Source organism: Streptomyces sp. SID14515, from assembly GCF_010548505.1.
GTDB lineage: Bacteria > Actinomycetota > Actinomycetes > Streptomycetales > Streptomycetaceae > Streptomyces > Streptomyces caviscabies.
Window position 1 is genome coordinate 111139 of sequence record NZ_JAAGMH010000081.1, and the last position, 44062, is coordinate 155200.

Consider the following 44062-nt stretch of genomic DNA (forward strand, 5'->3'; position numbering starts at 1 on the left):
CGGCGACGACCTCGCGGGCCAGGGCGAGGAGGTCCTCGGTGGTGGCCGCGCCCCGGTTGGTGAGGGCCAGGGTGTGCTTGGTGGAGATCCGGGCGGGGCCGCTGCCGTAGCCCTTGGTGAATCCGGCCCGGTCGATCAGCCAGGCCGCCGAGGTCTTGGTGCGGCCGTCCTCGGCGGGGAAGGCGGGGGGTGTCACGTCCGGGCCGAGGCGCTCGCCGACCCGGGTGAGGAAGTCCTGGAACGCGGCCGGTTCGAGGATCGGGTTGGTGAAGAAGGACCCCGCCGACCAGGTGTCGTGGTCCTCCGGGTCCAGCACCATGCCCTTGCCGGCCCGCAGCCGCAGCACGGTCTCGCGGGCGGCCTCCAGCGGTACGCGGTCGCCCTGCTCGACGCCCATGGCCCTGGCCGTTTCGGGGTACTTGAGGGGCGCGGAGAGCCCGGCGGCCTCTTCCAGCTCGAATCGGACACGCAGCACCACGAAGCGGTCGGGTTCGGCCTTGAAGCGACTGTGGCGGTACGAGAACGCGCACTCCGCGTTCGGAATCGTCACCGTCTCCTCGGTGCGCCGGTCGTAGGCGACGACCTCCGTGATGGTGGTGGACACCTCCTGTCCGTACGCGCCGACGTTCTGGATGGGCGTCGCGCCGGCGGAGCCGGGGATGCCGGCCAGGCACTCGATGCCCGCGAGACCCGCCTCGACGGTCCGGGCGACGGCGTCGGTCCACACCTCACCGGCCGCCAGCTCCAGGGACGTACCCGAGAGCGCGAAGCCCTTGGTGGCGATGCGCAGGGCGGTGCCGTCGAAGCCCTTGTCGCCGATGACCAGGTTGGAGCCGCCGCCGATCACCAGCAGCGGGGTGCCGCTCGCGTCGGCCTCGCGTACGGCGGCGACCACCTCGGCGTCGGTCGTGGCGGTCAGCAGCCGGGCGGCGGGGCCGCCGAGCCGGAAGGTGGTCAGGGGGGCGAGGGGGGCGTCGTGGAGTTCCTGCACGGGGACAAGAGTACGGTCCGTGGCCCGGCCGCTGGTGCGGGGCCACGGACCGTACGCCGGGGTCGGGGGCTCGGGCGGCCACCGGCTCCGGCCGACGCGCCGGTACGTCTCAGGCGAGCCGGACCACGGCCCGGGACATGCCCAGCACCTTCTTGCCGTCGCACACGGCGACCAGGTCCACCCGGACCAGGTTGTCGTCCAGCTTCGCCGCGACCTTGCCGCTGACCTCGATCAGCGCGCCCTTGTCGTCGTTGGGCACGACGACCGGCTTGGTGAAACGCACCCCGTAGTCGACGACCGCGCCCGGGTCGCCGGCCCAGTCCGTGACCACCCGGATCGCCTCGGCCATCGTGAACATGCCGTGCGCGATCACATCCGGCAGCCCGACCTCGCGCGCGAACTTCTCGTTCCAGTGGATGGGGTTGAAGTCACCCGAGGCGCCCGCGTACCGCACGAGCGTGGCCCGCGTCACCGGGAACGTCTGCGCCGGCAGTTCGGTGCCGACCTCGACCGACCCGTAAGAGACCTTCGCCGTCATCACGCCTCCTCGGCGGCGCGCGCCACCAGCTTCGTCAACGCCGTGACCACCAGCTCGCCGGCCTCGTCGTGCACATCCCCGCGGATGTCCAGGATGTCGTTGCCCGCGAGGGACTTGATCGCCTCGATCGTCGAGGTGACCGTCAGCCGGTCCCCCGCCCGCACCGGACGCACGTAGGAGAACTTCTGGTCCCCGTGCACCACCCGGCTGTAGTCCAGGCCCAGCTGCGGGTCCTGCACCACCTCTCCGGCGGCCCGGAAGGTGATCGAGAAGACGAAGGTGGGCGGCGCGATCACATCGGCGTGACCGAGTGCACGGGCGGCCTCCGCGTCGACGTACGCCGGGTGGGTGTCGCCCACCGCCTCGGCGAACTCGCGGATCTTCTCCCGGCCGACCTCGTACGCCGGAGTGGGCGGATAGGTCCGCCCCACGAAGGACTGGTCGAGCGCCATGAGCTCGCTACCTCCTGAGAAACCTGGTGAAAGACGAACACAACGACACGAGGCCGCCCCCAGAGGGGACGGCCTCGTGTACGAGCCTGATTCAGCGCGTTTCGCGGTGCGCGGTGTGCGAGTTGCAGCGCGGGCAGTGCTTCTTCATCTCAAGACGGTCCGGGTTGTTACGCCGGTTCTTCTTGGTGATGTAGTTCCGCTCCTTGCACTCCACGCAGGCCAGCGTGATCTTCGGGCGGACGTCGGTGGCAGCCACGTGAGTGCTCCTTGGACGGACGATGGACGGATGAACGCATGAAAGGGTAGCCGATCGAAGGACCGACCCAACCATCGGCTACCGTTAGTAGCGGTGACCGGACTTGAACCGGTGACACAGCGATTATGAGCCGCTTGCTCTACCGACTGAGCTACACCGCTTTGATGAATGAGTCCCCCCGCCGAAGCGGGGTTTCCCGATCACCAGAGCCCCAATGCGGAATCGAACCGCAGACCTTCTCCTTACCATGGAGACGCTCTACCGACTGAGCTATTGGGGCGAGCGATGAAGACATTACACGGTCCCCCGCCGGTTGCCCAAATCCGTTTGTTCCGCACGCTCCGACCCTCTGCCCGGGGCCGCCCACACCCCCTGATCAGGCCTTGATCCAGGCCGAGTCCGACTCGGGGCCGGGCCCGGCCGGCCGACAGCGCAGGCGCACCGGTACGACTATTCCGCTCCTCCCGGAAGCCGCCCCCGCACGCCCCTAGGGTGTGGTCACTCCGTGTGATCTTGCACCCCTCCCAGGAGCGCGATGCCTGACAGCCAGCCACGGCGGCCCGACGACAACGCGCCCGACAGCGCCGACGCAGCCACCACCGCCGACACCCCCGCCCTCGTCCTCAGCGGCGCCCGCCTCGCCGACGGCCGAGCCGTCGACGTACGCCTGAGCGGCAGCCGGATCGAGGCCGTCGGCACCGCGGGCAGCCTCACCGCCCGCGGCCCCCGCATCGACCTCCGCGGCTATCTCCTGCTCCCCGCCCCGGCCGAACCCCACGCCCACAGCGACACCGCTCTCACGGCGGACAGCGCGGGCCCCGACAGCCCGGGCCCGGCCTCCCACCGCGCCGAGGACATCCAGCGCCGCGCCACCGAGGCCGCGCTCCTCCAGCTCGGCCACGGGGCCACCGCCCTGCGCACCCACGTCCGCGTCGGCGACGTCCAGGGGCTCGTCCCGCTCGAAGCCGTCCTGCAGACCCGGCGCGCCCTGCGCGGCCTCGCCGATGTCATGCCCGTCGCGGTCCCCCGGCTCCTCACCGGCGTCGCCGGGGCGGACAGCCTCGCGATGCTCAGGGACGCGGTGAAGATGGGCGCGGCCGCCGTCGGCGGCTGCCCCGACCTCGATCCGGACCCCACGGGCTACACCGAGGCCGTCCTGGAGATCGCCGCCGAGCACGGCTGCCCCGTGGACCTGCACACCGACGGCGACGATCCCGCCCGGCTGGCCCGGCTCGCCGCGATGGCCGCCGGCCTGCGCCCCGGTGTCACCCTCGGCCCGTGTGCCGGTCTGGCGCATCTGCCCCTGGACGCCGCGACCCGCGCCGCCGACCGGCTGGCCGCCGCCGGGATCACCGTGGTCTGCCTGCCCCAGGGCGGCTGCGCCGGTGCGGAGCGCCGTACGACCGCCCCCGTACGCCTGCTGCGCTCCGCCGGCGTGCGCGTCGCGGCGGGCAGCGGCGCGTTGCGGGACACGGCCAATCCGGTCGGCCGCGGCGATCCGCTCGAAGCCGCCTACCTCCTCGCCTCGCAGGCCGGGCTACGCGCCGAACAGGCGTACGCCCTGGTCTCTACGACCGCGCGCGCGGCCCTCGGCCTTCCCGACGTACGCGTCGAGGCGGGCTTCCCCGCCGAACTCCTCGCCGTACGGGGCGAACGGCTCTCGGCGGTGCTCTCCCTCGCCTACAGCCGCATCGTCATCCACCGCGGCCGGATCGTCGCCCGCACCAGCGCCGTGCGTGAGTACTGCGACTCCGACGCCGACGCCACCGCGGGCCTCGGCGGCCTTCCGCGCCAGGGACGACCCGACTCCGGTTCCGGGCCCAGGAACTGAGCGGGAGCCCGCCCCCGGGCGTACGGTCGGAGGTATGCGCATTGTCATCGCAGGTGGACACGGACAGATCGCACTGCGGCTGGAGCGGCTGCTCGCCGCACGCGGGGATGAAGCCGTAGGGATCATCCGCAACCCCCAACAGAGTCAGGACCTGATCGAAGCCGGCGCCCAACCCGCCGTGCTGGACCTCGAATCGGCCACCGTGGAGCAGACCGCGGAGGTGTTGCGCGGCGCGGACGCGGCCGTCTTCGCGGCGGGCGCGGGGCCGAACAGCGGTACCGCCCGCAAGGACACCGTCGACCGCGACGCGGCCGTGCTGTTCGCCGACGCGGCCGAGGCGGCGGGCGTCCGCCGCTATCTCGTCGTCTCCTCGATGGGCGCCGACCCCGACCACCCCGGCGACGAGGTCTTCGACGTGTACCTCCGGGCCAAGGGCGCCGCCGACGCCGACGTACGCTCCCGTACCGCGCTGGACTGGACGATCCTGCGCCCCGGCATGCTGACCAACGACGCGGGCACCGGGCAGGTCCTGCTGGCCGCCTCGACGGGTCGTGGTCCGATCCCCCGCGACGATGTGGCGGCCACGCTGCTGGAGCTGCTGGACACCCCGGCGACGGCGGGCCTCACCCTGGAGGCGATCTCCGGGAACGTGCCGGTGACGGTGGCCGTGAAGGACGTCGCGGGCAACTGATCCGCACCGGGACTCCGTGCCGAGAACGCCGCCCGGACAACGAGGAAGCCCCCGACCAGAAGACTGGTCGGGGGCTTCGTTCGCGTGGCGGCGCCAGGGTTCGAACCTGGGTAGGCTGAGCCGGCAGATTTACAGTCTGCTCCCTTTGGCCACTCGGGCACACCGCCTCGAACGACGCGTTGGATCTCGTGGTGAGCTCCTTGGCGACGACGTAAACAATACCTGATGGCCAGGGGTGCTCCGCCACCTCATTGATCAGCGACCGGAGGGTGTGGCGGTGGCTAGGCTTTGGGCTGTATCCCCAGCAGCTGTATCCCAGCATTCGACGCAAGGAGCCACACGTCATGGCCGACTCCAGTTTCGACATCGTCTCGAAGGTCGAGCGGCAGGAGGTCGACAACGCCCTCAACCAGGCCGCCAAGGAGATCTCCCAGCGTTACGACTTCAAGGGCACGGGCGCCTCGATCTCGTGGTCGGGCGAGAAGATTCTGATGGAGGCGAACGGCGAGGAGCGCGTCAAGGCCATCCTCGACATCTTCCAGTCCAAGCTGATCAAGCGCGGTATCTCGCTGAAGTCGCTGGACGCCGGTGAACCGCAGCTCTCCGGCAAGGAGTACAAGATCTTCGCCACGATCGAGGAAGGCATCTCCCAGGAGAACGCCAAGAAGGTGGCGAAGATCATCCGCGACGAGGGCCCGAAGGGCGTCAAGGCGCAGGTCCAGGGCGACGAGTTGCGGGTCAGCTCGAAGAGCCGGGACGATCTGCAGGCCGTCCAGGCGCTGTTGAAGGGTCAGGACTTCGACTTCGCGGTGCAGTTCGTGAACTACCGGTAGACATCGGGTTGGTCGCCGGCAATAGCCGCAGTCAACCGGCCTGACCCGCAACGGCGTTGTCAGGCAGGCCGCCCGGGGCACAACGGGGGCGCATCGTCGAGGCCGACCTCGACGGCGGCTCTCGTTGTGTCATCGCCCGCCGGGGCGTGAACGGGCGTACGCGTACGGGTCGGCAGCGCCCGTGCGCTCGCGCCGATCCGGCCGAGCAGAGCGATGGCGAGCCCGGTGGGGATCAGCGCCCATCCCGCGAGGTCGGCGGAGTCCGCTCCGCCCGCCAGGAGGCTGCTTCCCGTGGCGGCCCCGGCGGCGGACCCGAGGTACATGGCGGCCATCTGGAAGGCGATGACCGCCATCGCCCGGTCCGGGCGGTCCCGGGTGAGCGCCTGCTGCAAGGTCGGCACGCTGGCCCAGGCGGCGGCCCCCCACACAGCCGCGGCGATCAGCCACACAGCAGGGACGGAGAAGGCCCAGACTGCTGCGAAGCTCGTGGCGAGCAGCGTCGGCAGGGCCCACAGCAGTGCCCTGGGGCCGTATCGGTCCAGGGGCCTGCCGATCAGCGCGGCCCCCGTGACGCCTCCGACGCCCCACGCCCACACCAGGGCGAAGCCCCAGTCCCGAAGGCCTCGGGCGTCCGCCATCGGCAGCAGGTAGGTGTACAGGCCGAGGCTGGCCACGCCGAGCAGGAACGCCGCGACGATCCCGGCGGAGACCGTGCCCGAGCGCAGCACTCCGAAGACCGGCGCACGGCCCGTCGCGGGCAGGGTCGGCAGGGTGTGCGCGCGGGCGGCGAGGGCGATCATGCTGAGCACGCCGACAGCGACGACCAGGGCCATGGTCCAGCGCCAGCCCCAGCTCCGCCCGATCAGCATGCCCACGGGCACTCCCGCGACCGTCCCGGTGGACAGCCCGAAGGTGACCATCGCCATCGCCCGGCCGCGTTCGCGGTCGGCGACCATCGCGGCGGCGGTCGCGGTCGCGACCGCCGTGAGGATGCCCGCGCCCGCACCCGCGACGACGCGGGACGCGAGGAAGAACGCGACGCCCGGCGCCACGACGGTGATCAGGTTTCCGAGGTTGAACACACCGAGCGCGATCAGCAGCGCCCGTGCGGTACTGCCACGGGTGAGCCGTCCGGAGAGCAGCGGCCCGGCCACGGCGTAGGCGGCGGTGAAGGCGGTCACCCCTAGGCCGATCACCGCGACGGTGGTCGTCAGTGAGTCGGCGATCGACGGCAGCACGCCGGCGAGGACGTAGGCGTCGATACCGAGCGCGACGGCGGCGGCGACCAGGGGCCACACCTTGCGGATCACGCGTCCTCCTCGTCGTCCGCGCCTGCCGGGTAGCCGGTCAGGACGGTCCGGATCAGGCCGGGGAACCGGGCTTCCAGGTCGTCCTCGCGGAGCCGGATCATGCACTTGCGCCCCTCGGCGCGGACGAACACGATCCCGGACTCGCGCAGCAGGCTCGTGTGGTGCGTCAGCGTCGAGCGCGGCAGGTCCGGGCCGAGGTCGATGCTGTCGACCTCGCCGTGCTCGACGAGCATGCGGACCATGCCCAGCCGCAGCGGCTCGCTGAGTGCGAACAGCACCCTGGGCATCGCGATCTCGGACGTCTCCGGGTGCTGGTACACCCTTGCGGCAGCCATGAAGCCTCCCCCATCGTTCGAAATATCTCGCACGAATATAGTTCGATAATTCCCGCACGATCAAGTCGGGCATGCGGCCGGCGTGCGGGCGCGATGTCCGAATACCGCCGGTGGCACTACGGCGAGCAGCGCAGACTGGCAGTACGGACCGGGGAAGTGAGAGGCCATGACGACGACGGTGTATGCGCGGGTGGAGAGCCCGTTGGGCGAGTTGCTGCTGGTCGGCGACGCGGCTGTGGAGGGGCCGGATTCGGCCGGAGGAGCCGGTGTCCGGTTGCGGTCGCTGTCGATGCCCGGGCAGAAGGGCGGCGCGGTCGTCCAGGACGGCTGGCGGCCCGCTCCCGACGCGTTCGCGGAGGTCACCAGGCAGCTGGAGGCCTATTTCGCGGGGCGCTCGACGCGGTTCGACGTGCCGGTGGCCGAGGGCGTGGGTACGGAGTTCCAGCGGCGGGTCTGGGCGGTGCTGGAGTCGATCCCGTACGGGAGCACGGTGTCGTACGGGCAGGTCGCGGCACAGGTCGGGGCCTCGGGCGCGGGGGTGCGGGCGGTGGGCACGGCGATCGGGCGCAATCCGCTGCTGGTCGTGCGGCCGTGCCACCGGGTGATCGGGGCGGACGGGGCGCTGCGGGGGTACGCGGGCGGCCTGGAGCGCAAGAAGCTGCTGCTGGGGCTCGAAGGCGTCGAAGCACTGGTGGGCTGAGCCGTGGCGCAGGAGCATCCGTCGTCCTCGGACCTTCCTCCTTCCTCGGACCTTCCGCCGTCCCATTGCCTTCCGCCGTCTTCGGACGGTCTGTTCCGGCGGCCGCGCCAGGTGGTCGCGCCGGGGGCCGTCCATGTGCCGGAGTGGCTGCCGGTGGAGCGCCGGGCGGAGTTGGTGGCGGCGTGCCGTCGGTGGGCGCGGGGGCCGGTCCCGTTGCGGCACACCGTGCTGCCGGGCGGCGGGGTGATGTCGGTGCGGACGGTGTGCCTGGGGTGGCACTGGCAGCCGTACCGGTACGCGCGTACCGCGGACGATGTGAACGGCGCCCGGGTGGCCGCGTTCCCGGAGTGGCTGGGCGACCTGGGGCGGGCGGCGGTGGCCGAGGCGTACGGCGACGAGAGTGCGGCGGCGGCGTTCGCCCCGGATACCGCGCTGATCAACTTCTACGACGAAACGGCGCGGATGGGCATGCATCAGGACAAGGAGGAGCGGTCGGGTGCTCCTGTGGTGTCGTTGAGCATCGGGGCGAGGTGCGCGTTCCGCTTCGGGAACACGGAGGGACGCGGGCAGCCGTACACGGATGTGGAGTTGGCGTCCGGGGATCTGTTCGTCTTCGGCGGGCCGTCGCGTTTCGCGTTCCACGGGGTGCCGAAGGTGTACGCGGGAACGGCCGACCCGGCAGCGGGGCTGCGGGCCGGCCGGTTGAACCTGACGTTGCGGGAGACCGGGATGGCTTCACCGGACGCGTAGGAGAGGGGCCCGGGCGCCGACGGTCAGCGGCGGTTGCGGGAGTGGCCGAACAGCAGCCGGTAGGCGATCAGCAGGACCAGGGAGCCGGCGATGGCGGCGATCCAGGTCGCGGTGTCGTAGAAGTCGTTGCTGATGGGCCGGTCGAGGAACTGGCTGGAGAGCCAGCCGCCGACGAAGGCCCCGGCGACGCCGATGAGAGTGGTGCCGATGATGCCGCCCGGGTCACGTCCCGGGAGGAGGATCTTGGCTATGAGGCCGGCGAGCAGGCCGAGAATGATCCAACTGATGATGCCCATGTCGCTGCACCTACCCCTTGTTTCGTCTTGGAATCCAAGACGCGGTGGGCAGGTGTTCGGTTGCTCTCGCGTTCGCCGGACTCGGCGGGCTAGCGGGTGGCGAAGGGCTGGTCCGTGGGGACGATCTCCTTGCCGAAGGGCAGGAGGGAGACCGGGATCAGCTTGAAGTTGGCGATGCCCAGGGGGATGCCGATGATCGTGATGCACAGCGCGATGCCGGTGGTGATGTGGCCGAGGGCGAGCCACCATCCGGCGAGGACCAGCCAGAGGACGTTGCCCACGCAGGAGGGCGAACCGGCGTCCCGGCGGTCGACGACGGTGTAGCCGAACGGCCAGAGGGCGTAGACGCCGATTCTGAAGGCGGCCACGCCGAACGGGATGCCGATGATGGTGATGCAGAGCAGGACGCCCGCGAGCAAGTAGCCGAGGAACATCCAGAATCCGCAGAGGATCAGCCAGATGACGTTCAGGATGGTTTTCACGGGCGATGACCTGCCATCTGTTCTAGTCGGGCGATGCGCTCCGCCATCGGCGGGTGGGTGGAGAACATTTTCGCCATCCCCTGGCCGGGACGGAAGGGATTCGCGATCATCATGTGGCTCGCGGTCTCGATCCTCGGCTCGGGCGGCAGCGGGAGCTGTTTCGTACCGGCGTCGAGCTTGCGCAGCGCACTGGCGAGAGCCAGTGGGTCGCCGGTGAGCTGGGCCCCGGAGGCGTCGGCCTCGTACTCGCGGGAGCGGCTGACGGCGAGCTGGATGACGGACGCGGCGAGCGGCCCAAGGATCATGATCAGGAGCATGCCGAGGAGACCGGGGCCCTCGTCGTCGTTGGAGCGGCCCACCGGGATGAGCCAGGCGAAGTTGACCAGGAACATCACGACGGAGGCCAGCGCTCCGGCGACGGACGAGATGAGGATGTCCCGGTTGTAGACATGGCTGAGCTCGTGGCCGAGGACGCCGCGCAGCTCGCGTTCGTCGAGGATCTGGAGGATGCCCTCGGTGCAGCAGACGGCGGCGTTGCGCGGATTGCGGCCGGTGGCGAACGCGTTGGGCGCCTGCGTCGGGGAGATGTAGAGGCGCGGCATGGGCTGACGGGCCGCCGTGGAGAGCTCGCGGACGGTGCGGTAGAGCCGCGGCGCCTCGAATTCGCTGACGGGGCGGGCGCGCATGGCCCGCAGGGCGAGCTTGTCGCTGTTCCAGTACGCGTAGGCATTGGTGCCGACGGCTACGAGGAGCGCGACGACGAGGCCCGTACGTCCGAAGAAACTGCCGATGACGATGATGAGTGCGGACAGTCCCCCGAGGAGTACGGCGGTCTTCAGCCCGTTGTGCCGGCGGTGCACGGTACGCCCTCCAAGTGGTGCAGCAGGGGAACCCTTTGCATGGTGGTGCTCCACTCCCCAGTGGAGCCTCCTGTACTGGTCAACGCCAGGCGAGAGGAGCTAGTTCCCTTGTGCTTGCGGCCGGAGGGCGGGGGTCGTGCCGCGTGTTCGCACCGGTCGGCCCCCCGGGCCCGTACGGAGTGGCGCTGGGCCGTACGGGTGGCGGCGGACCGTCCTGATGGTGCGGGGTGATGCGGAGGTGCGGTACCGCTGCTCGGTCAGTGCTGCTGTGCGGGGAGCTTAGCGAGGGAGAGTGCCTCGGAGTCGGGCTCGACCTCGCTGGTGCAGTGGCCGCAGCGGGAGGCGACGGCGGGAATCTGGCTGAAGCAGCGCGGGCAGTCGCGGAGGGCGGCCTTGATGTCGACGGCCTCTTCCTTGGCGAAGCGGTCCTGCACCTTGGCCATGGGGACCACGACGCAGAAGTAGAGGACCGCGGCGGTGATCAGGAAGGCGATGGCGGCGCTGATGAAGAGGCCGAAGGGGAACGTGACGCCGTCGACCTTGAAGGAGGCCTTGCTGAAGTCGCCGGTGCCCCGGGTGGCGAGGCCGATCAGCGGGGTGATGAAGGCGTTGCTGAAGCCCGTGACGACGGCGGTGAACGCGGCTCCGACCGCGAGACCGATCGCCATGGAGATGACGTTCCCGCGCAGGATGAAGTCCTTGAACCCGTTCAGCACTGCTCTCTCTCCTCTTGTCTCTGACACGTCCACGCCGTTTTCGTGACGTATGCAGCCAAGACCATGCCCTGTGGCGGGGGCCGTGGGCAAACCGATCTTGCGGGCCCCGGAGGGCTCAGAAAAGGTTCACGGAGGCGAAGCGCAGGACGGTCTGCGGGACCCCGGAGAGCAGGATTCCGGCGACGGCTGTGAGGACGATCGCCGTGGTGAGAGAGGCGGGGGCCCGGAATCGGCGCGGCGGGGCGGATGCTGTGTCACCGGTGGCCGGCTCGGCCGTGTCCGGGGCTCCGTCCGGCGTACGGAAGAGGGTCGCGGTCCACTGAAGGTAGTAGTAGAGAGCGATCACCACGTTGACGGCCATGACGACGGCGAGCCAGCCGAGGCCCGCGTCGACCGCCGCGGAGAAGACGGTGACCTTCGCGAAGAGCCCGATGATGCCCGGCGGCAGTCCGGCCAGGCAGAGCAGGAAGAAGCCGAGCGCCAGGGCCGCCAGGGGCCGGGTGGCGTACAGGCCCCGGTAGTCGGAGAGCCGGTTGCCGGGGTGCGTACGGGCGACGAGGGCGGCTACCGCGAACGCGCCCAGGTTCACGACGGCGTACATGAGGGCGTACGCCACCGTGGAGCCGATCTGCTCGTCGCTGGAGTACGCGGCGGCGGCGATCGGGACCAGGAGGTAGCCGGCCTGGGCGACGGAGGACCAGGCGAGGAGGCGGACGGCGCTGCGGGCGCGGGAGGCGTTCTGGCGGAGGGCCGCGACGTTGCCGACGGTCATGGTGAGCGCGGCGAGGACGGCGAGTGCGGGCCCCCAGACGTCGGCATAGGAGGGGAACGCGATGACGGTCACCAGAATGAGGCCCGAAAACCCGACGGCCTTCCCTACGACGGAGAGATAGGCGGCGATCGGGAGGGGCGCGCCGACGTAGGTGTCGGGGACCCAGAAGTGGAAGGGCGCGGCGGCGGTCTTGAAGGCGAAGCCGACGAGCGTGAGGGCGACACCGGTCTTGGCGAGGGTGTCGAGCACCGGGGGCACGTCGTCGAGGCGGACGGCGATCTCGGTGAGGTGCAGGGTGCCGGTGGTCGCGTACACGAAGCTGACGCCGAGCAGCATGACGGCGGTGGCGACGACGGAGGAGAGGAAGAACTTCAGGGCGGCCTCGGAGGAGCGCCGGTCGCCGCGCTTGATGCCGACGAGGGCGAACGCGGGCAGCGAGGCGACTTCGAGGGCGACGACGAGCGTGGCGAGGTCGCGGGAGGCGGGCAGCAGGGCGGCCCCGGCAGCGGAGGCCAGGAGCAGGAACCAGTACTCCCCCGCCGGCAGTTTGCGGGTGTCGTCGAGCGAGAGCAGGACCGTGAGGAACGCGCCGCCGAGGACGAGGGCCTGGATGACGAGCGTGAAGTGGTCGGCGGTGTAGCTGCAGGCCTGGGTGCTGGTGGTGACGCAGAAGGTGGCCCGGTCCCCTGCGCGCAGGGGGATCAGGAGGGCCAGGGCGGCGGCGAGGGCGGTGAGGGCGCCGTAGCCGAGGAGCCGCTTGCGGTGCGCGGGCAGGAACAGGTCGGCGACCAGGACGACGAGGGCGGCCAGTGCGGTGAGGGTGGGGGGCGCGATGGCGAGCCAGTCGATGGACTGGACGAGGCTGGGGGCGTCGGCCGCGGCGAGGCTTCCGGCCGCATTGCCGATGTCGGGGGTGGCCGGGCCCGCGGCGGTGGCGAGGAGGGCCGGGGTGGTGCTGAGGTCCGCGGTCACGACTTGCCTCCTGCGAGGAGCTGCTGCACGGCCGGGTCGGTGAGGCCGAGGAGGACGGCGGGCCAGAGACCGGCGAGGACGGTGAGCGCGGCGAGCGGGGTCCAGGCGACGGCTTCGTACGTCCGGATGTCGGCGAGCTGCGGGGTGGTGGCCGGTCGGACTCCGGCGGCTCCGGACGGGTCGGGGCCGTCCGTCGTTCGCGGGGCCCGGTCGTCGGGCGACAGCCGGGAGTGGGGCGTGTGTTCGCCCATGCAGACGCGGCGGACGACGATGAGCATGTACGCGGCGGTGAGCAGGGTGCCGAACGCCCCGATGGCCATGAAGGTGCGGAACGCGGGGCGGCTGAGGCCTTCGGCGGGGCTGTACGCGCCGAACAGGGTGAGCATCTCGCCCCAGAATCCGGCGAGTCCGGGCAGCCCGAGCGAGGCGATCGCGGCGAAGGCGAGCAGGGCGCCGAGGCGGGGGGCCCGGCCGTAGAGGGCGGCCCCGGTCGCTCCGGCGAGGGTGTCGAGGTCGGCGGTGCCGTAGCGGTCCTTGATGGCGCCGACCAGGAAGAACAGCAGGCCGGTGATGAGGCCGTGGGCGATGTTGGCGAAGAGCGCGCCGTTGACTCCGGTGGGGGTCATGGTGGCGATGCCGAGCAGGACGAAGCCCATGTGGCCGACGGACGAGTAGGCGATGAGCCGCTTGAGGTCGCCCTTGGCTCCGGTACGGGCCAGGGCCAGGCAGGCGAGGGATCCGTAGACGATGCCGACGACGGCGAACGCGGCGAGGTACGGCGCGAAGGTCCGCATGCCGTCGGGGGCGATGGGGAGGAGGATCCGGATGAATCCGTACGTTCCCATCTTCAGCAGGACGCCTGCGAGGAGGACCGACCCGACGGTGGGGGCGGCGGTGTGGGCGTCGGGGAGCCAGCTGTGCAGGGGCCACATCGGGGTCTTCACGGCGAGGCCGAGACCGATCGCGAGTACGGCGATGACCTGCACGGATGTGGTGAGGCCCCGGCCGTTGTCAGTGGCGAGTGCCACCATGTCGAAGGTGCCGCTCTTCAGCCCGATGAGGAGGAGGCCGAGCAGCATGACGACCGAGCCGAGCAGCGTGTAGAGGATGAACTTCCAGGCGGCCGCCTGCCGTTGGCCGCCGCCCCAGCGGGCGATGAGGAAGTACATCGGGATGAGGACCATCTCGAAGGCGAGGAAGAAGAGCAGCAGGTCGAGGACGGCGAAGGTGGCGAGGGTGCCGGACTCCAGGACGAGGACGAGGGCGACGAAGGCCTTCGGCGAAGGGCCCGCGGGCAGCTTGAAATAGCTGTACAGCGCGCAGAGGAAGGTCAGCAGCGCGGTCAGGAGCAGGAGGGGGAGCGAGATGCCGTCGATGCCGAGGTGGATGCGGACGTCGAGCGCCGGGATCCAGCTGATGTCGGTGGTCGCCTGCATCGTGGCGGGGTGGTCGTGGTCGAAGCCGACGGCCAGGACGATCGCGGCGAGGAGCACGGCGCCGGTGACGGTCACGCCGTGGCGGAGCACGGCCTGGTCGGGGTTCTTCCCCTTGAGCCCGGGCGGGGCGGGGAGCAGGGCCGCGACGGCGCCGAGGAGTGGGGCGACGACGATGAACGCCAGAAGGAACTGCATCACGGACGGACTGATATCGATCACGGTCACGACCCCGCGTTGACGTTGGCGAAGACGACGGCGGCGACCGCCAGGACGAGTGCCCCGGCGAGCAGTGCGCTGACGTAGGTCTGCACGTTGCCGGTCTGGGCCCGGCGGACGGCGGTGCCGAGGAGGCGTGTGACGGCGCCCGATCCGTTGACGTAGGTGTCGACGACCTCGCGGTCCAGGAAGCGGACGAGGCGGGCCGCTCCCTGGACGGGCCGGACGAACAGCGCCGTGTACAGGGCGTCGAGGTGGAAGCCGGTGACCGCGTGGCGGTGCAGGGGGCCGAGGAGGAGCCTGCCGGGGTCGGCCGGGTCGGGGGCGTCCGCGATGGTGCCGTAGGCGGCGGTGTGGGACGTCATGGCCTCGGCTTCGACGAGGGCGGGTTCGGCGTCGGGGTGGGCGGCGACTGCGCCGATGGGGGTGCGGGCGGCGAGAGCGGTGGTGTGCCGCCAGGCGCCGTAGGTGACGAGCCCGCCGACGAGGCCGACACCGGTGGACAGGACGGCGGTGGTGAGGGACGGCGTGAGGGCGTGCCCGTCGAACCAGTCGCCGATCACTCCGGCGGTGAGGCCGAAGCCGATGGTGGGGACGGCCAGGATCCACAGGACGGAGGTCATGGCGAGGGGCTGCCTGCCGTGGTCGGGGACTTCGGCCCCGCGGCCCCGGAAGGCGAGGAGCCAGAGGCGTACGGCGTAGGCGGCGGTCAGGACGGCGGCGAGGAGCCCGGCGATCAGGATCGTCCAGCCGGCGGCGGCCGGGGCGACGGTCCGGTCGCCGAGGGCGGTGTGTTCGGCGGCGACGAGGACGGCTTCCTTGGAGAAGAAGCCGGCGAACGGCGGGATGGCGGCCAGCGCGAGGAGGGCGACGGTCATCGTCCAGTAGGCGTCCGGAATGCGGCGGGCGAGACCGCCCATCCGGGACATGGCGGCCAGTGAGTTGGTGCCGGCGGCGTGGATGACGACGCCCGCGGCGAGGAAGAGGACGGCTTTGAACGCACCGTGCGAGATCAGGTGGAAGACGGCCGCGCCCCGGTCGCCGACGGCGAGGGCGCCCGACATGTAGCCGAGCTGACCGATCGTCGAGTAGGCGAGGACGCGTTTGATGTCGTCCTGGGCGAGGGCGGCGAGCCCGGATCCGATCATCGTGACGGCGGCCATCACGGCGAGGACGACGAGCGCCGCGCCGGAGGCCGCGAAGACGGGCAGCAGGCGGGCCACGAAGTAGATGCCGGCGGCGACCATCGTCGCGGCGTGGATGAGCGCGGAGACGGGGGTGGGGCCGGCCATCGCGTCGGGCAGCCAGGTGTGCAGGGGGAACTGCGCCGACTTGCCGGCGACGCCCGCGAGGAGCAGCAGGGCGATGAGGGTGGGGTGGTCGAGTCCGCCGTTGCCGACGGCGGCGAGGATCTTGGTGATCCGGAAGCTGCCGGTGTCGGCGGCGAGCGCGAACAGTCCGATCAGGAAGGGGACGTCGCCGAGCTTGGTGACCAGGAAGGCCTTGAGGGAGGCGGCCCGGGCCTCGGGCGTCTCCCAGTAGTGGCCGACGAGGAAGTACGAGCAGATGCCCATGATCTCCCAGCCGACCAGGAGCACCATCAGGTCGCCGGAGTAGACGACCAGCAGCATCGCGGAGGTGAAGAGGGAGACGAGGGCGGCGTAGGAGGGGTAGCGGGCGTCGTCACGGAGGTAGGCCATGGAGTAGAGCTGTACGCAGGTGGCGACGACGGTGACGAGGACGGCGACCAGCACGGCGAAGCCGTCGAGGTGCAGCGCCAGGTCGATCGGGACCGAGCCGGTGGGCGTGAGCTGGGTCGCGGCGTCGATGGCCCGGCCGCCGCCCTGACGGACGGCCACGAGCACGGCGAGAACGGCCGCGGTGAGGGTCGGGAGGATCGCCAGCGGTCGGACGAAGCCGGGGGCGGTACGGCCGGTGGCGAGCCCGGCGAGGGCGCCGAGGAACGGGAGGAGCGGGACGAGGGCGGCGAGGGTCGTGGTGGTCACGTGGTGGCCTCTGCCTTCTTGGTCTTCCCCGGCGTTCCTGGGCTCCCTGAGTTCCTGTCGTTCCCGTCGTCGCTGGCGTCCGCGTCGTCCCTGCCGTCCCTGTCGCCTTCGTCGGGGAGCGTCTCGGCTTCGTCGGTCTCTGCGGTGTCGCGGAGCCGGTCGATGTCGGAGCTGCCCCGGTTGCGGTAGACGGCCAGGACGATCGCGAGGCCGATGCCGATCTCGGCGGCGGCGATGGCGATGGTGAAGAGCGTGAGGGCCTGGCCGGAGTGGAGGGTGTCGCGGAGCCAGACGTCGAAGGCGACGAGGTTGAGGTTGACGGCGTTGAGCATCAGCTCGACGGACATCAGGACCAGGATCGCGTTACGGCGGGCGAGGACGCCGTAGAGGCCGATGCAGAAGAGGAGGGCGGCGAGCACGGCGGGATAGGCGAGGTGCATCAGCTCTGCTCCTCCTTGCCGGACGGGCTCGACGGGCCGGACGAGCTGGACGGGCTGGACGGGCTGGACGGGCCGGGGCGGACCGTGGTGTCCGTGTCGCGTTTGCGGGACAGGACGATCGCGCCGACGAGGGCGGCGAGCAGCAGGACGGAGAGCGCTTCGAAGGGCAGGACCCAGTTCCGGAACAGGAAGGCGCCGGTGACTTCGGTGGAGCCCTGGGCCGGGCCGTCGAGGTCGATCCAGGTGGTGCGGAAGGCGTCGACCACGACCCAGACGAGGGCAGCCGCCGCGGCGGCTGCCACCCCGAGCGCGACCCACCGGTTGCCCGAATCGGCGTCCGGGGAGCGGCCGATGGGGGCCCGGGTGAGCATCAGGCCGAAGAGGAGGAGGACGACGATGGAACCGACGTAGATCAGTACCTGGACCCAGGCGATGAACTCCGCGGTGAGCAGGAGGTACTCGACGGCGAGTCCGCCGAGCGCGACGACGAGCCAGAGCGCGGCGTGGACCAGTTGCCTGGTCGTGACGGTGATGACGGCGGCGCCGAGGGTGGCGAGGCCGACGAGGAGGAACGCGATCTCCACGCCGGACGGGGAGAGGAAACCGGGGTGGTCGCCCGTGGCGGCGGCGGTGGTGGCGGTGATCAGCGGGGGTGCGGCGTGCAGCATCACGGGGTTCCTCCCTTCTCGTCCGGCTCGTCCTGCTGGTCCGGCTGTTCCTGCTTGAGCTGCTGGTCCTGCTGGTCCGGCTGTTCCTGCTTGAGCTGCTGGTCCTGCTGGTCCGGCTGTTCCTGCTTGAGCTGCTGGTCCTGCTGTTCCTGCGCGCGTTGGGCGGCGAGCTTGTCCGCGGCCTTGCGGGCGGCGGCGATCTCCTTCGGCTCCTCGGCAGCGGGGTCGAGGGCGGGCGGCTCCGGCACGGTCCACATCCACTCGCGGAGCTTGTCGCGCTCGTGGGTGAGTTCGTGGATGTCCGTCTCCGCGTACTCGAACTCCGGCGACCAGAACAGCGCGTCGAAGGGGCAGACCTCGATGCAGATGCCGCAGTACATGCAGAGGGAGAAGTCGATGGCGAAACGGTCGAGGACGTTCCGGCTGCGCTCGCGGCCGCCGGGGGCGGTGGGCGGCGACGTCTCCTTGTGGGAGTCGATGTAGATGCACCAGTCGGGGCACTCGCGGGCGCAGAGCATGCAGACCGTGCAGTTCTCCTCGAACAGCCCGATGACGCCGCGGGAGCGGGGCGGGAGTTCGGGCTGGGTGTCCGGGTACTGCGCGGTGACAGTCTTCTTCGTCATCGTGCGCAGAGTGACGGCCAGGCCTTTGGCCAGGCCTGATCCGGGGATCGGGGGCATCAGTTGATCGCCACCTTCACGATGCCGGTGAGCGCGATCTGCGCGAGGGCGAGCGGGACGAGGGTGGTCCAGGCGAGCTTCTGCAACTGGTCCTCACGCAGGCGCGGGTAGCTGACGCGCAGCCAGATGATGACGAACGCGAGGAGGGCGGTCTTGAGGAGGGTCCAGAGCCAGCCGAGTCCGTCGGCGCCGAACGGGCCGTGCCAGCCGCCGAGGAAGAGGACGGTGGTCAGGGCGCAGAGGATGACGATGCCCGCGTACTCGGCGAGGAGGAACAGGGCGAAGCGCAGACCGGTGTACTCGGTGTACGCGCCGAAGATGATCTCGGAGTCGGCCACCGGCATGTCGAACGGCGGGCGCTGGAGTTCGGCGAGACCGGCCACGAAGAAGACCAGGGCGCCGACGATCTGCCAGGGCAGCCACCACCACTCGAAGGCGTCGAGGATGCCGGTGAGCGAGACCGTTCCGGCCGCCATGGCCACTGAGGCGGCGGCGAGGAGCATCGGCAGCTCGTAGGAGAGGAGCTGCGCGGCGGTACGGAGGCCGCCGAGGAGCGAGAACTTGTTGGCGGAGGCCCAGCCCGCCATGAGCGAGCCGAGGACGCCGATGCCCATGACGGCGAGCACGAAGAAGATGCCCGCGTCGACGGCCTGGCCGGCCGCGCCGTCGCCGGGGCCGACGGGGATGACGACGAGGACGAGGAGGTACGGGAGGAGGGCGACGGCGGGGGCGAGCTGGAAGACGCGGCGGTCAGCGGCGGCCGGGACCACGTCCTCCTTCTGCGCGAACTTCACGCCGTCCGCGACGAGCTGGGCCCAGCCGTGGAAGCCGCCTGCGTACATTGGGCCCAGGCGGCCCTGCATGTGGGCCATCACCTTGTGTTCCGTCTGGCCCACGAGGAGAGGGGCGACCAGGAACACGACGAAGACGATGGCCAGGCGGAGGGCGACGTCGAGTACGTCGTTCACTCGGGATCGCCTCCGGCGGGGTGATCTGGGGCGGGACGCTCTGGGGCGGGGGTGGGCTTGTCGGGGGTGGGGGCGGGGTCGTCCGGGGGTGCGGGTTCGTCTTCGGGGTCGGGGGCTTCGCTGAGGGTGGGGCCGCTGCGCGGGGCTTCTCCCCTACCCGCCCCTTCCCGAACCGGGGGCTCCGCCCCCGTGCCCCTGCTCCTCAAACGCCGGAGGGGCTGGGAAGGCGCGTCCGGAGACTCTGCCTCCGGGCCCTCGGGGCCTGTCGAGCGCTCAGAGGGCCCCGCAGGCTCGGAGGGCCCTGCGGGCTCGGCTCGCTCCGCGGGCTCCGGAGCAGGCGGCTGCGGGGTGTCGGTCGGCTTCGTGGCTTCGGGTTCGTCGAAGGCCGGTTGGGCGTCGTGCCATGGTGCGTCCGTGCTGCGCACCCGGGGCGGCGGCGCCTGGCCGCCCCCGGGTGCGTCCGACGCCGGGCGCTGGCTCGCCGAGCCCTCCGACGCGGAACGGGAACGGCGCGCCGGGCGGGCCGGAGCCGGTGTCGACGCGTCCGGCTCCGGACGCTGACTGGCCGAACCGTCCGAGGCCGATCGAGAGCGGCGCGCCGGAGCTGCCGGGGACGCAGCAGGAGTGTCCGCCGGCGGCTGCTGGCCGGCTGAACCCTCCGACGCCGAACGGGAACGGCGCGGCCGGGTCGTCGGGGGCGCCTGCGAGGGTGCCTGCGGGGGCGTGGTGGCCGACGGCTGCGGGCTCGCCGAGGGCGCCTCCGGCGTCGCGGAGTCAGCCGTGCCGGTCGTCGCCTCGGGAGCCTCCGTGCCCGTCGTCGCCTCGGGAGCCTCCGTGCCCGTCGTCGCCTCGGGAGCCTCCGTTCCGGTCGGCGTGGGGGTCTCCGTGCCGGTCGTCGCCGTGCGTTGTGCCGCTGAGCCCTCGCTCGCCGTGCGCGTGCGGCGGGGCGGGCGGTCGGTTGTGGTGCGGGCGGCTCGGGCCGGGCGGGCGGCGGGTGGGGGGAGTTGGCCCTTCAGGGGGCCCCATTCGTTCGGGTCGGGGACGCCGGGCGGGAGCATCGCGCGGCGCTTGGGGCCGGTGTGGCCCTCCGCCGGCTCCCCCGGTTCCTTCGCCCCGGGCCAGGCCTTGGCGACCCGCGCGGCCAGGACGAAGTCCTTGCGCAGCGGATGGCCCTCGAAGCCTTCCGGCAGGAGCAGCGGTACGAGATGGGGGTGGCCGTCGAACGCGACGCCGAACATCTCGTGCGTCTCGCGCTCGTGCCACGCCGCACCCGCGTACACGTCGATGGCGCTGGGCAGGACCGCCGCGTCGTGCGGCACGGTCGTCCGGACCAGCAGCCGCCGTACCGTACCCGTGCCCAGGGCCGCGACATGGGCGCAGACGCGGAAGCCGACGCCCGGTTCGTCCACGGCGCTGAGCCAGTCGAAGTAGCTGCACCCGAGTTCGTCGCGGGCGGTCCGCAGGGCGGTGAGCCAGGCGGCGGCCGGGACGTCGACGGTCAGCAGGTCGTACGCCGACTCCGCCGTGGCCTCGTCGCCGAACAGGTCGGTGACCGCGTCCGGCAGCCGGTCGAACGCCTCGGCCGCGGTCGCGGATTCCGCGTGCTGGTCGCGGTCGCTCATCGCCGCCCCTCCCCGTCCGGTCGCGAAGCCGGTGCCGGTGCAGCGACCAGGCCGCTGCGCAGGGCCTCGGTGGACGGGCCGCCGCCCGTAGCCCCGGAGGCGTACCTCTCGGCGAGGGATTCGCGCGCGATCTTCTCCTGGAGCTTGAGGATGCCCTGCAGCAGCGCCTCGGGCCGGGGCGGGCAGCCGGGTACGTACACATCGACGGGGATGATCTGGTCGACGCCCTTGGTCACGGAGTACGAGTCCCAGTAGGGGCCGCCGCAGTTGGAGCAGGCGCCGAAGGAGATGACGTACTTCGGTTCGGGCATCTGCTCGTACAGCCGTTTCACGGCCGGGGCCATCTTGTCCGTCACCGTGCCGGAAACGATCATGAGGTCGGCCTGACGGGGGCCGGGGGCGAACGGGATCACGCCGAGCCGGATGAAGTCGTGGCGTGCCATGGACGCGGCGATGAACTCGATGGCGCAGCAGGCGAGTCCGAAGTTGAAGACCCAGAGGCTGTAGCGGCGGCCCCAGTTGAGGACGACCTTCATCGGCTCCGGGGCGAGCCGGGAGAGCACACCGAGGCGCTTGGGCTCGGGGAGCAGGACCGGATCGGACGGGGATGAGGACGGAGATGGGGACGGTGACGGGGGCGGGGGCGCGGGCTGCTGCGACTCGGGGGTCGGCCGGCTCGTCAGGCCCATGCGAGGACGCCCTTCTTCCATGCGTAGAGCAGTCCCACGGCCAGGAAGCCGAGGAAGATGAACATTTCGACCAGCGTCGTCGCGCCGTATCCGGGCGCCGCGAACACCGTGGCCCACGGGAACAGGAAGATGGAGTCGACCGCGAAGATCACATACAGGAACGCGTAGACGTAGTAGCGGACCTGGGTGTGTGCCCAGCCCTCGCCGACCGGGTCGACGCCGCATTCGTAGGTGAGGAGCTTCTCCGGGGTGGGGACGACGGGGCGCAGCAGCCGCCCGGCCCCGAAGGCCACGGCGACGAACAGGACGCCGACCAGGGCCAGCAGGCCGATGACGGAATAGCTCTGGAAGTACTCCGAGGCGAGTGCGGTGGGTCCGTCCACCGGAACGCCCGAGCCCGCGGACACACCAGAGCCTCCGGACACGCCGGACACGCCGGTCGTTTCCGCCGCGTCCGCCACGCCGGTCACGTCCGTAACGTCGGTCACGTCCGTCCCTCGCTCCCTCGTCGTCCGCATCGGTCCCACCGTGCCTGTTCCGTACGCACGGGAGTTACGCACGGGAGTCTAGGGCCTGCTAAACGGAGCGTAAGCAGCCGCGTCGGGCATCAGGTGGGGTTATCCCTACTTCACCCCACCCATGAGCCCCATGGTGTGCGGGGGTACGGCCCGGCAGGCTGTGGGGTATGACCATGAGCCCTTCCGTGCCGGACCCCGACCGGCTGCCGCCGGCCCGCTTCGCCATCGACCGGTGGACCTGGCGGGAGGTCGCGCATCTGCTCGCCGATCTGCCTTTGGCCGTCGTCGGGTTCGTCTACACGGTCCTCGTGATCGCCCTCGGCGTCGGGCTCTCCGTCACGGTGATCGGTCTGCCGCTGCTGGTCGGCGGACTCCAGGGCGCCCGGCTGCTGGGCCGGATGGAGCGGTGGCGGGCGCGCGGGATGCTCGGCGTACGGGTCGAGGAGCCGAGTCCGTTGGTGCGCGGCCACCGGGACCAGGGGTTCTTCACCCGGCTGTGGGCGGGGCTGAAGGACCCGGTGGGCTGGCGGGCGTTGCTGTACGGGTTCATCCGACTGCCGTGGGGGGTGCTGACGTTCGCGGTGACGCTGGTGAGTCTGTTCGTCCTGTGGCCGGTGCTGCCGTTCATCACGCGGGGGCTGACGACGGTGGACCGGGCGATGGTGCGCGGGCTGCTGTCGCCCTCGGACGAGCTGGAGCGGCGCATCGCCGAGCTGGAGTCGGACCGGGGCGTGGTCGTGGACACCGCCGCCGCCGACCTGCGCCGCATCGAACGCGACCTGCACGACGGCGCCCAGGCCCGCCTGGTCGCCCTCGCCATGGGGCTCGGCCTCGCCAAGGAGAAGCTCACCGACGACCCCGAGGCCGCGGCCCGCATGGTCGACGAGGCCCACGGCGAGATCAAGGTGGCCCTCCAGGAACTGCGCGACCTGGCCCGCGGCATCCACCCCGCCGTCCTCACCGACCGGGGCCTGGACGCCGCCCTCTCCGCCATCGCCTCCCGCTGCACGGTCCCGGTCGCGGTGTCGGTGGGGCTTCGGGGGCGTCCGGCGGAGGCGATCGAGGGCATCGCGTACTTCACCGTCTCGGAGCTGCTCCAGAACATCAGCAAGCACAGCGGCGCGCGGTCGGCCTCCGTCGACGTGTGGCGGTCGGAGGACCGGCTGATGCTCCAGGTCACGGACGACGGCCGGGGCGGAGCCCGGACGGACGGCGGCGGTACGGGGCTGGCGGGGCTCGCCGAGCGGCTCGACGCGGTCGACGGGGTGCTCGTCCTGGACTCGCCGGAGGGCGGACCGACGACCGTCACCGCCGAGCTGCCCTGGCGCGACCGGGCCGCCTGACCGGGCCGTCCGGCCAGCGCGTTCCCGATGCCCGGCGCGCCCCGGGGGTGGGGAAAACCCCCGGGCGGATACGGAGAGGGACCTCATGGTGCGGAAGGCGGTCGGCCAGCACCCTTGAGGGAGAACGGTCCGTGGTGACGGGCCGCCTCCGGCGCCACAGCGCCGCACCGTACGCCCACTGCACAGCCCACGCCCCACCGCACAGCCCACGCCTCACCACACAAGCCCACGCCTCACCGCACAGCCCACTGAGAGACTGAGAACAGAGACGGAACGGACGGAACTCATGGCCACGGCATACGGACCGGACACGCGGGACCGGGAGCATCAGGGTTCCGGCCCCGGCTTCGGGGCGAAGACCCCGGCGAAGCACTTCCTCCCGGCTCCGCTGCGGGCTCCGCTGGAGGCCCGTGCCTGGCGCGAGCTTCTCTACGCGCTGCTGAGCTTCCCGCTCAGCACGGCGATGTTCGTCTTCGCGGTCACCATGACGTCGATGAGCGCGGGCCTGCTGGTCACCTTCATCGGGATACCGGTCCTCGCGGTCGGTCTCGCCGTCTGCCGGGGCTTCGGTGCGCTGGAGCGGCACCGGGCGCGCGGGCTGCTGCGCGTGGAGGTGGCGGACCCGGAGCGGGTGCGGGGGAAGACCGGCGGCCCGATGTCCTGGATGGGCGCGATCCTCAAGAGCGGGGTGTCCTGGCGGCACCTGCTCTACGCGCTGCTGCACTTCCCGTGGGCGACGTTCACGTTCGTCGTCGCGATCTCGTTCTGGACGTACGGCCTGGCGGCGCTGACGTACCCGCTGTGGTTCTGGCTCTTCCCGGTGTTCGGCGGGCAGGGCGGCCTCCAGCTGTACGGGGACAGCACCCACCAGGAGTATCTGGACTCGCCCGGCGAGCTGGCGGTGACCGGTGCGGTGGGCCTCGTGCTGGTGCTGGCGGCGCCGTGGGTGGTGCGGGGGCTGCTGTCGGTGGACCGGCTGATGGTCACCGGTCTGCTGGGCCCGTCGCGGCTGGCCACCCGGGTCTCGGAGCTGGAGTCGGACCGGGGCGTGGTCGTGGACACCGCCGCCGCCGACCTGCGCCGCATCGAACGCGACCTGCACGACGGCGCCCAGGCCCGCCTGGTCGCCCTCGCCATGGATCTGGGCCTGGCGAAGGAGAAGCTCACCGACGACCCGGAGGCCGCGGCCCGCATGGTCGACGAGGCCCACGGCGAAGTGAAGGTGGCCCTCCAGGAGCTGCGCGACCTGGCCCGCGGCATCCACCCCGCCGTCCTCACCGACCGGGGTCTGGACGCCGCGCTCTCCGCCATAGCCTCCCGCTGCACGGTGCCCGTGACGGTCGAGGTGGACCTGGACTCGCGGCCCGCGCAGGCGATCGAGGGGATCGCGTACTTCACCGTCTCGGAGCTGCTCCAGAACATCAGCAAGCATGCCCGGGCGACCCGGGCCACGGTCGACGTGTGGCGGGCGGCCGACCGGCTGATGCTCCAGGTCACGGACAACGGCCGGGGCGGGGCCTCGCCGGCCGCGGGCGGCGGCCTGGCCGGGTTGACGGAGCGGCTGGACGCGGTGGACGGGGTCCTTGTGGTCGACTCCCCGGCCGGCGGCCCGACGACGGTCACCGCCGAGCTGCCCTGGCGGGGCTGAGACCCCGAACGCGCCGCCCGCCTCCGCCTCTCCGCCTCTCCGCCTCACCCGCGTACGTGCGCCCCGTCGCCCGGACCCTCGGTCCGGGCGACGGGGCGTGTGGGTTATCCACAGGCCCCCCATCCGTGTCCGGGTCCTGGGATGCTTGAGCGGTCGGGGCGCGGTGCGCGGTGGTCGGGCGTGGTGCGTGCGAGGTCGTGGGGAACGCGGCATATTCGGAACAGTGGGGGACTCGCAGTCGTGGAGAACGTGGAGAACAGGGTGCGCGTGGTCATCGCCGAGGATTCGGTCCTGCTCCGGGAAGGGCTCACCCGTCTGCTCACCGATCTCGGGCACGAGGTGGTCGCGGGTGTCGGGGACGCGGAGGCGCTGCTGAAGACGGTGGCGGAGCTCGACGGGCAGCAGGCCCTTCCCGATGTGGTGGTCGCCGATGTGCGGATGCCGCCGACGCACACCGACGAGGGTGTACGCGCGGCGGTGCGGCTGCGGAAGGACTATCCGGACATCGGGGTGCTGGTCCTCTCCCAGTACGTGGAGGAGCAGTACGCCACCGAGCTGCTGGCGGGCAGCAGCCGCGGGGTGGGCTATCTGCTGAAGGACCGGGTGGCCGAGGTCCGCGAGTTCGTGGACGCCGTCGTCCGGGTGGCGCAGGGCGGGACGGCGCTGGACCCGGAAGTGGTGGCGCAGTTGCTGGGCCGCAGCCGCAAGCAGGACGTGCTGGCCGGGCTGACGCCGCGCGAGCGGGAGGTCCTCGGTCTGATGGCCGAGGGCCGGACGAACTCCGCCGTCGCCCGGCAGCTCGTGGTGAGCGACGGGGCGGTCGAGAAGCACGTCAGCAACATCTTCCAGAAGCTGGGCCTCTCGCCCAGCGACGGGGACCACCGGCGCGTCCTCGCCGTGCTGACCTATCTGAATTCCTAGCGATCTGACACCCTGTCAGATACTGGCAGGGTGACGGCCGGCCCTGCCGGCGGCCACTCGCCCGAAGCGCCCGAAGCGCCTGAGCGCCCCGAGCGCTTCGGAAGCACCCCGGGAGCGCTCCGGGGGCATGACGAAGGCCCGGGGGTGTCCGGCGAGCACCGGACGGGCACCCCTGATCAAGGGAGGACCAGAGGGGTCGGGGAGGACCGGGGAGGGCCAGGGGGCCGAGGAGTGACCGGGAGCGATGGAGAAACGTCCGCGGGGCCTAGGACCAAAGACGCAGAGCACAGCCGCTTCCATCCCACGATCGGGGGCCTACGAATGGTGACAAACTGCACTGAAAGGGTGTCTCAAAACAGCGTCCACCATATGATCGATCCCTGGAGGGCCACCTACGCGGACGTAGGGTGGCCTCTGGGATCGCCGGCTGGCCGGACGGTTCCGAACCGCCGCCCCAAGGGAGGTCCAGTTCAGTGACGAGCCAGGTCAGTAGCGCGGCAGAGATGGCCGATGAGGCCAATGACGCCGTCCTCGGGGGTCAGCGAGCCCCCCTGTCAGGTACGACGGGAACCACGGGCGGCGACGGCAAGGAGATCCGCCGCCTGGATCGGGTGATCATCCGCTTCGCGGGCGACTCGGGTGACGGTATGCAGCTCACCGGTGACCGGTTCACCTCGGAGACCGCCTCCTTCGGCAACGATCTCTCCACCCTGCCGAACTTCCCGGCCGAGATCCGCGCCCCCGCAGGCACTCTGCCAGGGGTTTCTTCCTTCCAGCTCCACTTTGCCGATCATGACATCCTCACCCCCGGCGACGCCCCCAACGTCCTGGTCGCGATGAACCCCGCCGCGCTGAAGGCGAACATCGACGACGTACCGCGCGGCGCGGAAATCATTGTGAACACCGACGAGTTCACCAAGCGGCCGATGGCGAAGGTGGGGTATGCGACCAGTCCGCTGGAGGACGGTTCGCTGGAGGCCTACAACGTCCACCCGGTGCCGCTGACGACGCTGACGCTGGAGGCGCTGAAGGAGTTCGGACTCCCCCGCAAGGAGGCCGAGCGCTCCAAGAACATGTTCGCGCTCGGGCTGCTGTCGTGGATGTACCACCGGCCGACCGAGGGGACGGAGACGTTCCTGCGGCAGAAGTTCGCGAAGAAGCCGCAGATCGCCGAGGCGAATGTGGCCGCCTTCCGGGCCGGGTGGAATTTCGGCGAGACGACCGAGGACTTCGCGGTCTCCTACGAGGTCGCCCCGGCGTCGCAGGCCTTCCCCACCGGCACCTACCGCAACATCTCGGGGAACCTCGCCCTGTCCTACGGCCTGATCGCCGCCGGGCAGCTGGCGGACCTGCCGCTCTACCTGGGGTCGTATCCGATCACCCCGGCCTCGGACATCCTGCACGAGCTGTCCCGGCACAAGAACTTCGGTGTCCGGACCTTCCAGGCCGAGGACGAGATCGCCGGAATCGGTGCGGCGCTCGGTGCGGCGTTCGGCGGGGCGCTGGGCGTCACGACGACGTCAGGCCCCGGGGTGGCGCTGAAGTCGGAGACGATCGGGCTCGCGGTCTCCCTGGAGCTGCCGCTGCTGATCATCGACATCCAGCGCGGCGGACCGTCCACCGGGCTGCCGACCAAGACCGAGCAGGCCGATCTGCTCCAGGCGATGTTCGGGCGCAACGGCGAGGCCCCGGTCCCGATCGTGGCCCCGCAGACCCCGGCCGACTGCTTCGACGCCGCGATCGACGCGGCCCGGATCGCCCTGACGTACCGGACTCCGGTCTTCCTGCTCTCCGACGGATATCTCGCCAACGGTTCCGAGCCCTGGCGCATCCCGGAGACGGCGACCCTGCCCGATCTGAAGACCTCCTTCGCCACCGGCCCGAACCACACCCTGGCCGACGGCACCGAGGTCTTCTGGCCCTACAAGCGCGACCCCCAGACCCTGGCCCGCCCCTGGGCGGTCCCCGGGACGGCCGGCCTCGAACACCGCATCGGCGGGATCGAGAAACAGGACGGCACCGGCAACATCTCCTACGACCCGGCCAACCACGACTTCATGGTCCGCACGCGCCAGGCGAAGATCGACGGCATCGAGGTCCCCGACCTCCAGGTCGACGACCCGGCCGGGGCGGCCACGCTGGTGCTCGGCTGGGGGTCGACATACGGGCCGATCACCGCGGCCGTACGCCGGCTGCGGGCCGCGGGGGCGCCGATCGCCCAGGCCCACCTGCGCCATCTCAACCCCTTCCCGAAGAATCTCGGCGAGGTGCTGAAGCGCTACGACAAGGTCGTCGTGCCGGAGATGAACCTCGGCCAGCTGGCGATGCTGCTGCGGGCCAAGTATCTGGTGGACGCCCACAGCTACAACCAGGTCAATGGAATGCCGTTCAAGGCAGAGCAGCTCGCCACGGCTCTCAAGGAGGCCATCGATGCCTGACACCGACGAACTGCGGCACAACGAACTGCTGCAGCTGGTGCCCAAGGCCGAGGCGAAGCAGTCCATGAAGGACTTCAAGTCGGACCAGGAGGTGCGCTGGTGCCCCGGCTGCGGTGACTACGCGGTCCTCGCCGCCGTCCAGGGCTTCATGCCGGAGCTGGGTCTCGCGAAGGAGAACATCACCTTCGTCTCCGGCATCGGCTGCTCCTCCCGCTTCCCGTACTACATGAACACCTACGGGATGCACTCCATCCACGGCCGTGCCCCGTCCATCGCGACCGGGCTCGCCACCTCCCGCCGCGATCTGTCGGTGTGGGTGGTCACCGGTGACGGCGACGCGCTCTCCATCGGCGGCAACCACCTCATCCACGCCCTGCGCCGCAACGTCAACCTCAAGATCCTGCTGTTCAACAACCGGATCTACGGGCTGACGAAAGGGCAGTACAGCCCCACCTCCGAGCTGGGCAAGATCACCAAGTCGACGCCGATGGGCTCGCTCGACGCGCCCTTCAACCCGGTGTCGCTCGCCATCGGCGCAGAGGCCACGTTCGTGGCCCGCACGGTCGACTCCGACCGCAAGCACCTCACGAGCGTGCTGCGCGCGGCCGCCGAGCACTCGGGCACGGCGCTGGTGGAGATCTACCAGAACTGCAACATCTTCAACGACGGCGCTTTCGAGGTCCTCAAGGACAAGGAGCAGGCCGCCGAGGCCGTCATCCGCCTGGAACACGGGCAGCCGATCCTCTTCGGCTCCCAGGAGCCCAAGGGCGTCGTCCGCGATCCGGCCACCGGTGATCTCCAGGTGGTGGCCGTCACGGAGGAGAACCGCTCGCAGGTCCTCGTCCACGACGCCCATGCCGAGTCGCCCACGACGGCGTTCGCGTTGTCGCGGCTGGCCGACGCGGACACCCTGCACCACACCCCGATCGGGGTGCTGCGCAGCGTGGAGCGGCCCGTCTACGACACGCTGATGTCGGACCAGTTGGACGCCGCCGTCGAGCGCGAGGGCAAGGGCGACCTCGCCTCGCTCCTCGCGGGCAACGACACCTGGACCGTCATCGGCTGAGGCACAGCGAAACGGAACAGAGCGGAACACCAGCGGAACGGAACGGAAGCAGAAGTGCTTTCGGGGCCCGGGTCCGATCTCCCTACGGGATCAGGCCCGGGCCTCGTCGTATGCCTCGCGTGCCGCCTGCACCGCGTCCACCTGGCGTTCGGTCCAGCGGGCGAGCGCCCACACCTGCTCGGCCGCCTCGACACCGATCGGGGTGAGCGTGTAGTCCACCCGCGGCGGGATCACCGGCTTCGCGTCCCGGTGGACGAAGCCGTCGCGCTCCAGCGTCTGGAGGGTCTGGGCCAGCATCTTCTCGCTGACTCCGCCCACCGCGCGGCGGAGTTCGCTGAAGCGGTGCGAACGCTCCAGCAGCGCCGCCAGTACGAGGACACCCCAGCGGCTCGTCACGTGCTCCAGGATCAGCCGGGACGGGCACATGCGCTGGTTGACGTCCGGACGAGGTGATGTGGCTGCGTCTGCGCTTACTCCCATACCCGTACCTTACTTCAAAGTGGGTACTTTCTTACAGTTAGCGCTGTGCGTAGGGTTGCAACGACCGAAGGGCGGAACCGCCCGCCCCACCTCTGCATCGGAGAACCCCCATGAGCATCGTTGTCACCGGAGCCACCGGCGCGCTCGGCCGCCTCGTCGTCGACGCCCTGCTGGACACCGTTCCGGCCGGCGAGGTCGTCGCGGTCGTGCGCGACAAGGAGAAGGCCGCCGCGCTCGCCGCCCGGGGCGTGGAGCTGCGCATCGCGGACTACAGCCACCCCGAGACCCTGACCGGAGCCTTCCGGTCCGGCGACCGGGTGCTGCTGATCTCCGGCAGCGAGGTGGGCCGGCGGGTGGCGCAGCACGCCGCGGTCATCGACGCGGCGAAGGCGGCAGGAGTCGCTCAGCTCGCGTACACCGGCATCCTCGGCGGACCGGACGCGGACTTCACGCTCGCCGACGAGCACCGGGCCACCGAGCAGCTGATCCTCGACTCCGGGCTGCCGTACACCTTCCTGCGCAACGGCTGGTACACCGAGAACTACACCGCCAACCTGGCCCCGGTCCTGGCGCACCACGCGGTCGTCGCCAACGCGGGCGAGGGGCGCATCGCCTCCGCGGCCCGCGCCGACTACGCCGCCGCCGCGGCTGCCGTACTGACCGGCGACGGCCACCTGAACACCGCCTACGAGCTGAGCGGCGACACCGCGTGGTCACTCGCCGAGTACGCCGCGCTGCTGTCCGAGCTGACCGGCGAGGAAATCGCGTACAAGAACGTCCCGGCCGCCGCGCACCAGGAGGTCCTGGTCGGCGCGGGGCTGCCCGAGGGGTTCGCGGCGATCCTCGTCGACGTGGACGAGGCGATCGGGCGCGGCCGGCTCGCGGGGACGAGCGGCGACCTCGCCCGGCTCATCGGCCGCCCGACGACGCCGCTCGCCGAGACCGTACGCGCCGCCCTGTCCGCCGCCTGAGCCCCGACGCGCCCCGGTCGCACCTCCGCCCGCACCGCCGCCGCGCCCCTCCGGTGACCTGCCCGCACCCGCCAGGTCCTGCCCAGGCCCCGCCGCACCCAGCACTGTCATGAGTGTTTCCGTGAGACGGCTATGACACGAAGCTCTTCCGGCGCTACCGTCGTGCCGTCGGCGGTCCTGCCGGCGCGGGGCGGGCCGGGAGGGCACACGTGAAGGGGAAGAACGAACAGCGGGCAGGCCTGCTGTACGGAATCGGCGCCTACGGGATGTGGGGCATCGTCCCCCTCTTCTGGCCGCTGCTGAAGCCGTCCGGGGCGATCGAGATCCTCGCCCACCGGATGGTCTGGTCGCTCGGCGTCGTCGCCATCGCCCTGCTGGTCGTACGCCGCTGGGCTTGGATCGCCGAACTGGCCCGCGATCCGCGCAAGCTGGGCCTCATATCGGTCGCGGCGGCGACCATCACCGTCAACTGGGGCCTCTACATCTGGGCCGTGAACAACGGCCAGGTCGTCGAGGCCTCGCTCGGCTACTTCATCAATCCGCTGGTCACCATCGCCATGGGCGTCCTGCTGCTGGGCGAGCGGCTGCGGCCGGTCCAATGGGTCGCGGTCGCCACCGGTCTGGCCGCCGTGCTCGTGCTGGCGATCGGCTACGGCCGGCCGCCGTGGATCTCGCTGACGCTGGCCTTCTCCTTCGCCACGTACGGCCTGGTGAAGAAGAAGGTGAACATGGGCGGCCTGGAGTCCCTGGCCGCCGAGACCGCCGTGCTGTTCGTGCCCGCGCTCGGCTTCCTGCTCTGGCTGGCCGCGACCGGCGGGTCGACGTTCACGTACGGGGGTGCGGGGCACGGGTTCCTGCTCGCGGCGACGGGCATCGTCACGGCGGTGCCGCTGATCTGCTTCGGCGCGGCGGCGATCCGGGTGCCGCTGTCCACGCTGGGGCTGCTCCAGTATCTGGCCCCGGTCTTCCAGTTCGGCCTTGGCGTCCTCTACTTCCACGAGTCGATGCCGCCCGAGCGGTGGGCCGGATTCGCCCTGGTCTGGCTGGCGCTGTCGCTGCTGACCTGGGACGCGCTGCGGACCGCTCGCCGCAACCGGGCACTGGCGGCGGAGCTGCTGGCGACGGCGGCCGCCGCCCCGGCGAACGCGACGCCGGCGACCGCGACGCCGACGAACGCGACGCCGACGATCGCGACACCGGCGACCACGGCCCCGGACCCCGCACAATAAAAGATTACCTAGTTGCTTTTCTTACTCGGTTACGTTTTCCTGGTCGTGAACGACCGGAAGCGCGACCGAAGGAGAGGCATGGGCATGACCGACGTACTCATCGTGGGAGCAGGACCCACCGGGCTGGTGCTGGCCTGCGATCTGGCCCGGCGCGGCGTCGCCGTACGGATCGTGGACCGCTCCCCCGCGCCGCCGCGCACCTCGCGCGCCAAGGGTCCGAACCCGCGGTCGTTGGAGATCCTGGACGATCTCGGGGTGGCCGAAGAAGTGCTCGCCGCCGGTTCGGCGCCGCTGCCGATGCTCAAGTACCGGGACCGCCTGCCGGTCGCGGAGGCCGATCCGTGGGCGGACTCCGCGCCCTCGGCGGACGCTCACTACGACCGGGGGTGGCTGATCGCCCAGTGGCGGCTGGAGGAGATCCTCCGCGACCGGCTGGCCGCTCACGGCGTCCGCGTCGAGCTGGGCCGCGAGGTCGTGGGGCTGGCGGAGAAGGCCCACGGGCGGCGGGTGGACGTGACGTTCGCGGAGGGCCGGACGGAACGCGCACGGTACGTCGTCGGCTGCGACGGCGCCCACAGCTCCGTACGGAAGCTGCTCGGGATCGGGTTCGCGGGGACCACCGACGAGGACCAGGTGATGGTCTGCGGCGATGTCGACCTGGCCAAGGGCGCCCTGGACCGTACCCGCTGGCACCAGTGGTTCGACGAGGACGGCGCGGTGATGCTCTGCCCGATCCCCGGTACGCGAACGGGCTGGTGGTTCCAGGCCGGGCCGGAGCGCGACGGGCGGGGGCGGCCGCTCGCGCCCACCGCCGACGGGTTCCGGCGGCTGCTCGCCCATCACACCGCGCTGCCCGGCGAGGATCTGACGCGGGCCGAGCTGCTGTCGACGTACCGGGTCAATGTGCGGATGGCGGACCGGTTCCGGGCGGGGCGGGTCTTCCTCGCGGGCGACGCGGCGCATGTGCACGCCATCGCGGGCGGCCTCGGGATGAACACCGGCATCCAGGACGCGTTCAACCTGGGCTGGAAGCTGGGCCTGGTGCTCGCCGGTCACGCGGACACGACGCTGCTGGACAGCTACGAGGAGGAGCGGCTTCCGGTGGCCGCCCGGACCCTGGACCTCACATCGGAGCGGCTGCGGGCCACGCTGGAGGCGATCCGCCGGCCCGGCGGCGGCCTGGACGCGGCGATCACCTCGGACACCACCGGCCTGGGCGTCGGCTACCGCTGGAGCTCCCTGGCCGACGACGGCTCGTCCGTCGCCCCGCAGGACGACGCCCCACAGGACAACGCACCGCAGGACGACGCACCGCAGGACGGCGCCCCGCACGCCGGGGACCGCGCTCCCGACGCCCCCTGCACCGACGCCGCGACCGGGGCCCGCACCCGGCTGCACCGCGTTCTCGCGGGGCCCGGCACCACCGTCCTCGGCTTCGGCCCCGGCAGCGCGGCGGTCCTGCGCGAGGCGGCGGCCGCGTACGGCGAGGCCGGGGTGCGGACCTGCCGGGTGTACGCGGCGCACGAGGACCGGGCCGGAGCGGAACCGGGCGCGGTGGTCGACGACGCGGGCCACGTGGCCGCCGCGTACGGAACGGGAACCTCCGGCGAGACGGGCGCGGGCACCGTCGTGATCGTCCGGCCCGACCACCATGTGGGCGTGTACGCACCGGCGGACGATGCCGATGCCGTACGGGAGTATCTGCGCCGGCTCCACGGAACGGGCGCGTCCGCGGGCCGGTCCGAAGGCACGCCCACGGACCGGTCACCGGGCCGGTCACCGGACCGGTCACCGAACCAGTCGCCGGACGGGGCACCCGGCATGGTGGACGCCGTGCGGTAAAGGCTGATTGAGTGCCCGGATGGGGACTGTCCTGGGGGCCATGAGGAACGTGCGGTGGCACGAGCTGCAGCACGCGTACGGCTCCGCGTCCCAGGTTCCCGGCGTGTTGTCGCGGATCGCCTGGGGGGACGCGCCGACCTCGGACGAGGCCCTGAGCGATCTGGAACGGTGGATCGGCACCCCGCCCGTCTTCGACTCGACGGCGGCGACGGTGCCGTTCCTCTGGGAGCTGGCGGCGACGGACACGGTCCGGGACCGGGCGGGCGTCCTGGATCTGCTCGCCACGATCCTGGCCGCCGGAAACGCGGAGCACCCGGCGTGGACGCGCGCGGCGCACGACGCGGTGGCGGCGGGCCGCGCCACGGCCGCCCGCCTGGCCGCCACGCCTGAAGCGCAGAACACACCAGAGGCACAGAACACACCGGAAGCACCAGGCGCACCAGAAGCACCGGACGCACCAGGCGCACCAGGCGCACCGGACGCACCCGGCGCGCAAGCCGTACGCGCGGCGGCCGTACGCACGGCTGCCGCGCGCCTGCTCGCCGCGATCGACCGGCACGACTGCCCGGCCTGCCCCGCGTCTCCCCCATCTCCCCCGCGCGAGGCGTAAGGAGCCTCACTCGTCGGCGGCGGTGAGCCGGGCGCGGTGGGCCCGGACCTTGGCACGGTTGCCGCAGCGCTCCATCGAGCACCAGCGGCGCTTGCCGGGGCGCGAGGTGTCGACGAACAGCAGGCGGCAGTCGTGCGCGCCGCAGGTACGGATCCGGTGGGCGTGCGCCCCGGTGAACAGGTCGACCGCATCGCGGGCGACGGTGGACAGCAGCCCGGTCCCGGTGCCCCCCGGAGCCCAGGCCCGGCCGCCGTCCGCGGTCAGCCGGGCCGTCAGAGGCGGGTGCGCCGCCGCGTCGTTGAGGGTGGCGAGGTCGTCCGGGCCGGGCGGCGTCCCGCGCACGTGCCCCTCCGTCAGCCGCCAGAGCGCATCGCGCAGAGCACGCGCGTCCGCCACCTCCGCCGCGCTCACCACGAGCGCGGGCCCCGGGCCGAGCCTGTCGGGCAACCGGCTCTCCTCCGCCCAGCGCACCAGGTCGGCCGGCTCGCGCAGCACCTCGAAGTGCGCCAGCGGGCCGGGTCCGCCGGTCGGCAGCAGCTCCAGACACAGCGCACCCGGATCGAACCGGAAGGAACTGCCGTCCGGATGCCTCAGCAGCAGCCCCGCGGGCTCCCGCCGCCCCGGCCGCTCGGACCGTGCCGGCCGTTTCGGCGTGTCCGTTGCCTTTTCACTCATGTAACCACTATAAACGGTTTCCATGACGCAGACACCGCCTCAGGCGCAGACACAGCCCCAGCCGCAGCCCTTGTCCTGGAAGCTCGTGATCGACAGCGCCGATCCGCACGCGCAGGCCGGATTCTGGGCACAGGCCCTGGGCTACCTGATCGAGGACAACAGCCCGCTCGTCGAGCAGCTGCTCGCGGCCGGAGCCGTGCCCGAGGCCATCACGACCCGCGCCCACGGCCGCCGCGCCTGGCTCGACCTCGCGGCGGCCCGGCATCCCGACGACCCGTACGACGAGGTCAGCGGTACGGGTCAGGGGCGGCGGCTGCTGTTCCAGCGGGTGCCGGAGCCGAAGACGGTCAAGAACCGCCTCCACATCGATGTGCACTCCGCGCCGGGGCAGCGCGACGCGGAGGCGGAACGGCTGGTGGGGCTGGGCGCGCGGGTGCTGCGTACGGTCGACGAGCAGGGCGGGAGCTGGATCGTCATGGCAGATCCGGAGGACAACGAGTTCTGCCTGAACTGAGCCGCACCGGCCCCGGCCCCGGCCCGGACTGAGCCCCACCCGAACCGGGCATCCAACCCCGCCCCGGGCCGATCCCTGCCCCAACCGGGCATCCGGACCCGGCCCGGGCCGGTCACTCGGGGGCGACGGCCCGCCGTACGCACGCGCGCAGCATGGTGCGGCGCTGTTCGTGCACATCGGCGGGCTCGTCGGCCGTCGCCGCGTACACATTGCTCACCGGCGACCAGGCCATCGACATGGCGATGACCATGGCCAGCACGTCGAACGGATCGCCCGGCCGCACCCGCCCGGCCTCCTGCGCCTCGGCGATGAGCCGCAGCTTCCGGTCGTCGCGGCGGCGGCCCTCCTCCACGAGATGGCCTGCGGGCCGGCGCTCCAGGCGCGCCCAGGTGGCCAGCCGGATGAGGTCGGGGCGGCGGAGGTACTCGTCGTAGAGGCGTACGGCCCAGTCCGCGAGGTCGTCCGCGTCGATCGGGACGACGTTCATGATGCGGTCCAGCGAGGCGTAGAAGATCGCGTCGAAGAGCTTTTCCTTGTTGCCGAAGTACGCGTAGAGCTGCGCCTTGTTGGTGTGCGCGGCGGACACGATCCGCTCGATCCGCGCGCCCGCGATCCCGTACGCGGCGAATTCCTGGGTCGCCACGTCGAGTATCCGCTGGTAGGTCGCGGCTCCGCGCGTGGTCATGGGCTGGTCCGCCATGCTTCGAGGCTATCAAACAGAACAGTTGGTTTGCCGATGGGACCAACCATGCCTACGCTGGGAGAAGCTCGATAGACCGAACAGTCTGTTTAAGGAGATGGCCCATGCGTACGACCACCGGCTGGCTGGCGACCGACCCCGACGACTCCGCGGAGACGCTGCGGCGCTCCGTACTGGAACGCCGTGACCTGCGCCCCGACGACCTCGCGATCCGGGTCGACTTCTGCGGCGTCTGCCACTCCGACCTGCACGCCCTCCACGCCCGGCACGCACAGCACACCCGGCACGACCGTGGCCCCGCTCTCGTGCCGGGCCATGAGTTCACCGGCGTGGTGACCGCCACCGGCTCCGCCGTCACCCGCTTCGCGGCCGGCGACCCGGTGGCCGTCGGCAACATCGTCGACTCCTGCGGCACGTGCGCCATGTGCCTCGCGGGCCAGGAGAACTTCTGCCACAGCGGCCCGACGCTCACCTACAGCGGGTCCGACCGGCAGGACGGCTCGACCACGCTCGGCGGTTACTCCCGTGAGTACGTGGTCCGCGACGCGTTCGCCTACGCGCTGCCGCCCGGCCTGGACCCGGCGGGCGCCGCGCCCCTGCTCTGCGCGGGCATCACCGTCTGGGAGCCCCTGCGCGCGCTGGGCGTGGGGCCCGGCAGCCGGGTGGCGGTGGCGGGCCTCGGCGGCCTCGGGCACCTCGCGGTCAAGCTGGCGGTCGCCCTGGGCGCGACCACCTCGGTGATCAGCCGCTCGCCCGACAAGGCCGACGACGCCCGCCGCCTCGGCGCCCACGGGGTCGTGGTCTCCACGGACGAGGCCCAGATGGAACAGGCCCGGGACAGCTTCGACGTCGTCATCGACACCATCTCCGCGCCGCACGACCTCGGCCCGTACCTGCGGCTGGTCGCACTGGACGGCACGCTCAGCCTCCTCGGGCACCTCGGCCCGGTCGACGTGAACACCATGGACCTGCTGGTGGGCCGCAAGAAGCTCAGCTCGGCGGGGAGCGGCGGACGCCCCGCCACCGCCGCCATGCTGGAGTTCTGCGCCGAGAAGGGCATCACCGCGGACGTCGAGGTGCTGCCCTCGGCCCGGGTGAACGAGGCGCTGGACCGCCTGAGCCGCAACGACGTCCGCTACCGGTTCGTCCTGGACCTCTCCGACCTGGACGACCCCTCCGTACCGTCGAGCTGACGGCTCCGTACCGTCGAACTGACGGCTCCGTACCGTCGAGCTGACGGCAGGCCGAAGGCCGCCCAGGCCCGCCCCACCCGCTCGCCTCGCACCGGATCCGGGTCACCCCTGCCCGCAGCCGCGGCAGGCGCCACGGCGACGCAGGTAGTACAGACAGGTGGCGGCGCCCAGCGCCGCGCCCCACACCACCCAGAGGATCGCGGGCCCCGTGACGCCCCATGAGCCGAGCTCGAAGCCGCGCACCGCCATCAGCCCGCCCGGAATGAGCACCACCGCGACGAACCCGGCCGGGACGACGGCGGTGGCCGGGTGGATCGTCCGCCCCTTCTTCCACCACACCCAGCGCGGCCACACCTCGCCCCACCTGGCGATCAGCCCGTGCATCAGCAGGCTGCCCAGGGTCGACACCACGCCCAGCCCAAGCCCGATCTCCAGCATGTTCGGCGTGTCCCGCATCTCCTTCAGGAACGCGTCGGTGATGCCGAGCGGCACGTCGAAGTACCAGGCGATACGGGTGATGTCGTACGGGAGGGTCGAGAGCACGGCCACCCAGACCGCCCGGCGCCCCCAGGTCCGCAGCCTGACGGGGTCACTCCGCCGTCCCGATCCGTGCGGGGCCCGGCCGCAGTGGACGCACCGCCCGCCGGTGCGCCGCTGGTACGCGAGCGTCGCGGCGGCCCACAGCAGCCCGCCGATGAAGACGATCATCAGGTTCCCGCGGTGCCAGTACAGGATGTCGCCCATGTCCTGCGGCCCCGGCACCCCGGTGAAGACGAACACGAGCAGCACCGGCGAGAACGCGAGCAGACCGAGCAGCGAGTAGTCGGGGATCAGGAGGGTCAGGGCGATACCGGCGACCCACCCGTAGCCGAGGAGGGCCTTGCGGACCCGGCCGGTCCCGAGCTTCCTCACCATCAGCAGTCCGGCGACCACACCGAGGGCGCAGAACACGGCCAGCACCGGGGCGACCGCCTCGGCCCGGCTCGGCTCCAGGATCGACCCCGACGAACGGTCCTCGTCGACCCGCTGGAAGGGGTAGCCGTCGCCGCCCAGGGCCCAGTACAGCGCCGCCGCCCCGTAGAGCGCGGACCACGCGACCGCCAGATGTCCGGCCAGGTCCGGCCACCGGGACCACCACCAGCGCCGACGCCGTGGCCCGACGTCCGGGGCGGCCCTCCCCACGGCCTCGGCGGGCGTTTCGGCGGACGTTCCGGTGACGGTGTCAGGCATGACGAACTCCCCCTGGTCTCGCGGCATCTGTCTCTGCATCTGCCGTCGGAAGATCAAGGCTGTCGCGCGCGGCCCCCTCCGCACATCTGCCGATCGGCAGATGTGCGGAGACCGGCACGCTCACCGGAAGCCTCCGGAACACCGTCGGCCGCAAGCAGCACCACAAGCAGCACTAGGCGGCCCCGCCGCCGTCCCGGTCGCGCCGTACGTCCTCCCGGATCCGCTCCGCCATCAGATCGGCGAGCGGATCCGTGACGTCCCAGGAGTGCGCGGCCGGGTGCCGGTCGTACAGCACGCAGGCTTCGCCGTCCTTGACGGACAGCCGGTGGATGACGGCCGGGCACGGCAGCAGTTCCTTGAACCGGAACTTCCGGCGTCCGTCGCCCTCCCTCCAGAACATCCACAGGTCACGCCCGCCGGAAGCCGACACCGACGGGAGCTGGGCCGCGTGTTCGACCCCCTCCTCGTGCTCGCCGAGCTCGCACAGCAGGAAGTCGTCCAGTTCTGGGGCTTCCGTCGCCTCGCCGGGCTCATCCTCCAGGCCCATGAGCGCGACCCGCGCGCCCATCTCGGGGAGTTCGGTGAAGGCGGTGCACTGCAACATGGCGCTCATCCTTGCCAGTGAGAAGGGGAAGGGGTGCGGGCGGCGGCGACCAGCGGGCGCATGACGAGCCCGTACCAGGCCGTGGCGTCCCGGGCGACGAACTCGTACGGCAGCCCGTCCGCGAGCCGCCCCAGCGCGTAGTCGTGCTCACGGAAACTGGTCACCCAGGAACGGAGTTCGGCCGGTGCGTCGCGTCGGCCGGCCGCGCCGACCGGGTACAGCGCACGGCTCGGAACCCATGGGGTGTACGGGTCCGGGTCGAGCGCGTCCGCGAAGCGCCGGGCCTGCCGCCGCAGCCAGCGCAGCGCCAGCCGCCGCGTCGGTACGAGGACCCCGCCGAGCCGCACGGACCGCGCCGCGTCGCCGCCGTGGCTCTCGGCGACGTACCAAGTGGTGTGCCGCTGCCGGTCGTTCACAGGACCTCGCCCCGGCTGCGGGCGTTGAGCCGGGCGGTCCTGGCTCGGAGCTGCTCTATGAGGAGCGCGGGCCGGACGAGGTGTGGCTCGGCCTCCCACTCGACCCCGCCGCCCACGGGCCGCAGCGACCAGCGGGCGCCGGCGACCCCACGGAACTCGCCCACACGGTCACCGTGACCGGTGTCCACCATGAGCGCGCCGAGGGCCGGGAGTTCGGGAGGCTGCTGCGCGTTCGGGCAAACGTTCTCGCCGTACACCTATCGCTCCTCTCTGTAGCCGTATGACTACCGGGGCGATTCAGCGTGACCTACCGTGAGAAGTCATTCAACTTGCCTATTCGGCACGGAAGATCGGGGGCGGGGCCGGTGAACATCAAGGATTTGAACCCGGAAAGCTCCGCGCAGGCGGCCTACGGTGCGCGTCTGCGCGAGTTACGGGAGAAGCGAGGCTGGACGCAGGAGGAGCTGGGCAAGCACAACGGCTACTCCAGCACGCACATCTCGTCCGTGGAAACTGGTCGCAAACTCGCGACCTTGCGCTTTTCGCGTAGTACGGACCGGGCGCTGGGCCTTACCGGCACCGAGGCGTCGTTCGAGCGCGAGCTGAGCCAGATCAAGCACGGCAGCCTGCTGGAGGGCTTCCCGGAGTTCCTCAACTACGAGCGCCGGGCGGCGGAGATCCGGCTGTACGAGGTCGGCGTCATGCCGGGCCTGCTCCAGACCCCGGAGTACGCCAGGGTCCTCGCCGACAGCGCCGTCAGACGACAGGCCATCACCGCCGACCAGGCACAGGAACGGGTCGCGCTGGTCGCGGAACGACAGGCGGCCCTGGTCCGGGAGAAGCCGCCGCTGGTCTTCGCGATGCTGGACGAGAGCTGCATCCGCAGGCCGGTCGGCGGACCGGAGGTCATGAAGGCCCAGATGGACCGGCTGATCGAGTTCGCCGAGCAGCCCAACACGGTGATTCAGGTAGCGACCTTCGACATGGGCGAACTCCGCCCGTTCAACCTGCCGGTCTACATCCTGACCCTGCCCGACCGCTCGCTGATGTCGTACGCGGAGTCGGCGCAGCAGGGCTATCTGGAGCGTGAAAGTGGCTCGGTGGTGCCGCATCTGACGGCCTACCATCAGATGCAGGCGGTAGCGCCCTCCCAGGCCGCGTCCGTAGACATGTTCAGGCAGTTGCGAAAGGGCATCCAGTGACAACCGAGACCCCCCGTTGGTTCACGTCCTCCTACAGCGACAATGGCGGCGCGTGCGTCGAGGTCGCCACCAACCTCGCCGCCCCGCACGGCATCGTCCCCGTCCGCGACTCCAAGAACCCGACCGGCCCGGCCCTCACCGTCCCCGCCACCGCGTTCACCACGTTCGTGGCCGGCGTCCGGGCCGGAGACTTCGGCACCGTCTGAGCCGCCCGAGCCGACAGAACAACAGCCCCACCGTGCACGCGCGGTGGGGCTTCGGCGTCGTCCGAGCAGTGAGCAGCGCCCCAGTTTCCCGTTCCGGAAACCAGAAGGTCTTGCTCCGGGGCTCCGCAGACCGGAACCATCGAGAGGAACATCACCACCGGCCGAGGGGAACGCCTGTGAAGGTGAACGTGCTGGCGACAACCTGCGAGAAGAAGAACTGCCCGACCATCTACAAGACGGATCGAGACACCATCCTCGTTCAGGGCGAGACTCCGACAGGCCATGGGCTCACCATTCCGGCCCACGAAACTCTCGTAGAGATCCCCATGGAACTGATCCGCAAAGCGTTCGGAGACCAGATCAGTGCCTAAGACTCTGGGAGACATGTTCGACGACTTCACGCATGAGGCGTTCCGGCTGGAAACGCTCGACGATTACGGCCGGTCAGGCAACGCGGACGCTTACCGGCTGTTCCTCGACGGGCAGCCGAAGCCTCAGGGCTACAACTCCGACTGGCTCGACGAGGTACGCAAGCATGTCGACGCCGGACGGAGGATGTACCGCGTGCACGTGGTATCACGCCCGCTCACGCCCTATCTGCGGTACGAACTGGGCTGGGGCTACACCACGAACATGACGGCCGGTGAGGAATTCTTCATCCTGGATGTGACCGAGCGACCCAGCCCCCTGGGTGACGTAGGAGATTTCTGGCTGTTCGACTCCGTCACCGCAGCCCCCATGAGCTACACCGATGACGGTGGGTTCATCGGAGCCGACACGCTTCCCCCTGAGCAGGCCGAGAGGTTCGTCGCGATCAGGGACACAGCACTCGCTCACGCCGTTCCCTTCTCCGACTGGTGGGCAGAACACGGCCAGTGAACCGGTCCGAGCTGGGCGTCGCACTGCGGATACTGCGGAACGCCTCCGGTAAGGAGGCCAAAACCGTGGCCCGCAGTGCCGTCATGTCACCGAGCAAGCTCAGCAGGATCGAAACGGGAAAAATCTCTCCGAGCGCGGAAGACGTCGACCGCATCATGACGGCGATCGGCGTCTCGGAGGACGTCAAGGCGGAGTACATGGATGCCGCCCGTGCTGCCGCGACAGAAGCCACGGCATGGCGTCTGATCCAGCGGGCGGGTCTCCATAAGGCACAGCAACATCTCCGGGACATGGAAACCCGGATGAACCTGCTGCGCCTTTTCCAGCCCGCTCTGGTGCCCGGATTGCTTCAGACGCCCGAGTACATCAAGGCCGTCCTGTCCCGCTACAAGGATCTGACCGAGGAGACAGTCCGCCGAACAGCAAGTGTCCGTATCGAGCGACAGGAGGTGCTGTACGACGAGACCAAGACGCTCCAGTTCACTATCACCGAACCCGTATTGCGCTGGTTGATCGTCCCTCCCGCACTCATGGTCGTACAGCTCGACCGACTGGCATCAATCTCTCGCCTGCCGAACGTGGACATACGCGTTGTTCCGCTCAGTGGGCGGAAGCACGATATCCCGAACCACTCTTTCGTTATCCGGGACGACCGCTCCGTAACTGTCGAGACCGTGCACGCGGAGATCATCGTGACCGACCCTCAGGATGTCGCCCAGTACGTCGAGAAATTCGGAGGATTCAGCAGTACTGCTGTTTCCGGCGATGACATGAGGACCCTCCTCGCAGAGATTCGGGACGAATTCTTGCAGAATCGGGAAAGCTACTAGAACTCATCTCCCTCACCGGACACCATTTCCATCGGCCGCCCTCGAAAGGGCGGGAACGGCCCACCCAGGGCTCATCATGGACCGGAAAGGGAACAGGAAATGACCGACCTGTACAGGCTCCCCATCAACGACGCCGAGTTCTCCAAGGCCTGCGGCGGCAACACCCACCCCGACGGCGAATCGTGCGTCACCCTCGCGCGGATCGGGCCGGACACCTGGGCCCTGGGCGACAGCAAGCGCCCCGACGCCGAGCCGTTGCGGTTCACGACGGCCGAGCTGGACGCGGCGGGCATCGACCCCGACCGCTTCGACCTCTCCGCCTGAGCCGCCGTGCACCACCACGGCTACGCCTGGCTCGGGGAGAAGCGGACGTTCGACAAGGAGAGCATCCGCAGGCCCCCGGGCCAGGCGCCGACGGCGACCAGCGAGCAGGACGTGCACGAGCGGTACCGGGAGGCGGTGGCCGTGTTCCCGGCCTCCGACGTACCGCCGATCCAGACGGCGCACTGGCTCATGAAACCGGCCTCGACGATCCGGGGCACCTGGGAGGAGCCCAAGGAGGCCGGCGCGTGGCTGGGGCGACAACTCACCGAGTTCGCGCCCCGGTTCGCCTCCGCGCAGGACCGGGAGGCGACGAGGCTGGTCCTCCTCGTCAGGGCGGCGGTCGAACGGCTCGCGTGGGGCGGAGACCTGTCCCTCGGCCACTACCTCAACGGCACGGTCTTCCACTCCGTCGCCCTGGTGACCTGCTCCCCGAACCGCAGCGCACCCGACGTGCTCTGCCCGGAGCGGCGGACCGGATCATGACCGCACCGCTCACGACGACGCGTCCACCGCCTCCGTCCTGGGTATCAAGAGCCGTGAGTCGCAGCATCCGCATCGGTGAACTGACCGTCCACGAAGGGGCACCCGTGACGACCGAGACCGAAAAACCCCGCTGGTTCACGTCCTCGTACAGCAACAATGGCGGCCAGTGCGTCGAGGTCGCCACCAACCTCGCCGCCCCGCACGGCATCGTCCCCGTCCGCGACTCCAAG

General features: G+C 71.0%; 51 protein-coding genes and 3 tRNA genes (1 of these 54 cut by a window edge). 24 read left to right on the forward strand and 30 right to left on the reverse strand.

The window, feature by feature from the left end; translation table 11 throughout:
- From G3I54_RS17430 to G3I54_RS17455, 6 genes are all read right to left on the reverse strand, one after another.
- Positions 1 to 991, reverse strand: partial view of a UDP-N-acetylmuramate dehydrogenase gene (locus G3I54_RS17430; RefSeq protein WP_164615727.1) — the 5' portion only. 65 nt of this gene lie to the left of the window's left edge; only the first 991 of its 1056 coding nucleotides appear in the window; its start codon is at positions 989 to 991; its stop codon lies beyond the left edge, outside the window.
- A 109-nt stretch (positions 992 to 1100) separates the two neighbouring features.
- The gene (locus tag G3I54_RS17435) at positions 1101 to 1529 is read right to left on the reverse strand and encodes a MaoC family dehydratase (RefSeq protein WP_164615729.1); all 429 of its coding nucleotides are present in this window, start codon (positions 1527 to 1529) and stop codon (positions 1101 to 1103) included.
- Complete coding sequence (locus tag G3I54_RS17440; RefSeq protein ID WP_164615731.1) at positions 1529 to 1981, reverse strand: MaoC family dehydratase N-terminal domain-containing protein; 453 nt, start codon at positions 1979 to 1981, stop codon at positions 1529 to 1531. Before G3I54_RS17440 ends, G3I54_RS17435 begins: the two co-directional genes overlap by 1 nt.
- A 91-nt stretch (positions 1982 to 2072) precedes the next feature.
- Entirely contained in the window at positions 2073 to 2237 is a 165-nt protein-coding gene (gene rpmG / locus G3I54_RS39515; protein WP_003956487.1) for a 50S ribosomal protein L33, read from the reverse strand.
- 88 nt (positions 2238 to 2325) lie between these two features.
- Positions 2326 to 2398 (reverse strand) — tRNA-Met (locus G3I54_RS17450).
- Between the two features lie 46 nt (positions 2399 to 2444).
- A tRNA-Thr gene (locus tag G3I54_RS17455) sits at positions 2445 to 2517 on the reverse strand.
- Positions 2518 to 2772: 255 nt separating this feature from the next.
- Between G3I54_RS17455 and G3I54_RS17460 the strand changes: the two genes are divergently transcribed.
- Entirely contained in the window at positions 2773 to 4068 is a 1296-nt protein-coding gene (locus G3I54_RS17460) for an amidohydrolase family protein (RefSeq protein ID WP_164615733.1), read from the forward strand.
- A gap of 34 nt (positions 4069 to 4102) precedes the next feature.
- Positions 4103 to 4759: an SDR family oxidoreductase gene (locus tag G3I54_RS17465; protein ID WP_164615735.1), complete on the forward strand. Its 657-nt coding sequence runs from the start codon at positions 4103 to 4105 to the stop codon at positions 4757 to 4759.
- Positions 4760 to 4844: 85 nt separating this feature from the next.
- On the opposite strand, the gene G3I54_RS17470 is transcribed toward G3I54_RS17465, so the two are convergent.
- Positions 4845 to 4926: transfer RNA gene (locus G3I54_RS17470), tRNA-Tyr, on the reverse strand.
- A gap of 177 nt (positions 4927 to 5103) precedes the next feature.
- Here G3I54_RS17470 and G3I54_RS17475 point away from each other — a divergent pair.
- Positions 5104 to 5592, forward strand: coding sequence for a YajQ family cyclic di-GMP-binding protein (locus G3I54_RS17475; protein ID WP_030926258.1), 489 nt, complete (start codon positions 5104 to 5106; stop codon positions 5590 to 5592).
- 59 nt (positions 5593 to 5651) lie between these two features.
- Here G3I54_RS17475 and G3I54_RS17480 read toward each other — a convergent pair whose 3' ends face one another.
- Positions 5652 to 6902, reverse strand: a complete 1251-nt coding sequence (locus G3I54_RS17480; RefSeq protein WP_164615737.1) for an MFS transporter — start codon at positions 6900 to 6902, stop codon at positions 5652 to 5654.
- Positions 6899 to 7237, reverse strand: a complete 339-nt coding sequence (locus G3I54_RS17485; protein WP_203686520.1) for a helix-turn-helix transcriptional regulator — start codon at positions 7235 to 7237, stop codon at positions 6899 to 6901. The genes G3I54_RS17480 and G3I54_RS17485 overlap by 4 nt, the downstream gene beginning before the upstream one ends.
- 166 nt (positions 7238 to 7403) lie before the next feature.
- Here G3I54_RS17485 and G3I54_RS17490 point away from each other — a divergent pair, with 166 nt between their 5' ends.
- A complete protein-coding gene (locus G3I54_RS17490; protein ID WP_164615739.1) occupies positions 7404 to 7937 on the forward strand; it encodes a methylated-DNA--[protein]-cysteine S-methyltransferase in 534 nt (177 codons plus the stop codon).
- A 111-nt stretch (positions 7938 to 8048) separates the two neighbouring features.
- The gene (locus G3I54_RS17495; protein WP_343240353.1) at positions 8049 to 8687 is read left to right on the forward strand and encodes an alpha-ketoglutarate-dependent dioxygenase AlkB; all 639 of its coding nucleotides are present in this window, start codon (positions 8049 to 8051) and stop codon (positions 8685 to 8687) included.
- A 23-nt stretch (positions 8688 to 8710) separates the two neighbouring features.
- Here G3I54_RS17495 and G3I54_RS17500 read toward each other — a convergent pair whose 3' ends face one another.
- The 14 genes from G3I54_RS17500 to G3I54_RS17565 form a co-directional block, all read right to left on the reverse strand.
- Positions 8711 to 8983, reverse strand: coding sequence for a GlsB/YeaQ/YmgE family stress response membrane protein (locus G3I54_RS17500; protein ID WP_164615741.1), 273 nt, complete (start codon positions 8981 to 8983; stop codon positions 8711 to 8713).
- An 89-nt stretch (positions 8984 to 9072) separates the two neighbouring features.
- Positions 9073 to 9465: a YccF domain-containing protein gene (locus G3I54_RS17505; RefSeq protein ID WP_164615743.1), complete on the reverse strand. Its 393-nt coding sequence runs from the start codon at positions 9463 to 9465 to the stop codon at positions 9073 to 9075.
- Complete coding sequence (gene htpX, locus G3I54_RS17510) at positions 9462 to 10325, reverse strand: zinc metalloprotease HtpX (protein ID WP_164615745.1); 864 nt, start codon at positions 10323 to 10325, stop codon at positions 9462 to 9464. The genes G3I54_RS17505 and htpX overlap by 4 nt, the downstream gene beginning before the upstream one ends.
- 257 nt (positions 10326 to 10582) lie before the next feature.
- Positions 10583 to 11041, reverse strand: a complete 459-nt coding sequence (mscL, locus tag G3I54_RS17515; protein WP_164615747.1) for a large conductance mechanosensitive channel protein MscL — start codon at positions 11039 to 11041, stop codon at positions 10583 to 10585.
- Between the two features lie 115 nt (positions 11042 to 11156).
- Positions 11157 to 12785 (reverse strand): NADH-quinone oxidoreductase subunit N, encoded by a 1629-nt coding sequence (locus G3I54_RS17520; protein ID WP_164615749.1) that lies wholly within the window; start codon positions 12783 to 12785, stop codon positions 11157 to 11159.
- Positions 12782 to 14416, reverse strand: a complete 1635-nt coding sequence (locus G3I54_RS17525) for an NADH-quinone oxidoreductase subunit M (protein WP_164615826.1) — start codon at positions 14414 to 14416, stop codon at positions 12782 to 12784. The genes G3I54_RS17520 and G3I54_RS17525 overlap by 4 nt, the downstream gene beginning before the upstream one ends.
- Positions 14417 to 14442: 26 nt before the next feature.
- Complete coding sequence (locus G3I54_RS17530) at positions 14443 to 16443, reverse strand: NADH-quinone oxidoreductase subunit L (protein WP_164615751.1); 2001 nt, start codon at positions 16441 to 16443, stop codon at positions 14443 to 14445.
- Entirely contained in the window at positions 16440 to 16883 is a 444-nt protein-coding gene (nuoK, locus tag G3I54_RS17535; protein ID WP_164615753.1) for an NADH-quinone oxidoreductase subunit NuoK, read from the reverse strand. The genes G3I54_RS17530 and nuoK overlap by 4 nt, the downstream gene beginning before the upstream one ends.
- Positions 16883 to 17551 (reverse strand): NADH-quinone oxidoreductase subunit J, encoded by a 669-nt coding sequence (locus G3I54_RS17540; RefSeq protein WP_164615755.1) that lies wholly within the window; start codon positions 17549 to 17551, stop codon positions 16883 to 16885. The genes nuoK and G3I54_RS17540 overlap by 1 nt, the downstream gene beginning before the upstream one ends.
- On the reverse strand, positions 17551 to 18231 hold the full coding sequence (locus tag G3I54_RS17545) for an NADH-quinone oxidoreductase subunit I (protein WP_164615757.1): 681 nt from the start codon (positions 18229 to 18231) through the stop codon (positions 17551 to 17553). The genes G3I54_RS17540 and G3I54_RS17545 overlap by 1 nt, the downstream gene beginning before the upstream one ends.
- Complete coding sequence (locus G3I54_RS17550) at positions 18231 to 19199, reverse strand: complex I subunit 1 family protein (protein ID WP_164615759.1); 969 nt, start codon at positions 19197 to 19199, stop codon at positions 18231 to 18233. Before G3I54_RS17550 ends, G3I54_RS17545 begins: the two co-directional genes overlap by 1 nt.
- Positions 19196 to 20821 carry an NADH-quinone oxidoreductase subunit C gene (locus G3I54_RS17555; protein WP_164615761.1) on the reverse strand — a complete coding sequence of 542 codons (1626 nt, stop codon included), beginning with the start codon at positions 20819 to 20821 and terminating at the stop codon, positions 19196 to 19198. The genes G3I54_RS17550 and G3I54_RS17555 overlap by 4 nt, the downstream gene beginning before the upstream one ends.
- The gene (locus G3I54_RS17560) at positions 20818 to 21510 is read right to left on the reverse strand and encodes an NADH-quinone oxidoreductase subunit B (protein ID WP_164615763.1); all 693 of its coding nucleotides are present in this window, start codon (positions 21508 to 21510) and stop codon (positions 20818 to 20820) included. The genes G3I54_RS17555 and G3I54_RS17560 overlap by 4 nt, the downstream gene beginning before the upstream one ends.
- Complete coding sequence (locus G3I54_RS17565) at positions 21501 to 21998, reverse strand: NADH-quinone oxidoreductase subunit A (protein ID WP_343240354.1); 498 nt, start codon at positions 21996 to 21998, stop codon at positions 21501 to 21503. Before G3I54_RS17565 ends, G3I54_RS17560 begins: the two co-directional genes overlap by 10 nt.
- A gap of 197 nt (positions 21999 to 22195) precedes the next feature.
- On the opposite strand from G3I54_RS17565, the gene G3I54_RS17570 reads away from it, so the two are divergent.
- The 5 genes from G3I54_RS17570 (at position 22196) to G3I54_RS17590 (ending at position 29444) form a co-directional block, all read left to right on the forward strand.
- Entirely contained in the window at positions 22196 to 23371 is a 1176-nt protein-coding gene (locus G3I54_RS17570; protein WP_164615765.1) for a sensor domain-containing protein, read from the forward strand.
- Between the two features lie 286 nt (positions 23372 to 23657).
- Positions 23658 to 25019: a sensor histidine kinase gene (locus tag G3I54_RS17575; RefSeq protein WP_164615767.1), complete on the forward strand. Its 1362-nt coding sequence runs from the start codon at positions 23658 to 23660 to the stop codon at positions 25017 to 25019.
- A 261-nt stretch (positions 25020 to 25280) separates the two neighbouring features.
- Positions 25281 to 25940, forward strand: coding sequence for a response regulator transcription factor (locus G3I54_RS17580; protein WP_164615828.1), 660 nt, complete (start codon positions 25281 to 25283; stop codon positions 25938 to 25940).
- A gap of 473 nt (positions 25941 to 26413) precedes the next feature.
- Positions 26414 to 28378, forward strand: coding sequence for a 2-oxoacid:acceptor oxidoreductase subunit alpha (locus G3I54_RS17585; protein WP_164615769.1), 1965 nt, complete (start codon positions 26414 to 26416; stop codon positions 28376 to 28378).
- Positions 28371 to 29444 (forward strand): 2-oxoacid:ferredoxin oxidoreductase subunit beta, encoded by a 1074-nt coding sequence (locus tag G3I54_RS17590; RefSeq protein WP_164615771.1) that lies wholly within the window; start codon positions 28371 to 28373, stop codon positions 29442 to 29444. The genes G3I54_RS17585 and G3I54_RS17590 overlap by 8 nt, the downstream gene beginning before the upstream one ends.
- Positions 29445 to 29534: 90 nt before the next feature.
- Here G3I54_RS17590 and G3I54_RS17595 read toward each other — a convergent pair whose 3' ends face one another.
- Positions 29535 to 29924, reverse strand: coding sequence for a helix-turn-helix domain-containing protein (locus G3I54_RS17595; RefSeq protein WP_164615773.1), 390 nt, complete (start codon positions 29922 to 29924; stop codon positions 29535 to 29537).
- A 110-nt stretch (positions 29925 to 30034) separates the two neighbouring features.
- Between G3I54_RS17595 and G3I54_RS17600 the strand changes: the two genes are divergently transcribed.
- From G3I54_RS17600 to G3I54_RS17615, 4 genes are all read left to right on the forward strand, one after another.
- Complete coding sequence (locus G3I54_RS17600) at positions 30035 to 30895, forward strand: SDR family oxidoreductase (RefSeq protein WP_164615775.1); 861 nt, start codon at positions 30035 to 30037, stop codon at positions 30893 to 30895.
- A gap of 209 nt (positions 30896 to 31104) precedes the next feature.
- A complete protein-coding gene (gene rarD / locus G3I54_RS17605; RefSeq protein ID WP_164615777.1) occupies positions 31105 to 32124 on the forward strand; it encodes an EamA family transporter RarD in 1020 nt (339 codons plus the stop codon).
- A gap of 78 nt (positions 32125 to 32202) precedes the next feature.
- Positions 32203 to 33966, forward strand: coding sequence for an FAD-dependent monooxygenase (locus G3I54_RS17610; protein ID WP_203686525.1), 1764 nt, complete (start codon positions 32203 to 32205; stop codon positions 33964 to 33966).
- A gap of 19 nt (positions 33967 to 33985) precedes the next feature.
- The gene (locus G3I54_RS17615) at positions 33986 to 34576 is read left to right on the forward strand and encodes a hypothetical protein (RefSeq protein ID WP_164615781.1); all 591 of its coding nucleotides are present in this window, start codon (positions 33986 to 33988) and stop codon (positions 34574 to 34576) included.
- A gap of 6 nt (positions 34577 to 34582) precedes the next feature.
- Here the strand turns inward: G3I54_RS17615 and G3I54_RS17620 are convergent, their stop codons facing one another.
- Positions 34583 to 35173 (reverse strand): ABATE domain-containing protein, encoded by a 591-nt coding sequence (locus G3I54_RS17620; protein ID WP_239144414.1) that lies wholly within the window; start codon positions 35171 to 35173, stop codon positions 34583 to 34585.
- Positions 35174 to 35273: 100 nt separating this feature from the next.
- Here G3I54_RS17620 and G3I54_RS17625 point away from each other — a divergent pair, with 100 nt between their 5' ends.
- The gene (locus G3I54_RS17625) at positions 35274 to 35765 is read left to right on the forward strand and encodes a VOC family protein (RefSeq protein WP_164615785.1); all 492 of its coding nucleotides are present in this window, start codon (positions 35274 to 35276) and stop codon (positions 35763 to 35765) included.
- Positions 35766 to 35877: 112 nt separating this feature from the next.
- On the opposite strand, the gene G3I54_RS17630 is transcribed toward G3I54_RS17625, so the two are convergent.
- Positions 35878 to 36465 (reverse strand): TetR family transcriptional regulator, encoded by a 588-nt coding sequence (locus G3I54_RS17630; RefSeq protein WP_164615787.1) that lies wholly within the window; start codon positions 36463 to 36465, stop codon positions 35878 to 35880.
- Positions 36466 to 36569: 104 nt separating this feature from the next.
- Here G3I54_RS17630 and G3I54_RS17635 point away from each other — a divergent pair, with 104 nt between their 5' ends.
- Entirely contained in the window at positions 36570 to 37658 is a 1089-nt protein-coding gene (locus tag G3I54_RS17635) for an NAD(P)-dependent alcohol dehydrogenase (RefSeq protein WP_164615789.1), read from the forward strand.
- Between the two features lie 102 nt (positions 37659 to 37760).
- Here the strand turns inward: G3I54_RS17635 and G3I54_RS17640 are convergent, their stop codons facing one another.
- The 4 genes from G3I54_RS17640 to G3I54_RS17655 form a co-directional block, all read right to left on the reverse strand.
- On the reverse strand, positions 37761 to 38888 hold the full coding sequence (locus G3I54_RS17640; protein WP_164615791.1) for an NYN domain-containing protein: 1128 nt from the start codon (positions 38886 to 38888) through the stop codon (positions 37761 to 37763).
- A gap of 172 nt (positions 38889 to 39060) precedes the next feature.
- On the reverse strand, positions 39061 to 39492 hold the full coding sequence (locus G3I54_RS17645; protein ID WP_164615793.1) for a hypothetical protein: 432 nt from the start codon (positions 39490 to 39492) through the stop codon (positions 39061 to 39063).
- 5 nt (positions 39493 to 39497) lie between these two features.
- Positions 39498 to 39908, reverse strand: a complete 411-nt coding sequence (locus tag G3I54_RS17650) for a hypothetical protein (RefSeq protein ID WP_164615795.1) — start codon at positions 39906 to 39908, stop codon at positions 39498 to 39500.
- Positions 39905 to 40165: a hypothetical protein gene (locus tag G3I54_RS17655; protein WP_164615798.1), complete on the reverse strand. Its 261-nt coding sequence runs from the start codon at positions 40163 to 40165 to the stop codon at positions 39905 to 39907. Before G3I54_RS17655 ends, G3I54_RS17650 begins: the two co-directional genes overlap by 4 nt.
- Positions 40166 to 40273: 108 nt before the next feature.
- Between G3I54_RS17655 and G3I54_RS17660 the strand changes: the two genes are divergently transcribed.
- The 8 genes from G3I54_RS17660 to G3I54_RS17695 all read left to right on the forward strand — a co-directional run.
- Positions 40274 to 41110 carry a helix-turn-helix transcriptional regulator gene (locus tag G3I54_RS17660; protein WP_164615800.1) on the forward strand — a complete coding sequence of 279 codons (837 nt, stop codon included), beginning with the start codon at positions 40274 to 40276 and terminating at the stop codon, positions 41108 to 41110.
- Entirely contained in the window at positions 41107 to 41316 is a 210-nt protein-coding gene (locus tag G3I54_RS17665; protein ID WP_164615803.1) for a DUF397 domain-containing protein, read from the forward strand. The genes G3I54_RS17660 and G3I54_RS17665 overlap by 4 nt, the downstream gene beginning before the upstream one ends.
- Positions 41317 to 41492: 176 nt before the next feature.
- Positions 41493 to 41687 (forward strand): hypothetical protein, encoded by a 195-nt coding sequence (locus tag G3I54_RS17670; RefSeq protein WP_103538656.1) that lies wholly within the window; start codon positions 41493 to 41495, stop codon positions 41685 to 41687.
- 13 nt (positions 41688 to 41700) lie between these two features.
- Positions 41701 to 42195, forward strand: coding sequence for a DUF6879 family protein (locus tag G3I54_RS17675; RefSeq protein ID WP_164615805.1), 495 nt, complete (start codon positions 41701 to 41703; stop codon positions 42193 to 42195).
- Positions 42192 to 43025, forward strand: a complete 834-nt coding sequence (locus G3I54_RS17680; RefSeq protein WP_164615807.1) for a helix-turn-helix transcriptional regulator — start codon at positions 42192 to 42194, stop codon at positions 43023 to 43025. The genes G3I54_RS17675 and G3I54_RS17680 overlap by 4 nt, the downstream gene beginning before the upstream one ends.
- A 99-nt stretch (positions 43026 to 43124) precedes the next feature.
- Positions 43125 to 43349 (forward strand): DUF397 domain-containing protein, encoded by a 225-nt coding sequence (locus tag G3I54_RS17685; protein ID WP_164615809.1) that lies wholly within the window; start codon positions 43125 to 43127, stop codon positions 43347 to 43349.
- A 6-nt stretch (positions 43350 to 43355) separates the two neighbouring features.
- Positions 43356 to 43832 carry a hypothetical protein gene (locus tag G3I54_RS17690; RefSeq protein WP_164611501.1) on the forward strand — a complete coding sequence of 159 codons (477 nt, stop codon included), beginning with the start codon at positions 43356 to 43358 and terminating at the stop codon, positions 43830 to 43832.
- A gap of 104 nt (positions 43833 to 43936) precedes the next feature.
- Positions 43937 to 44062: DUF397 domain-containing protein (locus G3I54_RS17695; RefSeq protein WP_164615811.1), on the forward strand; the 126-nt coding region annotated here is incomplete at its 3' end.

Coding starts and splice junctions, on each gene's coding strand:
- G3I54_RS17575 (WP_164615767.1), top strand. CDS start 23,658: ATGGCCACGGCATACGGACCGGACACGCGGGACCGGGAGCATCAGGGT.
- G3I54_RS17625 (WP_164615785.1), top strand. CDS start 35,274: ATGACGCAGACACCGCCTCAGGCGCAGACACAGCCCCAGCCGCAGCCC.
- G3I54_RS17500 (WP_164615741.1), bottom strand. CDS start 8,983: ATGGGCATCATCAGTTGGATCATTCTCGGCCTGCTCGCCGGCCTCATA.
- G3I54_RS17555 (WP_164615761.1), bottom strand. CDS start 20,821: ATGAGCGACCGCGACCAGCACGCGGAATCCGCGACCGCGGCCGAGGCG.
- G3I54_RS17545 (WP_164615757.1), bottom strand. CDS start 18,231: ATGCCCCCGATCCCCGGATCAGGCCTGGCCAAAGGCCTGGCCGTCACT.
- G3I54_RS17490 (WP_164615739.1), top strand. CDS start 7,404: ATGACGACGACGGTGTATGCGCGGGTGGAGAGCCCGTTGGGCGAGTTG.
- G3I54_RS17590 (WP_164615771.1), top strand. CDS start 28,371: ATGCCTGACACCGACGAACTGCGGCACAACGAACTGCTGCAGCTGGTG.
- G3I54_RS17630 (WP_164615787.1), bottom strand. CDS start 36,465: ATGGCGGACCAGCCCATGACCACGCGCGGAGCCGCGACCTACCAGCGG.
- G3I54_RS17640 (WP_164615791.1), bottom strand. CDS start 38,888: ATGCCTGACACCGTCACCGGAACGTCCGCCGAAACGCCCGCCGAGGCC.
- G3I54_RS17600 (WP_164615775.1), top strand. CDS start 30,035: ATGAGCATCGTTGTCACCGGAGCCACCGGCGCGCTCGGCCGCCTCGTC.
- G3I54_RS17465 (WP_164615735.1), top strand. CDS start 4,103: ATGCGCATTGTCATCGCAGGTGGACACGGACAGATCGCACTGCGGCTG.
- G3I54_RS17675 (WP_164615805.1), top strand. CDS start 41,701: ATGTTCGACGACTTCACGCATGAGGCGTTCCGGCTGGAAACGCTCGAC.
- G3I54_RS17440 (WP_164615731.1), bottom strand. CDS start 1,981: ATGGCGCTCGACCAGTCCTTCGTGGGGCGGACCTATCCGCCCACTCCG.
- G3I54_RS17460 (WP_164615733.1), top strand. CDS start 2,773: ATGCCTGACAGCCAGCCACGGCGGCCCGACGACAACGCGCCCGACAGC.
- G3I54_RS17525 (WP_164615826.1), bottom strand. CDS start 14,416: ATGCAGTTCCTTCTGGCGTTCATCGTCGTCGCCCCACTCCTCGGCGCC.
- G3I54_RS17645 (WP_164615793.1), bottom strand. CDS start 39,492: ATGTTGCAGTGCACCGCCTTCACCGAACTCCCCGAGATGGGCGCGCGG.
- G3I54_RS17570 (WP_164615765.1), top strand. CDS start 22,196: ATGACCATGAGCCCTTCCGTGCCGGACCCCGACCGGCTGCCGCCGGCC.
- G3I54_RS17635 (WP_164615789.1), top strand. CDS start 36,570: ATGCGTACGACCACCGGCTGGCTGGCGACCGACCCCGACGACTCCGCG.
- G3I54_RS17610 (WP_203686525.1), top strand. CDS start 32,203: ATGGGCATGACCGACGTACTCATCGTGGGAGCAGGACCCACCGGGCTG.
- G3I54_RS17560 (WP_164615763.1), bottom strand. CDS start 21,510: ATGGGCCTGACGAGCCGGCCGACCCCCGAGTCGCAGCAGCCCGCGCCC.
- G3I54_RS17685 (WP_164615809.1), top strand. CDS start 43,125: ATGACCGACCTGTACAGGCTCCCCATCAACGACGCCGAGTTCTCCAAG.
- nuoK (WP_164615753.1), bottom strand. CDS start 16,883: ATGCACCTCGCCTATCCCGCCGTGCTCGCCGCCCTCCTCTTCTGCATC.
- G3I54_RS17435 (WP_164615729.1), bottom strand. CDS start 1,529: ATGACGGCGAAGGTCTCTTACGGGTCGGTCGAGGTCGGCACCGAACTG.
- G3I54_RS17540 (WP_164615755.1), bottom strand. CDS start 17,551: ATGCTGCACGCCGCACCCCCGCTGATCACCGCCACCACCGCCGCCGCC.
- G3I54_RS17485 (WP_203686520.1), bottom strand. CDS start 7,237: ATGGCTGCCGCAAGGGTGTACCAGCACCCGGAGACGTCCGAGATCGCG.
- G3I54_RS17595 (WP_164615773.1), bottom strand. CDS start 29,924: ATGGGAGTAAGCGCAGACGCAGCCACATCACCTCGTCCGGACGTCAAC.
- G3I54_RS17475 (WP_030926258.1), top strand. CDS start 5,104: ATGGCCGACTCCAGTTTCGACATCGTCTCGAAGGTCGAGCGGCAGGAG.
- G3I54_RS17615 (WP_164615781.1), top strand. CDS start 33,986: ATGGGGACTGTCCTGGGGGCCATGAGGAACGTGCGGTGGCACGAGCTG.